This window comes from Corynebacterium gallinarum (assembly GCF_014837045.1).
Taxonomy (GTDB): domain Bacteria; phylum Actinomycetota; class Actinomycetes; order Mycobacteriales; family Mycobacteriaceae; genus Corynebacterium; species Corynebacterium gallinarum.
Genome location: NZ_JACSPR010000004.1, coordinates 115,344 through 172,682 on the forward strand (window position 1 = coordinate 115,344; position 57,339 = coordinate 172,682).

Here is a 57,339-nt window from a genome sequence, read left to right on the forward strand (position 1 = left end):
ACCAGGTGGTGCTCACAGGTGGAGTAGATGGGGATCTCGCGCACCAGCACCAGCTCCTGGTGATCCTCGGAGAAGGTCTTGTTCAACACCGCGGTCGGGTCCTCGTGCAGACCGGCGAAGATCTCCCGGTAGGCACGCGCCACGCGCGCCGGGGTGTCCAGCAGGCCCTCACGCTCCGGGTCCTCACCCACCGCGATGAGCAGTTCCCGCACCGCAGCCTCGGCACGTTCCTGGTCGAATTCACGCACTGCCGCAAGCTTGTCAGCCACGCTTGTCTCCTTCATTTTCGGTCCCCGGATCCACCTCGGTCGCCTCGTCCATCATGCCGGGACGTTCCTCAACCTTGTCCTCCGGACGGTCATGGTCGGGACGTTCGTGGTCGGGGAGGCGGAAACCGATGATCTGGGTGGGGGCATCCCCAGGGCCTGTGCCCTTTCGGGAAACATTACCGGGGGCGTGTTCCCCACCCGTCGACTGGTCCATGAGTTCTTTGTCACCGAAACCATAGGCCTTCATGCCGGGGTGTTCCGCCTTCTGGCTGGGAGCGCTGGTGCCCGCATACGGGTTGGGACGTTTCGCCCCTGATCCTGGGATGGTCCAGTCGGCGGGAGGCGGGGTGCCGTAATCCGGGGTGGGGGCCTTCCCAGTGGACAGCCCCACGGGCACGCTGACGCCCTGAGGGGCACCCTTCTGTTCCTCGAGCTCCTTGCGGCGCCGTTCACGCGCGGCCTTGGAGGCCTCCACGATGGAGAACCGCTTCGGCGGTTCCTCACCACGTTCGATGGCCACCTCCACCGGGGTCTTCACCGGCTCGCGGTCCTCCTGGCGGGGGAAGCGGGCGTTCTCGTCGGGGAACACCTCGTCGATGCTGCGTGGCTCGATGTCGCTGAACAGCACCTCCAGGTCGGGGCGGCGCAGGGTCTCCTTCTCCAGGAGTTTCTCCGCCAGTCGGTCCAGGTGATCGCGGTATTCGCGCAGGATCTGATAGGACGCCTCATGTGCCTTGTCCAGCAGGTAGGTGACCTCGGTGTCGATGAGTGCCGCGACCTCCTGGGAGTGGGTCAGCGTGCCACCGCCACCACGGCCGGAGAAGGGATCGCCCTGCTCCTCGCCGTATTTGACCATGCCCACGGCAGGGCTCATGCCGTATTCGGTGACCATCGCACGCGCGATCTTGGTGGCCTGCTCGATGTCGGCGGAGGCGCCGGTGGTGGGGGCACCGAAGACGAGTTCCTCGGCTGCGCGCCCACCCATGGCGAACACGAGTCGGGCGAAGAGTTCATTGCGGTTGTACATGCCCTTGTCGTCCTCCTGGACGGTCATGGCATGACCACCGGTGCGACCACGGGCCAGGATGGTCACCTTGTACACCCGCTCGATGTCGGACAGGGCCCACGCGGACAGGGTGTGCCCGCCCTCGTGGTAGGCGGTGACCTTCTTCTCCTGCTCGGAGATGATCTTGGAGGAACGTCGTGGTCCGCCGATCACGCGGTCGGTGGCCTCCTCCAGGGCGTCGGCGGTGATGGCGTTTCCGCCGATGCGGGCGGTGAGCAGCGCGGCCTCATTGAGCACGTTGCCCAGGTCGGCGCCGGACATGCCGGCGGTGCGCTTGGCCAGGGCCTTGAGGTTGGCGTCGGGGGCAAAGGGCTTGCCCTTGGCGTGGATCTCCAGGATCTGTTCGCGGCCCCGGAGGTCGGGGGCGGTCACGGGGATCTGGCGGTCGAAACGGCCCGGGCGCAGCAGGGCGGGATCCAGCACATCGGGGCGGTTGGTGGCGGCCATGAGGATGACGCTGCCGCGGTCACCGAAGCCGTCCATCTCCACCAGCAGCTGGTTCAGGGTCTGTTCACGCTCGTCGTGGCCACCGCCCATTCCGGAGCCACGGGCACGACCCACGGCGTCGATCTCATCGATGAAGATGATGCAGGGGCTGTTCTCCTTGGCCTGTTTGAACAGGTCACGCACACGGGAGGCACCGACACCGACGAACATCTCCACGAAGTCGGAACCCGAGATGGAGTAGAACGGCACCCCAGCCTCACCGGCGACGGCTCGGGCCAGCAGGGTCTTGCCGGTACCGGGAGGGCCATACAGCAGCACACCGCGGGGAATCTTGGCACCCAGGTCCTGGTAGCGGGTCGGGTCCTCCAGGAAGTCCTTGATCTCATGGAGTTCATCGACAGCCTCATCGGCGCCGGCCACATCGGCGAAGGTGTTGGTCGGGGTGTCCTTGGTCAGCTGCTTGGCCTTGGAGGAACCCATGCCGAACATGCCACCGCCCTGCGCACGGGACAGGAAGAACATGAGCAGACCGAACACGATCACCATCGGCAGGATGAAGCTCAACATGGAGACCAGGAAGTTATCCTGGGTCACGTTGGTGGTGTAGGACTCCGCGTCGGAGGCCTCCACCTTGTCGAAGATCAGCGGTGCGGTGCGCGCGGGGAACTGGGTGATGATCTCCTCAACGCCCTCGCGTTCCTCCACATCGATCGGTTCACGCAGGGTGAGGCGGAGGCGCTGCTCGCGGTCGTCGATCTGCGCCTCGGACACGTTGTTGGCATCCAGCTGCTCCATGGCCACGGAGGTGTCCACGTCCTGGAAGTTCCTGGTGTCGCTGGTGAACAACGAGAACAGGAACAGGGTGATGAGTACCACGGCCGCGATGCCGCCGTACTGGAGGAATTTCTTGTTCTTCATGCGCAATGGCCGGTCCGGCGGTGGCTGGAACGGGCCCGGGCCTTTCTCGGGTCTGTGGTTAAAACTCTCTGCAGCTCAATCAACGTTCAGCGGAGACGATTCGTTCCCACCTAGTCGGAGTAGACGCGTGGCTCGAGGGTGCCCACATAGGGCAGGTCGCGGTAACGCTCGGTGAAGTCGAGGCCATAACCCACGACGAATTCATTCGGGATGTCGAAACCGATGTCGTACATGTCGATGTTCGCGGTCAGGCGCTCCGGCTTGCGCAGCAGGGTGATCACGTTGAGGGACTTCGGGTTGCGGTTTTTCAGGTTGCGCATCAGCCAGGAGAGGGTGAGGCCGGAGTCGATGATGTCCTCGACGATGAGCACGTCCCGGCCCTCGATGTCCTTGTCCAGGTCCTTGAGGATGCGCACCACACCGGAGGATGAGGTGGAGTTGCCGTAGGAGGACACGGCCATGAACTCGGCTTGGGAGGGGATGGTCAGTTCGCGGGAGAAGTCCGACAGGAAGTAGAACGCGCCCTTGAGCACGCACACCAGGATCAGGTCCTCCTCGGAGTCGCGGTAGTCCTCGGACACCCGCGCGGCCATCTCCCGGATACGTTCCTTCAGCTTGTTCTCGCTGATCAGGACCGACTCGATGTCATCTCCGTAGGGGTTGGTGGGGACGTTGAAGTCCTTTTCGCCTGCCATCTCGACATTGTTGACCATATGTAGCGTGCACCTTCTTTGTTCGAGTGTTCTCAACCGGTGATCTCAAGCTTGCCACTTACACGCACCACTTCCAACCTCCCGTGCGCACCGCCGCCCACCGCCACGCCCCCCTGACCGTGCCAGTGGGTGAGCAGACGGTCGACCGCCGCGATCTTTTTCGAGGTGACCCGCACCCCATGTCCGCGGAGGAAATCGGCGAGCATGAGGCGTCGCAACGCATGCGGTTCGGCCGCGAGCCGCACCGGGAACCCGTCGGCCCACTCCCCCCGACGCTTGTCGACGAAAAACTCCAACGCCTCGCCCTCCATCGCCGCCCGAGTCGCCGCCAACGCCAGGCCCGGGACCGGATCCCCGGCGTGGACCTCCGCCAGCAGCGGCAGGACCTGCTCCCGGATGGCCACGCGCCGGAACGCATGATCGCGGTTCTGGGGGTCCTGCCACGGGGTCAGGCCCAGCTCGGCGCAGGCCCCGTGGGTGTCGGCTCGCCGGACGCCCAGGAGGGGGCGGATGATGGTGAGGTCGGGGCGTCGAGAAGCGGTTTTCATCCCGGCCGGGTTCCCCCGCAGGCCTGCCAGCAGGAAGGTCTCCGCCTGGTCATCCATGGTGTGACCGGTCCAGATCGTGTCGGTGAGCTGGGCGAACTCGGCGTAGCGGGCCTCGCGGGCCTGCGCCTCCATGCTGCCCGGCGGCACGGTGATGCTGCGGATGAGGGCCTTAGCACCCATGTGTTCGGCCTGGGCGGCGGCGCGTTCTGAGACCTCGGCCGAGCCCTCCTGGAGGTTGTGGTTGATGCAGATCGCGGTGACGTCTGCTCCCTCCGCGCGGGCCGCGGCGACCAGCGCCAGGGAATCCGCTCCGCCGGAGAGCCCGATGTGTATGTGGTCGGTGAGATGCGGGCGGACGGCCACGCGCAGGGTGAGGAAATGCGGGCAGACCCTGGGCAGGGGCAGCGTGCCGATGCTCGCCGGCACCTAGAACTCCCGCAGGACGGAGGCCATCTCATCCATCGCGGCGCGGGCCTGCAGAATATCGGAACCGTTGGACACAAACGCGAAGGTGTACACCCGGTCCGAGGTCACCGTGCCCGCCAGCGCGGAGGTCGCGGTGAGGGTGCCGGTCTTCGCGCGGACCCAACCAGCGCCGCTGAGATCGTCATAGCGGTCGACCAGGGTGCCGTTGCCCCCGGCGATTGGCAGGGTGTTCAGCAGCGGACGCAGGGTCTCATCCGTGGCGGCGGCATGGAGGATGTCATCGAGCAGACTCGGGGTGATGAGGTTGTCAAAGCTGAGGCCTGAATTGTCCACGATGCTCACACCTGTGAGGTCGAAATCGTGCTCCTTGAGGATGTCCATGGTCAGCTGTGCGGAGCTGCCGGTGTCGGTGGGTGCGCCACGGTGCTGGGCGGTTTCCCGGCCGATGGCCTCCGCCATAACATTGTCGGATTCCTCCATCATCCGGCGCAGGCGCTGCTCCAGATTCTCGGATTCGGTGGTGGCAAGCACCAGGGCGTCGGCGGGGGCTGTGCCCTTTCCGGTGTCGGTGGCCCCGATGCGCTCTGCCAGGGCCTTCGCCACATCCAGCGCCGGGGTGTGGGTGCGCGGCAGATCACCGTGGCTGCCGCCGATGCGCCCGCCCTCGATCATGACGGGTTCCAGCGGGGCGATATAGCCGGCGTCGATGTCAATGGGATCCCAGCCCGGCGCGAAGGTCTCCTCACTCCAGATGGAGGTGTCCACCAGAACCGTATCGATGTCCTGCCCGGTGAGCTGAGCAGCGAGGTCATCGAGCTGATCGGTGCTTAGGGTGACATCGCCTGCGGCCCTGATCACGGCTGTTCCGGGGGTTTGTCCAACCACGACATCAGTATGGATGGTGTCATCCCATCCCAGTTCATACAGCGCCGCCGCGGCAGTGAGGATCTTGGTTGCCGACGCCGGACGCACCGGGGTATCCGGATTCTGCGACCAGATGACCTCACCCGTGGCGGTATCCCGGACCTGGCCGACGAACCTGCCCAGGCGGGGATCCGCGGCGGCCTGCGTCAACTGCTGGTTCAGTGCCGTGAAATCCGCCTCCGCGGTCGCCACCACCGGCTGGAAGATCTCCTCCGGTGCCGCCACCTCAAAAGCCGGCGGGTGGTTCAGGCTGTTGAGCTGCGCATTGATCCCGACCCCCGCCACGCCCACGACCACGGCCAACGCACCGACAGCCGATGCGATCCACACGCCGTTTTTCACCCGTACTCCTCACCATGATTGTTTCCCCACACCTTATATCGCGTGCCAAGTCTGCCGGAATCCCCCGACACGCTAGAATCACCATCTGACTGGTATCAACGACCGAGAAGATTAAGGACATCCCATGAGCGTCGAAGTAACCGTTGAGATCCCCAAGGGTTCCCGCAACAAGTACGAAATCGATCACGAGACCGGCAAGGTCTACCTCGACCGCTACCTGTTCACCCCGATGGCCTACCCACTGGACTACGGTTTCATCGACCACACCCTGGGCGAGGACGGCGACCCCATGGACGCCCTGGTCATCCTGCCGGAATCCGTATTCCCGAACGTGATCGTGAAGTCCCGTGTCATCGGCGTGTTCAAGATGACCGACGAGGCCGGCGGCGATGACAAACTCCTCGCAGTCCTCGACGACGCACGCTACGACCACATCCAGGACATCTCCGATGTCTCCGACTTCCTCAAGGATGAGATCGAGCACTTCTTCGTCCACTACAAGGACCTGGAGAAGGGCAAGCACGTCGAGGCAGCAGGCTGGGGCGACAAGGCCGAGGCTGAGCAGATCCTCGCCGACTCCATCGAGCGCTTCAAGGCATAAAGGGTTCCTCCTTCCACCCGCGTTCCTTTCGGGGCGCGGGTGTTGTCATTCCCGGCCCCATGCTTAACCCCGAGATCCTGTCTCCAGAAAGCACCAGTGATCTCTGGGTTAACCATCGTGGTTTCTGGGGACAGGATCTCTGGGTTAAGTGGAGGAGAGCCTGGTTACTCCCCGGCCTGGCGGTAGCCGCGCCGCAGGTCCTCCACCACGCGGGGATGGTCCAGGGTGGAGGGCTCTAACTCCCGGGGTTGGTTGTCGGCACCGAACACGCCCGCCGCCGCCAGGACCTCCTCGGTGAGAAAGCGCAGCGGTGGTGCGTCGTCACGCAAGACCAGCTCCGTCCCCACCGGCCCGCACAGCTGGAACCCCCAGTCTCCGAAGGTGGGCACATGCACGTGGTACGGGATCACTGCCCCGCATCCGGCGGCGGACAGGGTGGAACCGATCCGCCAGAACACATCCGGGGTGGTGTACGCGCTGGAGGATTGCACCACCATGCGCCCGCCCTCGTTCAGTCGTGCCAGGGCGAGGGTGTAGAACTCCTGGGAGTACAGCCTGGCCATGGTGTCGTTGTTGGGGTCGGGGAGGTCCACGAAGATGGCGTCGTAACGCTGTCCCTCATCGCCGCCGGCGCGCAGCCAGGTGAAGGCATCGTCGGTGATGACCGTGACCCGTGGGTCCTGCATGGCGCCACCGTTATCGGACAGCAGGATGGTGTTGGCCACCTCGATCACCTCGGGGTCCAGTTCCACCTGGGTGATCCGCATGTCGGGGAAGCGCAGCAGTTCCCGGGCCGCCAGGCCGTCGCCACCACCGATGATCAGGGCTGAGCGCGCGGAATCCGACAGGCCGGGGTACACCAGGGATTCGGTGTAGCGGTGTTCATCGCGGGTGGAGTACTGCAGCCCGCCGTTGAGGTAGAGGCGTCGGTCGGCACCGCGCTGGGTGACCACGATGTCCTGGTAGTCGGACTGGTGGGCGTAGATCACCGGGTCCGTATAGAGCTGCTGGCGGGCGGTGGCGACGATGCCGTCGGAACGCACCAGCACCGTGCCCAGCACCGCGATGGCCACCAGCAGGGCCACCACCGCGCTGATGAACTGGGGGCGCGGCAGCAGGTGTCGCAGCAGCACACAGCCCACGAACAGGGCGGCCAGCAGGTTGATCATGCCGGCGGCCGCCGCGCCCCGCATCATGCCCAGCCACGGCAGGAGGATGAACGGCCAGGCCAGTCCGCCGAGCAGGGCACCGAGGTAGTCGGCGGCGTTGAGGGTGGCCACGAGTGAGCCGGTGGTGCGGGCGTCGGCAAGCCGGCCGCGCTGGATCATGGTCATCAGCAGCGGTAGTTCCGCACCGACCAGGATGCCGATCAGCGCCGTGGCCAGCACCAGCATCCACAGGTTCTGGCCGACCACCGCGAAGGTCATGTACAGCGCCAGCGCGGACAGGCCACCGATCAGTCCCAGCAGGGTCTCCACCGCCAGGAAGGTCTGCGCCGGCCACCGCAGGAACGGTTTGACCAGGATCGCGCCCACGCCGAGGGCAGCCACGTAACCTGCGACGATCAGGGAGGTTTCAACAATGCCGCCGCCGTTCAGGCTCGCGGACAGTGACACCAGCGCCAGCTCATACACCAGTCCCGAGGCCGCGCAGATCGCGACGGAAACCAGCAGCAGCCAGCGCCAGACCCGGGTTAATTCAACGGGTTGTTCTAGACCAGACATGCAGCGTTGACGGCTCCCACCACCACGAGAATCACGGCAGCCACCACTGCGCCGGAGCGCAGTTTCGGATCCTCCACCAGGTCACGGAACCTGCCCGGGATGAACACCTCCAACAGGGCCATGACGATCACCTGGATCACCAGGCCGAGGGCACCGAACACCGCGGTCTCGATCAGTCCCTGCGTCAGGTTGTCCGACGAGGTCAGCACCGCGGTGACCACAATGATGCCGATGGACACCTGCTGCGCCACGGTGATCACCGCGGCATTGGGCAGGTGGTGCACGAAGACGAGCTCATGCAGCTTGCCCGGGGTGATCAGGTCGAGGATGACGAACCCGACCACCAGGATCACGGCGGCGAGAACAAAGTAGGCGAGGGTGCCCGCGACACCGTTGATCAGGTACTCACTCATGGTTTCCACTCCTGTTGTTATTTCACGCCGCCGCCGGATCCGGATGATCCGCCGCTGGAATTACTGGGGGCTGAGGGGACGAATCCGGGGCCGAGCCAGATGAAGGCGCCACTGTTGACGCGGTCGAGTCCCTCCACGGTGATCCGGCAGTCGGGGGTGCCCTCGCCGGAGATGATCACCAGTTTCTTCGGGTACCGCAGGTAGGTGTCGCCGGTGGCCGGGTCGGTGGCGCGTTCGCTGGGGCGTTCCATCGCCACGATGCGGTCGGCCACACCGGTCTCGCCGGCACAGCTGCCGTTCGACCAGCTCTGCGCGATGCGGTTTTCCACCGGCGGTTTGCTCACCAGTGCCATGATCAGGCACAGCACCGCGAGGAACAGGAGGATGATGCCCAGTGTCCTGGCTGTTTTAGCGCTCATGGGTGGTACTGACTCCTTGTGCTGACAATGGTGTTCTCCCCCGGGTACAGGTGGTGTGTCCACCAGTGCCATACCCCGTCCACGCATGCTCCGCGCAGCGCGGTCAGATGATACTCGCCCTCCCCGGGGAAGCTGGCGATCAACCCGCCACCGTCCGCGATGTCGGCGGCTTCGGCAGCGAATTCGGCGGGGCTCAGAGTCCGGGTGCGGGTCTCCAGGCGGTACCCCTGCTTATCGACGGCCCCCGGCAGCGGCCACTCACCCCCCTCACGGGCGTTGCACGAGATCTCCTCCCGGAAGTGCCCGGAGGGCGCTTCCACGGTGACCACATGCGAACCCCCGATCACCACCAGGTGCAGTGAGGAGTGGGTGGCCGGGTCGTCGATAAGCATCTCGGCGAGGATCTCCGGCATGGGTGCGTTCCAGCGCACACCGAGGTCAGCGGCGCGGATATCTGCGGGGGCGCAGGCCAGGTGCAACATCAGTTTCGCGGCGCCGGGTAGACAGTCAGTTCACCGGGCAGCACTGTCCAGCCCAGGGAGGCCTCCAGGGAACCGTCCTCGCCGAAGCGCTCGAAGCCCAGCAGCCGCTTGCCGCCGGCCTCGGCCATGTCCCAGTATTCGAAGCGGCCACTCTCCGGCAGTCCGGTGGTGCCCTCGGAGTAGAACTGACCCACGCCACTTTCCACCTTGCGGTAGCGCACACCCTCGACGGTGACCTCATTCGCCGGCTGCGCATCCAGGTCCGGGCGCGAGATCCACCAGCTGAGGTTGAGCTGGCCCTCGTCATAGTCCACGCTCAGGTACTCGCCACCCTTGCCGCCTTCCAGCAGGTACTCATACCAGGTGTAGGCGCCCTGGCGCATGGTCACGCCACCGCGGCACACATAGTCCACGCCCCCGTAACCGACGATCGCGCCGGGTCCGAGGATGTCAGGGCCGAAATCAGCCGAACCGTCACTGAACTTGAGGGGATCCTCCCGCGGACGTGGTGGCTGCTCGGCGTTCTTCTTCTTGGCCGAGACAATAAAGAAGACAACAGCGATGACGGCGAGGATGATCGCCAGGACGAGCCAGGTGGTGTTCATGGACGGTCTGCTCCCGGGGGTTTGGAAGGGTTGATGAGCAAAGGTTACACGTTTCGTCCCCGAAATATCAGGGGGCTTCCACCCGGAAACAGCCCGCAGATCCTTAACCCCGAGATCCTGTCTCCAGAGAGCACCAGTGATCTCAGGGTTAAGCACAGCGGTTTCTGGCAACAGGATCTCGGGGTTAAGGCGTTGGGGAATGTGGCCACCGGCGCACCGCGGCAATTACTCTGGAACGCACCCCTGAAATCACCACACCAAGGAGCAACACCATGAAGGAAGTCAACGTCAACGAGGTTCCGGCGGATGCGCAGCTGATCGATGTCCGTGAGGCCGATGAATTCGCCGAGGTGCGCGCGGACAACGCCGTGAACATTCCGATGAGCGAGTTCACCTCCCGGGTGGGTGAGCTGGACCTGGATCGGGACATCTACCTGATCTGCAAGCTGGGTGGTCGTTCTGCTCAGGTCGGGGAATACCTCGAGCAGCGTGGCATCGAGACGATCAACGTCGCAGGTGGCACCGAGGGCTGGGTGGCTGCCGGCCTGCCACACAGCACCAACTAGCACCCACCGGCCTACACCGCAGTACACGCCACCGTGTGCTGCGGTTTGTCATGCCCGCACACCCCGGAAATGGTGGGTAGCACCCCATGATTAGACCGATCCATGGTTTCCCATTATCGTGGTGTCATGCCTTCCCACCCGGATATCCCCAGAGCGCTCCTCGAATCACCCAGCTATCAGCTGGAGAGGCTACGTCGTCGCACCCGCGATGAGGTGGAATCCCAGCTGGCACGCCATGACACCACCATGCGTGAGTACTGGACGCTGACCTGCCTGGTCAATGCCGATGCCGCGAGCCAGTCCGCCCTGTGCGACATGCTGGCCATCGATGCATCGGATATGGTCAGACTCGTCGATGCGCTGGAGAAACACGGGTGGGCGAAGCGCGAGCGGGACCCCCGGGATCGTCGTCGACAGATCGTCACGTCAACGAAGAAGGGGCGAGCCGCCCAGGCCGACCTGCACAAGGTCGTCAGTGAGGCGGAGGATGTCTCACTCGATGAATCCACCTCCAAACAGCTGAAACATCTGCGCAAACTGGCAGCCGCAATCATCTCCACCGAAGAGGACTAAATAGCAACGTGTCTCTAAGCAAGGTTCCGCCTCAGTATCTGAGAGCATCAGAAGCACCACCCAAGCGCACACTCTGGGACATCCTGGTGGATATCTCCTCCACCTACCCGGAGGCCGCCGCCATCGATGACGGCCAGGTCCTGACCTATGCGGAACTGATGCAGGAGGTCACCACGCTTGCCTCCGAGATGCACGCGCAGGGTGTCCGGCGCGGTGACCGCGTGGGCATCCGGATGCCGTCCGGCACCCGTGATCTCTACATCGCGATCCTCGCGACCCTGGCCGCCGGCGCCGCCTATGTGCCTGTGGATGCCGATGATCCCGAGGAACGCGCCGAGATGGTCTTCGGTGAGGCCCACATCAACGCACTGTTTGATGCGAGTGGTTTCCACATGATCAAGCCGACCCCGGGTGGCGATACCCGTCGCCCCCGCCTGGATGACACCGCCTGGATCATCTTCACCTCCGGGTCCACGGGCAAGCCGAAGGGTGTGGCTGTGTCCCACCGTTCGGCCGCCGCCTTCGTCGACGCCGAGGCCCAGATGTTCCTGGTCGATCACCCGCAGGGCCCACTCGGCCCGGAGGACCGCGTGCTCGCCGGTCTCTCGGTCGCCTTCGACGCCTCCTGTGAGGAGATGTGGCTGGCGTGGGGCCATGGCGCCTGCCTGGTGCCGGCGCCCCGTTCGCTGGTGCGTTCCGGCATGGACCTGGGCCCCTGGCTGATCCGCCGTGACATCACGGTGGTCTCCACAGTGCCGACGCTCGCCGGCCTGTGGCCCGCCGAGGCGCTGTCCCATGTGCGTCTGCTCATCGTGGGCGGCGAGGCCTGCTCCCAGGAGCTCGTCGAACGCTTATCGACGGAGGATCGCGAGGTCTGGAACACCTACGGCCCAACAGAAGCCACCGTGGTGGCCTGTGGCACCCAGCTCTATCCGGGCCAACCCGTGGGTATCGGCCTGCCGCTGGCCGGTTGGGATCTCGTGGTTGTTGACGCCGAGGGCCAGCCCGTCGGCATCGGTGAGGTCGGTGAACTGGTCATCGGCGGTGTGGGTCTTGCGCGTTACCTCGATCCGGAGAAGGACCGCGAGAAGTACGCCCCCCTGCCGAGTGTGGGCTGGAACCGCGCCTACCGTTCCGGTGACCACGTCCGTCTGGAGGAGGACGGTCTCTACTTCATCGGTCGTGTGGACGACCAGGTGAAGATCGGCGGCCGGCGCATCGAGCTCGGTGAGGTCGACGCGAATGTCGCGGCCCTGCCGAATGTGCGCTCCTCCGCGGTGGTGGTCCAGACCACCGGTGCCGATGAGAAGGTCCTGGTGGCCTATGTCTCCCTCGAGGATGAGGAGGCCGGCTTCAACCACAATGAGGCCAACAAACGCCTGGCCGAGACCATGCCCGCCGCACTTGTTCCCCGCATCCATGTCATGGAGGAACTGCCCGTCACCACCTCCGGCAAGGTGGACAAGAAATCCCTGCCGTGGCCCCTGCCCGGCACCGCGGTGGAGGCCGAGGGCCTCAATGAGACCGAGGCCTGGATCGCCCAGCTGTGGGTCGATGTCCTGGGCACCTCGGTGTCCGGCAATGACGCTGACTTCTTCTCCCTGGGTGGTACTTCACTCGCCGCCGCGACCCTCGTGGGCCGCCTGCGTGAGAAGGTCCCCACCGTGGCCGTGCGTGACCTCTACGACCACCCGCGTCTGGAGAAACTCGCCGAACGCGTGGAAACCGTCGCAGTCGATTCCGGTGTCTCCCTGCAGAGTTCCACACCTCCCCCACGGCGTGAGGTCAAGCCGGTGACAGCCGGTACCCGCGTCATCCAGTCGCTCATCCAGATCCCGATCATGACGCTGCAGGCCGTGCAGTGGATCGCCTGGCTGGCGCTGGGCAACAACATCATGGCCGGCCTGGGCGTCGAATGGGCCCGCCCGGTCCCCTGGTGGCTTGTGATCACCCTCATCGTCATCTTCGCCACCCCGATCGGTCGCCTGCCCATCGGCGCCTGGGGTGCCCGCCTGATAACCCGGGGCATTGAACCCGGTGACTACCCGCGTGGTGGTTCCGTGCACCTGCGCATCTGGGCGGCAGAACGGCTCGCGGATGCCTCCGGTTCCCGCAATATCTCCGGTGCGACCTGGGTGAACTACTTCGCCCGCTCCCTCGGTGTGAGCGTGGGCCGGGGTGTGGATCTGCATTCCCTGCCACCGGTAACCGGCATGCTCACCCTGGGTGACAATGTCTCCATCGAGCAGGAGGTGGACATGCGCGGTTACTGGATCGACGGTGACATCCTGCGCCTGGGCGCCATCGTCATCGAGAAGAACGCCCGCATCGGCGCGCGTTCCACCCTGCTGCCTGGCACCGTCGTCGGTGCCGGCGCGCACCTGCTGCCCGGTTCCACCGTCACCGGTGACAAACTCATCAAGCCCGGTTCGCGCTGGGCCGGCTCACCGGCGCAGAAGGTCGGTCGGGCCAAGCACCGCTTCCCTCAGGAACACCCACCGAGGCGTTCCCGCTGGGTGCCGGTCTTCGGACTCACCTCCATGGTGTTGTCCCTGCTGCCGCTGGCTGCGCTGGGCGTGGGTACCGCGGTGACATTGTGGTTTGCGTCGATAAGCACGCTGCCCATCGTGGCGGCCGTGCTGCTGTTCGCGGCCGTCGGCGCGCTGGCGGCATTCGCGACGTACACCGTATCCATCTGGGTGCTGGTGCTGCTGCTGAGCATCGGCGTGAAACCCGGTATCACCCCGGTGCGGTCCGCGCTGGGCTGGCGAGTGTGGGCCATTGAACGGCTCATGGATGATGCCCGCACCTACCTCTTCCCGCTCTACGCGGCGCAGCTGACCCCGGCGTGGTTCCGCAGTCTGGGTGCGAAGATCGGCAAGGACGTGGAGATTTCCACCGCCGTGATGGTGCCCAAACTCGCGGATATCCGCGAAGGTGCCTTCCTCGCCGACGACACCCTCATCGGTGGTTATGAGCTGGGCAACGGCTGGCTGCTGACGGGTGAGACCCGGATCGGCAAGCGGTCCTTCCTGGGCAACTCCGGTATCGCTGGCCCTGAGCGCAAACTGGGCAAGAACTCCCTGGTGGCGGTGCTGTCCTCCACCCCGAAGAAGGCCAAGGCCAGCTCCAACTGGTGGGGTTCCCCGCCGGAGCGCATGCGACGTGTCACCGTCGAGGTCGACGAGGGTGAGGCCAAAACCTACCATCCAGGCCTCGGTGTGAAATTCGCCCGTGGCCTCATCGAGACCGCCCGCCTGCTCGCACCGATGACCTCCGGTGTGCTGGCCGCGTTGACTCTTGTGATCCTGCAGTGGTTCAACCTCAACTACGGCCTCTGGGTCGCATGGCTTGTCGGCGGCCTGGTCCTCATGGCCGTGGGCGTGCTGGCCATGGCGATCACCGTGGTGGTCAAGTGGATCTGCGTGGGCAAACACAAGGCCGGCGACCACCCGCTGTTCAGCTGGTTCGTGTGGCTCAATGAGCTGCAGGATACCTTCGTGGAAACCGTCGCGGGCCCCTGGTTCCTCATCCCGAATCTGGGCACCGGCAGCCTCAACCTGGGTCTCAAGGCGCTCGGCGCGCACATCGGTAAGGGCGCATGGATCGAGAGCTACTGGTTCCCCGAATCCGACCTCTGTTATGTCGGCCGTGGTGCCACCGTGGGCCCCGGAACTGTGGTGCAGACGCACCTGTTCCAGGACCGCGTCATGAGCCTCGACACCGTCACCATCGCCGACGGTGCGACCCTGGGTGACCACTCGGTGGCGCTCCCCGCCTCGCTTGTCGACGCCTCCGCCACCATCGGTCCAGGCTCCCTGGTCATGCGCGGCGACCGCGTCCCCGCCCACACCAGATGGCAGGGCAACCCGATCGAACCGTGGATCTAGGGAACCTGCCCTAATCGCCGATCTGATCGCGACCGCGGAGAACGATCTTGGGGTCCGGCTCCCCCACCACGTCATAATCCTTGTCCGTGTAGTCGAACTTGGACAGGACATAGCGCATGGCGTTGATGCGGGCGCGTTTCTTGTCATTCGACTTGATGGTGATCCACGGGGACTCATCGGTGTCGGTGTACCGGAACTGCTCCTCCTTGGCGCGGGTGTAGTCATCCCACTTGTCCAGGGAGGCCAGGTCCATCGGGGAGAGCTTCCACTGGCGCACCGGGTCCACCTGGCGGATGGCGAAGCGGGTGCGCTGTTCCTTCCGGGTCACCGAGAACCAGAACTTAGTCAGAGAGATACCGGAACCGAGGAGCATGTTCTCCAGCATGGGTACCTCACGGAGGAATTCCGCGTGCTGGGATTCGGTGCAGAAACCCATGACGCGTTCCACACCGGACCGGTTGTACCAGGAGCGGTCGAAGAAGACGATCTCACCGGCAGCCGGGAAGTGCTGGATATACCGCTGGAAATACCAGGACGTGGACTCACGTGGGGATGGCTTCTCCAGCGCGACGGTGCGGGCACCACGGGGGTTGAGGTGCTCATTGAAGCGCTTGATGGTGCCACCCTTGCCGGCGGCGTCACGGCCCTCGAACAGGATGATGTGGCGCTGGCCGGTTTCCTTGGTCCAGTTCTGCCATTTCAGCAACTCGATCTGCAGGCCGCGTTTGATTTTCTCGTATTCCTCACGCGTCATGCGTTCGTCATACGGATAATTCTCACGCCAGGTTTCAATGGCGGTACCATCGGGCCGCAGGAGTACCGGATCATCCTCATCGGAGTCATCGACGATATACCCTTCGGTCTGGGCGAGATCGATGACGGGAAGATCATTCTCAGTGGTTTCAGCCATGAAAAGGATTCTACCTACACTTGAACTTTCGAGCGCGTTAACGTTCACCTAAGTGGGGAATGGCAGACATACAAAAAACTCCAGCCCTCGAAAGGGTCTGGAGCTTTTACCTACGCCGAAGCGTGAGGGGAATTAGCCCAGGAGGCCGATGAGATTAGCGACGTTGTCAGCCCAGTCGCCGCCAACCTTCAGCAGGCCGAAGATTGCACCGAACAGGCCGGTGGAGGAAAGGACGGAAACGTTGCCCAGGAAGTCAGTGATGCTTTCCATTATGTTCTCCTTCAGAGATTAAGAAAAATTGGGAATCTCAGCTTCTAGGTTTATCCCCTAGCAGCAAGAATGGGGATTAAGAGGACAGGTTGCCCGCGTTGTCGCCGGTGGTCTCTGCCAGGTCACCGAAGTTCTGGAAGAAGCTGATGATACCGGTCAGCAGGGTCGGGATGGTCTGCAGAGCAGGACCCAGGTTCTTGCCGAGGGTAGCGAAGTCGGACAGGGAGTCCTTGAGAAGGGAAAGATCCATGAGAAATCTCCTAGGAGAGGACCAGCAAAGAAGCTGGTGATGGTTGCCAGTTTGCTGACGCCCTCAGGACGTCACCCCACTATTGAATCACAGATTTCGCACGCGTCAAGAGGAAAACTCAAAATCCTCTCAGATAACCGTGACCTCTGAGACGAAGTTTCCCAGCTGTTCATCTTAAATTCAAATTATGGCCTGAGCTGGTAATTTTAGGCATTTGGCAAAAAACGACAGTTGCCATTGTCTCTAAATGGCGACGGTTATGTAACGGCCAGCTGGGAAGGGTCGATTAAAGCGATTCTGCTGAAGGGGCATCTGTCAACCCACCCGCAAGCGGGGGTGTTTTCAAGGGTTATCGAATAATTTCCGGGATGAGAATAGCCTGAGGGAGAATCGGGCGTCGACAAGCTCCCGGAGACGCGCAACGCCCCTCGCACGTTGCGGACAACGTACAAGGGGCGCGCGGAGCGGGTGGGGCTTAGAAACCGCCCATGCCACCCATCTCGTCAGCACCCGGCATGGCCTGACCTGCCGGCTGTGGCTTGTCAGCGACAACAGCCTCAGTGGTCAGGAACAGTGCAGCGATGGAGGCTGCGTTCTGCAGAGCGGAGCGGGTGACCTTGACCGGATCGTTGATGCCGGCGGCCATGAGGTCGACGTACTCACCGGTTGCAGCGTTCAGGCCCTCGCCCTCAGGGAGGCGAGAGACCTTGTCGACGACGACGCCCGGCTCGAGGCCAGCGTTGGCGGCGATCTGCTTCAGCGGAGCGTTCAGTGCGTCGCGGACGATGCGGACACCGGTGGCCTCATCGCCGGTCAGATCGAGATCGTTGTCCAGGACGTGGGCGGCCTGGATCAGGGCGACGCCACCGCCGGCGACGATGCCCTCCTCGACAGCTGCCTTCGCGTTACGGACGGCATCCTCGATGCGGTGCTTGCGCTCCTTGAGCTCGACCTCGGTGGCAGCACCAACCTTGAGCACTGCGACGCCGCCAGCCAGCTTGGCCAGACGCTCGTTGAGCTTCTCACGGTCGTAGTCGGAATCGGAGTTCTCAATCTCGGCGCGGATCTGGTTGACGCGACCCTCGATCTGATCCTCGGAACCTGCACCATCAACGATGGTGGTGTCATCCTTGGTGATGACAACCTTGCGTGCTTGGCCCAGCAGCGGCAGATCAGCGGTCTCCAGGGAGAGGCCGACCTCCTCGGAGATGACCTGGCCACCGGTGAGGATGGCGATGTCCTGCAGCTGTGCCTTGCGACGGTCACCGAAGCCCGGTGCCTTGACGGCAACAGACTTGAAGGTGCCGCGGATCTTGTTGACGACCAGGGTGGACAGAGCCTCGCCCTCGACGTCCTCGGCGATGATCAGCAGTGGCTTGCCGGACTGCATGACCTTCTCCAGCAGTGGGAGCAGATCCTTGATGTTGGAGATCTTGCCGGAGACCAGGAGGATGTACGGATCCTCCAGGACAGCCTCGAGGCGCTCCATGTCGGTGGCGAAGTAACCGGAGATGTAGCCCTTGTCGAAGCGCATACCCTCGGTGACCTCGAGCTCAACGCCGAAAGTGTTGGACTCCTCGACGGTGATGACGGAATCCTTGTTCAGCTTGCCGCCGCCGACGGCGTACATGGCCTTGGCGATCTGTGCACCGATGGCCGGGTCAGCTGCGGAGATACCTGCGGTGGCAGCGATCTGCTCCTCGGTCTCGACCTCCTTGGCGGACTCGAGAAGCTTCTCGGTGACGGTGGCAACAGCCTGCTCGATGCCACGCTTGATGCCCATCGGGTTGGAGCCGGCGGCTACGTTGCGCAGGCCCTCCTTCACCAGTGCCTGAGCCAGCACGGTGGCGGTGGTGGTGCCGTCGCCAGCGACATCATCGGTCTTCTTGGCGACTTCCTTGACCAGCTCTGCGCCGATCTTCTCGTACGGGTCCTCAAGCTCAATCTCGCGAGCGATGGTGACACCATCGTTGGTGATGGTGGGGGCGCCCCACGCCTTCTCCAGAACAACGTTGCGACCCTTCGGGCCGAGGGTGACCTTGACGGCATCTGCCAGGGTGTTCAGGCCCTTCTCAAGGCCACGGCGTGCTTCTTCATCAAAGGCGATGATCTTTGCCATGTGTTTGTGCTCCTCATTAGTGATAGGACGACACTCACGTCTACTACCCGGCAGGCGCCCGCGACGGCACGGTTAGTGAGTGTGGACCAACCTCACCTGTCAGGTAGTTCATGATCATTTTCTGGCACTCATACGAGGTAAGTGCTAACCCCTTTTCTAGCACTCGGCAGGGGCGAGTGCAAGCTTTGGGGAGTCCTTATTCATGGTGTTCGCCACAAGCGTGTGTAACTGTCGCTATCGGTCGCGGTTACAGCAACACGACAGCGAGTACCGCACCGGCCACCACCCAGGGGCCGAAGGGGATATCGGAGTCGCGCCCACCGCGTCGGCTCAGCAGAACCACGACGACGACCACCGCGTTGAGGACGAACGCCAGCAGGGCGCCAACCACCACATGCTGCCAACTGAACCACCCCAGGAACACCCCCACCACCGCCGCGAATTTCACATCCCAGGAAAGTAGCACCAGACCCGCCAGCACATACCCACCATCCCGCACACCAACCCCCTCCACCACCAAGGCAGCGGAATAGCCGTCCCATCTACACCCGGGCTCTGTATATAAGGTGGATGAACATGACACACTTCAGTGAAGTTCAGAAAATCAAGCAGAATATCGAGCAGCAGCGAGAGCAGATCTTTAAGGATCTGCAGGAAATCGTCTCCTTCAACTCGGTCCACAGTGAACCGGGATTGGTCGATGATTACGCCGCAGCAGCCAGCTGGACCCGCCAAGCCCTCACCGAAGCCGGCTTCAATGTCACCGAACACCCCGCAGACGATGGCACCACCAACTTCGTCGCTACCCGCAAGGGCGCAGAGAACGCTCCGACCGTCCTCCTATACAGCCACTTCGATGTGGTGCCGGCAGGCCCACTTGATCTGTGGACGACCGATCCCTTCACCCTCACCGAGCGCGAGACCGAGAACGGCGTGCGCTGGTATGGCCGTGGCGCCGCGGACTGCAAGGGCAATCTGGTCATGCACCTCGCCGCTCTCCGCGCGGTGGATGCCCTCAACGGAACAGACCTCAACCTCATCGCCGTGGTGGAGGGTTCGGAGGAGATGGGCGGCGGCGCCCTGTCCGCGCTCATCCACGAGAAGCGCGAACTGTTCAAGGCCGATGTCATCCTCATCGCGGACAGTGGCAATGCTGCGGTGGGCGTTCCCACGCTGACCACCTCCCTGCGTGGCGGTGGTCAGGTGACGGTGACCGTCGATACGCTCCGTCAGGCCGTCCATTCCGGCCAGTACGGCGGCGCCGCCCCGGACGCCGTCTCCGGACTGGTGCGCATCCTGGATACGCTTCGCGACGAGCACGGCCGCACCGTCATCGACGGCGTGGACACCACCACCCGCTGGGCGGGCCTCCCCTACGATCCGGAGGAGTTCCGCTCCGACGCCGGCATCCTCGACGGCGTGGACACCATGGGCGACGGCGACAACCCGGCAGACATGGTCTGGGCACGCCCGGCCATCACCATCACCGGCTTCACCTCCACCCCGGTCGCGGAGGCCGTTAATGCCGTTCCCGCCACCGCATCGGCCAAACTCAACCTGCGGGTGCCCGCGGGCCAGGACGCCATCGAGGTGGCAGAGAAGTTGAAGGCACACCTCATCAACTACGCCCCGTGGGGAGTGAAGGTGGAGGTGGCCATCGACGACATCAACCAGCCCTTTGCCACCGACATCAGCGGTCCCGCGATGTCCACGCTGGCGCAGTGCCTGTCCGCAGCCTATGAGAATAAGGAGACCGTCACCGTCGGCTCCGGCGGCTCCATTCCCCTGTGCACAGAGCTGATGGAGCTCAACCCGGACGCGGAACTCGCCCTCTATGGGGTGGAGGAACCGCTGTCGGTCATCCACTCTGCGGATGAATCGGTGGATCCTCGGGAAATCAGGGATATCGCCACCGCGGAGGCATTGTTCCTGCTCAACTACGGAAAATAGCCCCGGACAGGAATAAATACCACCCTTAAGAACCACCCCCTCGCGGGGGTGGCCTTTCCATATAGCGGAAAGCAGTTTTGCTCCCGATCTATGACGCTGGTTACTATGGCCCGCATGACAACAATCTTTGACCTTAAGCGAGTAGCCGAGGCTACGTACCCTGCTGCGGGATAAGGACTGACTCCCCGCACCAGGGAAGTAGTCGTTAAAACCCCCAGATCAAGCTTAAGAGTCGGTCCTCCACCTAACAGGATCTTTTTCTCCACATCTTTTTCATACACAAAAAGAGATCCGCACCTTTTTTCAAAAAGACGCAAAGGACCGTGTCATGTCTATCTCTACCTCCACCCGCAGCACCCGTCGCTCCACCATCATCGAATACCGTCGCGAGACCCCACGTCCCGCAGGCATCGAACCGATCCAGTCTGAGCCACGCATCTACGCTGAAGATCCCTTCCGGGCTCGTTTCGGCTTTAAACTCCCCCGCGGCCTGCGCGAAGAGGCCCGCGGCATGGAATGGCGCACCTTCGCCACCACCTACGCCCCCACCGGTAACCTGCGCATCAATAATCTCGAGGCCGATTCCCGTCGGGGCGGGATGTACCACTTCACCGCCACCATGATCGAGGGCACCGGCTGCGAGCGCATCTCCACCGAAACCGAGATCATGGCCACCGGCCCGGTCTCCGCCTGCACCAACCTGCTGGCCGATGCCGGCCGTCGCGTCGAGATCCTCGAATTCCACCAGTTCGATATCTTCGAGGCCACCGTCACTTTCATCTACGCCTGCAACAACAACCGCCGTACCTGGGCCATGGGCTTCGGCGGCACCGCAGACCAGTCGGCCGCTGCCGCCATGAGCTCCGCAGCCCACCTGATCTACGGATAACACCCCGCCAGAATCCGACCACACCCATCCCGGGCGTGCACACCGTGTACCCCCGGGATGGGTTTTTTGCAGAAGTTTCCTTCAATTCCTGCCATCGCCCTGTGAGCTGGTAGAACATCCACCAACAGCGTGCAATAGCCCCCTATATATACAGTCATTATTGAAATCCCGTTGGGAACAGCCTCGGCACGCAGGTAGACTGCACCTGTATTGCCACGCCCTTCGCGACGCCGCCTAGGGCTTGGGTGTTTCTCGGTTGATGGTCCCGCCTCATGGGCGGGTCGATTGCTGGCTGGGGGCAGCACGCATGTGGGCGTCGTGAACAGCGGGGGTGATTCCAGTCATGTCCACATGCGCGACCAAAGGGGAACTGAGATAGCGTGCTGATACTTTTTCTCGCACTCACTGCCGCCGCGGTGTTGGCCCCACTGCTGATCCGGGCCCTGGGAAGGTCCGCCTTCGGTGTGCTGGCGCTGGTACCCGCAGCCGGATTCTTCTGGGTGGCCTATGAGTTCGTCCAGGGAACGTTCCGCGGTGGGGGTGAGCTCCTCCTCCACTATGACTGGATGCCGTCCGTCCACCTGAACATCACCATGCGGCTTGATTCGCTGGCAGCCCTGTTCTCCCTGATCATCCTGGGTGTGGGCGCACTGGTTCTGCTCTACTGCTGGGGGTATTTCGACTCCAACCCGGGCCGCCTGAGCGCCTTCGGTGGTCAGCTCGTCGGTTTCGCCATGGCCATGTACGGCCTGGTCATCTCCGACAACATCCTCCTGATGTACGTGTTCTGGGAGATCACCTCGGTCCTGTCCTTCCTGCTGGTCGGCTACTACGGTGAGCGTGCCTCCTCCCGTCGCTCCGCCGGGCAGGCCCTCATGGTCACCACCCTGGGCGGTCTGGCCATGCTGGTGGGCATCATCCTCATCGGTGTCCAGACCGATGTCTGGTATTTCTCGGATGTCCCGGCCTTCGAGGGTAACTGGGCGGATGTCCCCTACATCTCCATCGGTGCGCTGCTGATCCTGGCCGGTGCGCTGTCCAAGTCCGCCATCGCCCCCACGCACTTCTGGCTCCCGGGTGCCATGGCGGCACCCACCCCCGTCTCCGCGTACCTGCACTCCGCGGCGATGGTGAAGGCGGGCATCTACCTGGTGGCCCGCCTGGCCCCTGATTTCAATGTGGTGTCCTCCTGGTATCTGGTCACCATCCCGCTGGGTATCTTCACCATGATCATGTCGGGCTGGATGGCGCTGCGGCAGAAGGACCTCAAGCTGATCCTCGCCTACGGCACCGTCTCCCAGCTGGGTTTCATCATCTCGGTGACCGGCATCGGCACCCGTGAGGCACTCCTGGCGGGCCTGGCCCTGACCTTCAGTCACTCTCTATTCAAGGCCACCCTGTTCATGGTGGTCGGTGCCATCGACCACACCACCGGCACCCGTGACATCAACCAGCTGTCCGGCCTGTGGCGCAGGCAGCCGCTCATGTTCGCACTGGCCGCCATCTCCGCGGCATCCATGGCGGGTATTCCGCCGCTGTTCGGGTTCATCGCCAAGGAGACCGCCATCGATTCGGTGCTCTATGAGGAGATGCTGCGCGGCATGCCGGGCAACCTCATGCTCGCCGGCATCATCCTGGGCTCCATCTTCACCATGGCGTACTCCCTGTACTTCCTCTACGGGGCTTTTGCCACCAAGCGCCACCTCTTCCCCGAGAACAACGGGGTGTCCACCGCAGTCGCGGAATCCCACCCGGTGGCCTTCAAGCTGTGGATCGCACCGTTCATCCTCACCTCGCTCACCGTCATCCTCGGTCTGTTCCCGGCACCGCTGTCCACCCCGATCGTCACCCACCTGGATAATGTCACGCCGGGCGAACCGACCTATCTGGCGCTGTGGCATGGGTTCAACCTGCCACTGGCACTGTCCGCGATCATCATCGCCGCCGGTATCGCCCTCTACTGGAAGCTCCCGGTGGTCCACCGTCTGCAGCCGAAGACAGCCGCATTCGGCAATGCCGACACCGCCTACGACGCGATCCTGGATTACCTGCGCGTGCTGTCGGTGCGTCTGACCGCCTCCACCCAGCGCGGTTCCCTGACACTGAACATCGCGGTGATCTTCTTCGTCCTCGCCCTGGTGCCCATGGTCGCCCTGATCATGGGCGAGCGCAGCGCCGTGCGCATGGAACTGTGGGACAACCCCTTCCAGGGTGTGGTCGCCTTCGTCATCGTCCTGGTCGCGATCGTGGCCACCCAGATGCAGAACCGTCTGTCCGCGCTCATCATGGTCGGCGTGACCGGTTATGGCCTGGCGGTCATCTTCGCCCTGCACGGCGCCCCCGACCTGGCGCTTACCCAGACTCTGGTGGAAACCGTCCTCATGGTCGTGTTCATGCTGGTGCTGCGCAAGATGCCCACCGAGGTCAGTTGGAAACCCGAGCCGAAGAACGCCCGGCGCCGCGCGTGGCTGGCCGCCGCGGTGGGCTTCTCCCTCGTGGTGATCGCCGTCTTCGCCATGAACGCCCGCACCGCGGACCCCATCTCCATCTACATGCAGGACCTGGCGTACGAGGTCGGTCACGGAGCCAACACCGTCAACGTCCTGCTGGTGGACCTGCGTGGTTTCGATACCTTCGGTGAGATCTCCGTGCTGGTCATCGCCGCCATCGGTATCGCCTCCCTGGTCTACCGCAACCGCAGTTTCCGCCGCGATTCCCGCCGCCCGACCCTGGCCACCACCGGTCGTCGCTGGTTGGCGGCACCGGTGGACACCGAGCGGGCCCAGAACCGGTCCCTCATGGTGGATGTGGCCACCCGCATCCTGTTCCCCTCCATGATCATGCTGTCGGTGTACTTCTTCTTCGTCGGCCACAACGCACCGGGCGGCGGTTTCGCCGGCGGCCTGGTCGCGGCCCTCGCCTTCGCGCTGCGTTATCTCGCGGGTGGGCGCGACGAGCTGGAGGAGGCACTGCCTGTCGACGCCAGCCGTATCCTCGGCGTCGGCCTGATCGCCTCCGCGACGGCCATCCTGTGGCCGATGCTGCTCGGTGAACCTCCGCTGACCTCCCATATCTGGGACATCAAGGTGCCACTCATCGGGGATATTCACATCGCCTCGGCCCTGCTGTTCGATCTCGGTGTCTACCTCATCGTCATCGGATTGATGATGCACATCCTGCAGAGCCTCGGCGGTCAGCTCGACCGCGATGAGGACATGCGTAAACAACGTGCCCGTGACCGTGCCCGCCGCCTGGCGCGCAGCGCACGGCGCGAGGCCGCCCTGGCCTCGACCACCTCCGCGGTACGGAGCGTGGCCAATGAGCCGCGTCCCCTGCCCACGGTTCGGCCGGTCGCCCTGGAAACCGAACCGGAGACTCGAAACATCAGTGATGGAACGTCGACAAGCACCACAGACACCACCGGAAGGGAGCAGTAGATGGTAGCCAATCTCTTCCTGCTCCTGGCAGCGGGAACCCTCATATCGGCGGGCGTGTACATGCTCATGGACCGCGCCATGACCAAGATGGTCATGGGGCTGATGCTCATCGGCAACGGAGCCAACCTGCTCCTGCTGATCTCCGGTGGCGGCGCCGGTGCCCCACCGGTGAAAGGCCGTGAGAATGAGGTCTACGGCGACACCGTCGCCGACCCCCTCGCACAGGCGATGATCCTCACCGCCATCGTGATCTCCATGGCGATCACCGCCTTCATGCTGTCCCTGGCCTACCGCCAGTACCGCTACCGCACCGAGGACTTCATCCAGGATGACGTGGAGGATGTGGCACTGTCGGTGCGTCGCAGCATCGCCTCGGCCGCACCCGACCACGATGCCTCCGATGATCCGGAGACCGGCCGCATGACCTCGGAGGGCGACGAGTTCGGCCCCGAGTCCTTTGAGCAGCCACTGAAGGGGGAGAAGGATGACTAGCGAGTTGTACGATTCCCTGCTGGTACTGCTGCCCTACATGGTGCCCATGCCGGTCATCCTGCCGGCAGTGGCCGCTGCGCTCACGCTGATCCTGTCCAAGTATGTCCAGGCCCAGCGTGCGGTCACCCTCACGGTGTTGACCTTCCTCATCGCCCTCAATGGCACCATGTTGTACCTGGTGGACAGCGAGGGCATCCAGACCCTCCAGATCGGTGGCTGGGATGCCCCGGTGGGCATCACCCTGGTCGCCGACCGCCTGTCGGTGTCCATGCTGACGGTGTCCTCCATCGTGCTGTTCGCGGTGATGGGTTATGCCATCAGTCAGGGTATCCGCGACGGTGGCAAGGATGAACCGGTCGCGGTGTTCATGCCCGCCTACCTGCTGCTGTCGATGGGTGTGAACCTGGCATTCCTGTCCGGTGACCTCTTCAACCTCTACGTCGGTTTCGAGGTCTTCCTGGTCGCCTCCTATGTTCTTCTGACATTGGGGGCCTCACCCGCCCGCGTCCGCGCCGGCGTGAGCTACGTGATGGTGTCCATGGCCTCCTCCATGGTCTTCCTGTTCGGCCTGGCCCTGGTGTACGCCTCGGTGGGCACCCTGAACATGGCGCACATCGGCCTGCGGATGGAGGAGGTGCCCTCCGGTACCCGTTCCGCAATCTTCGCGGTCCTGCTGGTGGCCTTCGGCATCAAGGCGGCCGTGTTCCCCCTGGATTCCTGGCTACCGGACTCCTACCCCACCGCCCCGTCGCTGGTCACGGCCGTGTTCGCGGGTCTGCTGACCAAGGTCGGTGTGTATGCGATCATCCGCGCCCGCTCCGTCATCTTCACCGACGGCTCCCTCGACGGGTTGTTGATGTGGGTGGCGCTGGCGACGATGCTCGTGGGTATCCTCGGCGCGATGGCGCAGAACGACGTCAAACGATTATTGTCCTTCACGCTGGTCAGCCACATCGGTTACATGATCTACGGTGTGGCGCTGGGTTCCGCGGCCGGTCTGTCCGGTGCCATCTTCTACGCCATCCACCACATCCTGGTGCAGACCACACTGTTCCTGGTGGTCGGTCTGGTGGAACGGCAGGCGGGTTCGTCGTCGCTACGCAGGTTGGGCTCCCTGGCCTACATCTCCCCGCTGCTGGCCATCCTGTACTTCATCCCGGCGATCAACCTGGGTGGCATCCCGCCATTCTCCGGGTTCCTGGGCAAGATCATCCTCCTGGAGGCCGGTGCGCAGGAGGGCAGCTGGCAGGCCTGGGTGCTCATCGCGGGCGCCATCATCACCTCTCTGCTCACCCTGTACACCATGGTGCTGGTGTGGTCGAAGGCCTTCTGGCGTGACCGCAAGGACGCCCCGGACGGGGCCACCGCCATCGCCCGCCCGGCACCACTCGTGGATGTCCAGGACGAGGTGTCGGTGACGGACCGTTCCGATGTGGGCCGCATGCCCGTCGGCATGGTCGCCTCCACCTCCATCCTGCTGGTCGCCTCCCTCATGGTCTCCGTGCTCGCCGGTCCCATCTCGGCGATCACCGGCCGCGCGGCGGAATCCGCCCAGGATGTCAACATCTACCGCACCGCGGTGCTGGGCCCGAACTACGAGAACCCGCACCGCACCCTGGAGATGGAACGCTACGACCAGAACCTCGACGACCTGGACACCCGGTCGGAATCGGAGCTGGGTGGCGGCAACCCCTCCCCCGACCGGGAGAACACCGGTGAAACGACCATCACCTCAACCCCGGAGGAGGCCACCTCATGATTGCCGGTTTCAAGCGTCGTTTCCGCCCCTTCTTCGTGGTGTGGCTGGTGGTCATGTGGATCATGCTCATGGGGGAGATCTCCTGGGCGAACTTCTTCGGTGGCCTGGCCGTGGCACTCGGCATCGTCCTGCTGCTGCCCCTGCCCGCCATGCCGATCAGTAACCTGAGCATCCACTGGGGTGCACTGGTGATGCTGATCCTCAAATGGTTCTGGGACCTGGCCAAGGCCTCCGTCAAGGTCGCCTGGCTGGCGCTGCGCCCGCAGGATCCCCCGAAGACAGCCATCCTCTCCGTGCCGATGCGTGTGCAGAATGATCTGGTGCTGTCCTTTGCCACCGTGTTGTACAACCTGCAGCCGGGTGGTTCGGTGACGGATATCGACATCGCCAACCGCATGTGGACCGTCCACATTCTGGATGCGCACTCGCCTGAGGCCATCGAGAATGAAATTGAGAATGTTGCCGAACTCGAGCGCAACCTGATCCGCGTCTTTGAAAGGGGCTGAATCGATGAGTCCGGAAATCTACACCTCGATCCTCACCATCGCGGCCATCTTGTTCAGTGCGTCCTTCATTTTGACGTCGTACCAGATCATGAGTGGCCCCAACTCCATCGACCGCCTCCTCGGCCTCGACGGCATGGTGTCCATGATCCAGTGTTCACTGGCCACCTACATCTGTTGGACCCTGGACACCACCGTCAGCAACGCCATGATGGTGGTGGCGATGATGGGCTTCATGGGCTCCGTCGCGGTCGCCCGATTCAGAAAGAGGGATGGTGCCTGATATGAACATCCAACTGTTCACCGATATCATCTCGCTGATCTTCATCCTCACCGGTGCCGTGCTGTCCTTCTCCGCGGCGGTCGGTCTGGTGCGCTTCCGGGATTCCATGTCCAGGGTGCACGCGATCACCAAACCACAGACCACCGGTCTGATCCTCACGGTGGTGGGTGCGCTGATCCGCATGCTGGGTCACGAGGATTTCGATGTCTCCATGCGCGGCGACATGGGCATCCTCTTCCTGCTCATCCTCTTCGCCATGCTCACCAGCCCCGTCACCGCGCAGCGCGTGGGCCGTGTCTCGCGTCGTGAGGGCCTCTACGGGGAGAAGGACACCCTGTCCCGCAATGACGCACCTGCCGACCGCGGGGTGAAGAAGAGCGGTTAGCGGGTCAGGAATCCGCCAGAAACCGCCCCAGGTGGGCACCGAACTCGCCGGGGTGGGTGCGGTAGGTGCGCGGACCCGCACCGTCGACGCTCACGGTGACCACCCGGGGCAGGGCGTCGACAAGCTCGGGGTGGGTGGTGCCGCTGATGATCAGCGTCGGCGTGGCCACATCCGCGAAATCACCCGCGGAGGTGCCGTCCAACTCATCAACCTGGTTGAGCAGCTCCTCCTTGTTACGCCCCCGGAACAGGAAACCGGGCACGCGCTTCAGGGCGCGACCCACCTTCCTGGTCTGCTCATCCAGGGAGATCACCGGCGTATCCAGCACCAGGTGGGTGATCCGGCCCGGCTGTGCCTGTGCGACGCGCAGCGCCACGGCCGCCCCGCGTCCCCCACCCACCAGGATGATGCGACGTAGTTCGTGCTTGTCCAGGAGCTTTTCGACGTCCTCCTGCCCCCGCCCCACCGTCCCCGACCAGGGGGCGATGCGTGGTTTCAGGTCTGCGGGCAGTGCGTTGACCACCTCGGTGAACACATCCGGCAGCTCCCCGGCATCGGGGATGAAGACAATCGGCTGGGTCATTCTGTCGTTCATCATTCAGCCTCCAGGGGCCGGAGCTCATTGAGCTCATCGCAGGCCAGATCCACCGCCGCGATCCAGGTCCCGGTGCGCTGGTAGGCGCGGCGCTGGCGTTCATAACCACCACCGCGTTCGATGATCTCCAGGACCAGATCCAACTCGCGCAGACAGCCCAGTTCAGCGGCCAGCGGGGTGAGGCGGTCCACCAGGCGGCGCAGTTCATCCTGCACCATGGCCTCGTCGGTGTCGCGGGAGATGATGATCTCCGCATCCAGGCCGTAGCGCGCGGCGCGCCACTTGTTCTCGGCGACATGCCACGGCTGCAGGGTGGGCAGCTGCTCCCCGCGGTCGATCATGCGGTCATAGTGCACCACCAGGCAGTGCGTGAGCGCCGCGATGGCGGAGAGTTCTCGCAGGTTGGAGGTGGAATCGGCGATGCGGACCTCGATGGTTCCCCATTTGGAGGCCGGCCGGATGTCAAAGTGCATGGACCCGGTGTGGTTGATCACCCCGGATTTATCCTGATCGGCCATATAGGACACCCACTCATCCCAGCTCTGGAACTGGTATGGCAGGCCCGCGGTGGGCAGCTGCTGGTAGAGCATGGTGCGGTTGGAGGCATACCCGGTGTCCAGGCCATCCCACGCCGGGGAACTAGCGGACAGTGCCAGCAGGTGCGGGTAGTTGGTCACCAGGGCATTGATGATGGGCCACACGCGGTCCTCGTGGCTGATGCCCACATGGACGTGGATGCCCCAGATGAGCATCTGGTTACCCCAGTACTGGGTGCGCGCGATGATCTCATCGTAGGAACCCTTCTTGGACACCGGGTTCTCCCGGAAATCCGAGAACGGGTGCGAACCGGAAGTCCAGGGACGCAGACCCAGTTCGGTGGCGGCCTCCTGCACCGCGGCCAGGGCACGGTCCAGTTCGGCGACGGCCTCCGGCACGGTGTCGCAGATACCGGTGACCAGCTCCACCGTGTTCTGGAGGAACTCCCCCTCCAGGTGGACCTCGGGGTGGCGCTCGGCGACGATCTCCAACACCTCCGCGGCACGGGGTGCCAGGTCACGGGATTCCGGATCGACGAGCGCGATCTCCCACTCCACGCCGATGGTGGGTTTTGGTGAACGCTTGAACTCGATGGCCATGGCGTGGTTCTCCTTGAGAGGGTGTCGACCGGTGCAGGACGAACTGCGTGACGGGTGTTAGAGGTTGACGTCCTCGACGAGGACCAGGACGAGGGCGTCCTTGCCCCCGGTCTCCTCCGGCAGCACCGGGGTGCGCTCCATGGCCACACCGTTGACACGGTCAGCCAGTTCACGGGCGGCCTGCTCCGCACCGGGGTTGCCCTCGGTGAAGTAGACGGTGTTGCGCGGGATCACCACGTCAGGCAGGTTGCCTGATTCCACCTTCTCAAAATCCGGTTCCAGGGATTCCGCGACACGTGCCGCCAGCTGGGGGACCGTGGAGTTGTTGAGCACATGCAGGGTGGTCACCGGGGCACCGGCAGGACGCGTGCCGACGGCGGCCGCACGGTCACCCTCCCGGGCCGGCTCGCCCGCAGCTGGTGCAGGCTGGTCGGCGCGCTCACCGTCGCGGGGTTCCTCCGGTGCGGTGGACTCCTGGGGGTCCTCTGCTTCCCGGGCGGCATCACGGGACTCGCTGGCGACGGTGGCATCAGTGCTGCCTGCCGCATCCGCGGTACCGGTGGCGTCGGTGCTGCCGGTGTTCTCAGTGGTCTCCGCAGCGGTGGTCGCCGTCTCCGCGGTGACGGACTCATCGCTGTCACCCAGCATCGACCACAGTGCCCACGCGGCCAGCAGCACGGCCACGGCGATGAGGATCATCGCCAGGCCACGCATGGGCAGGCCGGAGTTCCGGGTGGCGGCACCGGTGGATCCACCAGCGGATTCACCGTTGTCGGAGGAGGAGGGGTTCTGCATGTCCGAAGTCATGGCGCTTAGTCTATCTTTCCGGCGCGACGCCGTAACCTGTAGACCAGGGTTGGGTTGATTTTCATCGCTTCGGGGGTATCGATGATGAGGTTGAGGCGCTGGTAGTAGCGCACCGGGGAGATGCCGAAGGTGGCACGGATGGCCTCCTCCTTCGCCCCCGGTGCCCGGGGTGCGGACGCCTCAAACTGAAGGAGCGTTAAATCATCAGCGCTGAGCATGCCTAAACTGTAGAACATGACTGTCCGTCCAATTGTTATCCACGGTGATCCCGTCCTCCACAACCCCACCCAGGAGGTGACCGAACCCGTCTCCGAGCTGCAGGAACTGATTGCAGACATGTACGAGACGATGGAGGTCGCCAACGGTGTCGGCCTGGCCGCCAACCAGATCGGGGTGTCCAAACGCATCTTCGTGTTCAACTGCCCCGATGATGAGGGCACCATGCACCGTGGCTGCTTCATCAACCCGGTCCTGGAGACCTCCGAGATCCCCGAGACCATGCCCGCCGATGACGGCTCCGAGGAGGAGGGCTGCCTCTCGGTCCCCGGTGAGGGTTTCCCCACCGGCCGTGCGGACTGGGCGAAGGTCACCGGCCTCAATGAGGACGGTGAGGAGTGGTCCATGGAGGGCACCGGTTTCCTCGCCCGCTGTTTCCAGCACGAGGTGGGTCACCTGGACGGCCTGGTCTACACCGACACGCTCATCGGGCGCTGGAAGCGCATGGCCAAGAAGACCATCAAGGCCAACGGGTGGACCGAGCCTGGTCTGACCTGGACCCCGGGCGTGGATGAGGATCCCTTCGGACATGACGTCTAGGCTGCCGAGGTTCCGCAGCCACACCCCCGCGATCGGCGACCGCGTGGTGGTGCGACGCCGCATCGAGGGCGCCGATGTGCACTGGACCGATGTCATCGGCCATGTCACCGCGCTTGATCCCCTGGTGGTGCGCCCCCAGTCCGTCGGGGGCATGCCGTCGACCGCCGAGGAGATCGTCATCCCCGATCACCAGCTCGAGGTGGTGCGGATCCTCTCCCCGCGCACCATCCGCAACTCCGATATCCGCGCCGTCGAGGTCGCCACGGCCAAGGCCTTCCCGGGCCTGAGCAATGAGTGGGTGGACGGGTGGCTCCTGCGCGCCGGTGACGGAATCACGGAGCGCTCCAACTCCGCCTCCCCGCTGGGGCCCACCACCGGGTTCGATCCCGTCCCCCTCGATGCGATCGAGGAGTTCTACGCAGCCCACCAGCTTCCGGTGCGTCTGCACATCCCGGAGCGGATCGGCAAACCGGCCCACAAGGTGATCTCCGCGGAACCAGAGGCCTGGCACCTCGGCCCGGAGATCCTCGTGATGACCCGCGAGCTGTCCACCCTCGACCCGTTCACCCTGCCCGAGGGCCTGGACTTCCGGGTGGATGACCAGCCCGATGACGACTGGCTGAACATGTACCACTTCCGTGGTCACGCGCTCCCGCCGCACGCCCTGGAGCTGCTGCGCACCCGCATCGACGGCCAGATGGGTTTCGGCCGCCTGGTCACCTCCCTCGGCCAGACCGTCGCCATCACCCGCGCGACCATCACCGCCGCGGAGTCGCGCACCTTCCTCGGGTACTCGGCCGTGGAGGTCGCGCCTGCTTATCGACGCCGCGGGCTGGGCACCTCGCTCGGCGCCCGCATCCAGCACTGGGGCGCCGAAATGGGCGCCGCGGAGGCATACCTGCAGGTCATCTCCCGGAACGAGGCGGGCATCGGGCTGTACACCAAGCTCGGTTTCACCGAGCATCACCGGCATCGCTACGCCGAACGCACCCGCTAGGGGTGCGGGAGGGCAGGCGGACGGGGGCGTCGATAAGCAAAACGCTAGGGTATAAGGCATGCGCATCGTGAACTGGAACGTCAACTCCGCACGCACACGCGTGGACCGGATGGTGGATTTTCTCATCCGGCACGACGTGGATGTGCTGGCCGTGCAGGAAACCAAATGCAAGGACGACCAGTTCCCCTATGAACGTTTCCGCGAGATCGGTTATGAGGTCGCGCATTTCGGCCTGAGCCAGTGGAACGGCGTGGCCATCATCTCCCGCGTGGGCATCGAGGATGTGCAGACGAGTTTCCCCGGGCAACCCGGTTTTGACAAGGACCCCGAGAAGGAGCAGGCCATCGAGGCCCGTGCCATCGGCGCGGTGTGTGGGGGCGTGCGGGTGTGGAGCCTGTACGTGCCCAACGGCCGCGAGATCGCCGACCCGCACTATGACTACAAGCTGCGCTGGCTGTTCGCCCTGCGCAACCACGTGGCGGATGTGCTGCGGGACAACCCGGAGGAGAAGATGATCCTGCTGGGTGATTTCAACATCGCACCCACCGACCAGGATGTCTGGGACGTCTCCGCCTTCGAGGGCCACACGCATATCACCGAACCGGAGCGCGCCGCCTTCCAGCAGCTGATCGAGGTGGGCCTGACCGAAACCAGCCCCGGCCCCGGCACCTTCACCTACTGGGATTACAAGGGTGCGCGTTTCCTCAAGGGCGAGGGCATGCGCATCGACTTCCAGCTGGCCACCCCAGTACTCACCGCCGACCACACCTTCGTCGATGTGGAGGAACGCGGCGGTAAAGGTGCCTCGGACCACGCACCGGTGATCGTCGATTACTCGGTATAACCGGGGCGGGATGGCACGCGTATGAACATCTCCATCAACCTGGAAACCTGGCAGACCATCGGTCTGATCGTGGACTACACGATCAAGATCATCGCCATCGGTTATGTCCCCGAGGGTCGCCGCCCCAGCACCTCCACCGCCTGGCTGCTGGCCATTCTCCTCATCCCCTTCGTGGGTCTGCCGCTGTTCCTGCTCATGGGGTCGCCCTACATCAACAAGCGACGACACCGCATCCAGCAGGAGATCAATGACCTCATCGAGGACGTCCACGACGATGTCCCCGACTACCCCGACGGTGTCAGCGTGCACCCGGAGCTCGAATCCGTCATCCGCCTGAACCGGCGTCTGACCAACATGCCCGCCGTGATCGGCGTCAACCACGGGGTGCACTCCGACTACAACGCCACCATCAAACGCATGACGGAGGCCGTGGATGAGGCCCGCGACTACATCTACGTGGAGATCTACATCATGGCCTGGGACAGCACGACCCAGCCCTTCTTCGAGGCCCTGGAGCGCGCCGAGAAACGCGGGGTGAAGGTGCGCCTGCTCTTCGACCATGTGGGCAGTTGGAAATACCCCGGTTACCGCAAACTGAAGAAGAACCTCACCGCCATGGGCATCGAATGGTACCTCATGCTGCCCCTGCAGCCATGGCGTCGACGCTTCCGCCGGCCCGACCTGCGCAACCACCGCAAGATGCTCATCATCGACGGCCACCTCGGTTTCATGGGGTCCCTCAACATGATCGATGCCAGTTACCTGCAGCGCAAGAACATCAAGATCGGCCGCAAGTGGGTGGACCTCATGGTGGAGATGTCCGGCCCGATCGTCTCCTCCATGGAGATGGTCTTCGCCGGCGACTGGTATGTGGAATCCAACGAAACCTTGGAGATCCGCGACCACGAGGAGGCCCACACCACCATCCCCGACACCACACAGAACTCCCGGAAGAACCTGGTGCAGCTGGTGCCCTCCGGGCCCGGGTACAACACGGAACCCAACCTGCGGATGTTCAACTCCATCGTGCACCACGCCAAATCACGGGTGGTGCTGTGCAGCCCCTATTTCATCCCCGATGAATCCCTCCTGGAGGCCGTCACCTCCGCCTGCTACCGGGGCGTGCGGGTGGAGCTGTTCGTCTCCGAGGAGGCCGACCAGTTCATGGTCAACCACGCCCAGTCCTCCTACTACCAGGCACTGCTGGAGGCCGGGGTGAAGATCTACATGTACCCTAAACCCTTCGTCCTGCACACCAAGTATGTGCTCGCGGATCCCGACGGCAAGGACACTGATGTGCCGGTGGGTGTGGTGGGTTCCTCCAACCTGGACATGCGCAGCTTCGGCCTGAACTACGAGATCTCCATGATGGTGGCCAAGGGGGATCTGATCAGCGATCTCAACGACCTGACCTCCCACTACCAGGACGTCTGCCTCAGGCTCACCCTGGACCAGTGGAACCAGCGCAGCTGGGGCAGGCGTTACCTGGACAATGTCATGCGGCTGACCTCGGCGCTGCAGTAGGGATTCGTCAGTTCATCTCCGGCAGGGGGTGGCGTCCGGCGACCCACACCGCCACCCCGGCGCACACAGAGCAGACCACCATGGCCACCGCCATCGACAGCGCACGGTCGGACCCCAGCCCCACCACCGGGCTGATGAGACCGCCCATGGAGAACTGCAGGAAACCCATCACCGCGGAACCGGACCCGGCGCGTTCCCGCACCACCGCGGTGCCCAGTGCCGTGGCATTGGCCATGATCAACGGCACATGCGCGATGATGAGAAACAGCAGCACCAGGAACAGTGGGGTGGAGCGGATCAGCACCACCTGCACCAGGAGAACCACATTCAGGCTGATGAACCCCACCATCGCCCATGCCATGATGCGGTGCGGGTGCACCGAGTTGAGCAGTCGACGGTTGAGGAACCCGGACAGCATGAGGGCGAGCGAATTGACGGCGAAGACGACGGAGAACATCACCGGGGTCATCCCCAATTGATTCTGCAGCACAAACGGGGAGGCGGAGATGTAGGAGAACATCGCGCCGAAGCTCACAGCCAGCACCACCGCATAGGCCAGGAACCGGGGGTTGCGCAGCACATGGAGATAGTTCGACAGCATGCCCGCGAGCCCCACCCCGGTGCGTTCCGCCACCGGGCGTGATTCCCGGATCCCGAACACCACCACCAGCACCTGGGCCACGTTGATCACCGCCAGGGCCCAGAACACCGCCCGCCAACCGAACGGCGCGGAGATGACACCACCGACCACCGGGGCCAGCACCGGGGCGATGGCCTGGATGATCATCAGCAGCGAGAACGCCTGGGCGGCCTCCCTACCCCGGGCCAGATCGGGGACAATCGCCCGGGCAATGACCACGCAGGCTCCCCCGCCCAACCCCTGGAGCAGACGCATCCCGATGAGCACCCCGATCGAGGGCGCCAGCGCACAACCGATGCTGGCTATCAGGGACACCACCGCGCCCGCCAGCAGGAGTCTGCGCCGGCCCAGGGAATCGGAGATCGGCCCGATGATGAGCTGGCCCACCGCCATGCCCGCCATGAATGCCGAGAGGGTCAACTGCACCAGGGGTGTGGTGGTGTCCAGATCTGTGGCGATCATGGGCAGGGCGGGAAGATACATGTCCGTCGACAGTGCCGGGGTGGCCGTGAGCAGAGCGAGGCCGAGCAGGAGCGGGGTGCTGAGGCGCTGTTTGTCCTGTGACTTATTCTGCGACATGAAAGTATCCCAACCCTGGTGTGACGCCGACTGAGCAGACCACGCGGTATCCTGTGGTCTGGATTACAAAATAGCAAAAGTCCAAAGCTTAGCATCCTGGGAGGGATTTGGAATGCGTTTCACCCCCTCCTTTATTGGATTGTTAACCTTCCATCCATGTAGGATTCAAGTTAGATACAGAAGAGCAGGGTTGGTCTCTTCACCGACAGACATTCACCTAATTCAATGAGGGGGAGGGAACCCGCGTGGCCGGCAACTTCGAATACGTTCAACATCCGCGACGCACGCTCCCCCCTCCCATACCGGCGGGACGCGGGCCAGCCGCAGCGTTCCTCCCCGGCACCTTCCACCCGATCAACCCCCGTAAGATAACCCCCGGCGACGACCAGGTTCTCCTGTCCGGCTGGGGGAAACTCGTGCGCTGGCTCATCGTGCTGGTGTCCATCTTCGCCATCATCGTAGGCATCAACCTCATCCTCGACGGTGTGTACAACGTCGGCTCCGCTAGCACCGCCCGCATGTACGACCTAGCCCGCGATCCCCTGATCGGACTGCTGATCGGCATCCTGGCGACAGCCCTGGTCCAGTCCTCAACCACCACCACCACGCTGACCGTTGCCGCGGTGGGCGCCGGTATCGTCTCCGTGCCCGTCGCCATCCCCATCATTATGGGCGCGAATGTGGGCACCACCATGACCGCCCTGCTCGTCGCCTTCTCCTATATGGGTGAACGGCGGGAATTCAAGAAGGCCTTCACCACCGCGGCGATGCACCTGTGGTTCAACATGCTGGTCATGATGGTCCTGCTCACCGTCGAGATGCTCTTCCACCCGCTGCAGAACATCTCCGGTGAACTCGCCGAAGCCTTCCTCGGGGCGGGTGACACCTCCGCACCCACCACCCATGTGGTTCAGGCGGTGGTGGAGCCATTCATCGCCCTCATCGGTACCAACGGTCTGTTCGGCATGGCAGGTAGCGCCGGCATGGCCACCCTCCTGACGTTGGGAACCGGCACCCTCCTGATCCTGGTGGCCATCCGGGTGATGAGCTACCAGCTGCGGATGATCACCGCGGCCACCGCCCATTCCCTGCTGGACAAGTTCTCCCTCTCCGGACCGGAGGACACCCCGCATATCGGGGTGCGGTCCAATCTCATCGGTTTCGGCATCGGACTGCTGTTCACGGTGCTGGTCACCGCATCCTCGGTCACGGTGTCCTCCATGCAGCCCTTCGCGGTCACCCAGTCCCTGAAACGACGGGTCATCCTCGCGGTCATCCTGGGTGCCAATGTGGGCACCACCCTCACCGCCACGGTGGCCACCCTCGCGGTCGTGGGTGTCTACGGTGCCTTCGCCCTGCAGGCCGCCCTGGTGCATGTGCTGTTCAACGTCATCGGTTCCACCCTGGTACTGTCCATCCCCCGGTTGTCCCAGATGATCATCAGCCTGGCTGAGACCAGTGCGGGCATCGCCGCCCGCAGTTACACCAACGCGCTCATCTTCATCCTCGGTTTCTACATCGCCATCCCCGCGGCGGTTCTGCTGCTGTACACCATGATGAACTAGAAGCCTGGGCCAGGCTGGGTGTCAGGCATCCCGCTTCTCCAGCGCGACGATGCCAGCGACAAGCAACACCACCGCCCAGATACCGAAGTAGACCGCGCCGAACTCCGGCCCCCACCCGGGATCCGCGGTCTGGTACCCGGTGATGAAGGACCGCAGGTTGGTGAAGGGTCCGTATTTACCCACGAACTCCCCGACCCGGGGCAGGATACCCGCCAGATCCTCCAGGGCGAGATGCCACATGAGGATCAGCGCGATGGCACCGGCGGACTGCCGCAGCAACAGGGCGATACCGGAGGAGAACGTCACCAGCAGGGCCGCACCCACCGGGTACTGCCACATGATGCGACGTGCCTCGTCGTCATTCCAGACATCCAGCGTGCTGCTGGCCAGATCAGAGGCCAGGGTCTTCGCCACATAGAAGCACAACAACACCGTGATGAAGATGATCACCATCGACAACACCGTGTAGAGCAGCCATTTCGCCACCGCCACCACCCAGCGCTTCGGGGTAGCCAGGAAGGACTGCTGCTGATAGCCGTACCGGAACTCGGTGGTGAACATCATGACCGCCTGGACAATCACCACGATGAAACTGGCGATGTAGACACCCGCGACGGTGCTGCCCGCCAACAGCAGGGTGGTGGCCAGATCCTCCCCGGTGGCGAACGTACCCGTGATGGCGGCAAAACCCACACTGAGCAGGATGATGAGCGCCGTGGTCCACCAGAAAGACCTGGTGGTGCGCAGTTTGGTCCATTCGGACTTCAGAACATTGACGAACATGGGTCTACCTCTCCTCCTGCGGGGTGGGTGGTGTTTCTGCCTGGTACTCCACGGATTCACCCGTGGTCTGGAGGAAGGCCTGTTCCAGGGAGGCACGGTGCTCGGAAAGCTCCAGCAGCGCGATGCCCTGGGCGAAGGCGAGCTCACCGATCTCATCGGTGGTGCGGTCCATGATGGTGAAGGTGGGGCGGGCGTCGACAAGCGTCGTCTCGAAGCGGATCCCGCGCGCCTGCAGCGCTGCCTGCAACGCGTCCGGCTGCGGGGTGCGCACCGTGACAGTGGTGGCGGAATGCTCGCGGATGAAGTCCTGGATGGGGGTGTCAGCCACCAACCGGCCACGGCCGATGACCACCAGGTGATCCGCCGTCAGCGCCATCTCCGACAGCAGATGGGAACTGACCAGGACGGTGCGCCCCTCCGCTGCGAGGCTCTTGAGCAGCATGCGCACCCAGTGGATACCCTCCGGATCAAGCCCGTTGACCGGCTCATCCAGGATGAGATACTCCGGATCACCCAACAGCGCAGCCGCCAACCCCAGCCGCTGCCCCATGCCGAGCGAGAACCCACCGGTTTTCTTACCCGCCACATCGCTCAGACCAACCAGTCCGAGCACCTCATCCACCCGGGAGGTGGGCAATCCGTTGGCCTGCGCAATCCACTTCAGGTGATTGGCCGCCGCACGGTTCGGGTGGGTTGCCTTGGCATCCAGGAGCGCACCCACCCGCGTCAGGGGATTCTTCAACGCCCGGTAGGGCTGCCCATCAATGGTGGCATGCCCGGAGGTGGGGTTATCCAACCCGACGATGCACCGCATGGTGGTGGATTTGCCGGCGCCGTTCGGCCCGAGGAAACCCGTCACCATGCCTGGTTTGACAGTGAATGTCAGGTCCTCGACCGCCCGGACCTGCCCATACTGTTTGGTGAGGCCTGCGACTTCGATCATGCAGACCAGTGTGTCATTAGTTGCCTAATTCAACACAGCGAGGTCCCCCGCCAGACCCCGCAACCGTGGCCACGACGCCTTGAACGCCGGCATCAACGGCAGGTCCTCCACCTCCTCGACAGACACCCAGCGCAACTCCAGGGACTCCTCATTGGCGGTGGTCTCCAGCACATCACCGCTGGTGGTACGCGCAATCACGGTGGTGTACGTCCACCCCCCGGCGAGCTCAGGACGCTCCGGATCAGCCGGGAACGGCCCCGCGGTGACCAGGGTATCCAGGATCTCCACCTGCCCTGCATCTATTCCCGTCTCCTCCGCAGCCTCACGCAACGCGGCCTGCGCCTCGGACTCATGCGAATCCCGCGCCCCACCCGGAAGCGCCCACGTGCCACCGTTATTGGTCCAGTGCGCACGGTGCTGCATGAGTATCCGCCAGCCGGAGATCTCCTCCCCCGCATAACCTGCGATCAGCAGCAGACCAGCCGCCCCGTTGCGTCCCCACATGGCAGCACCCTCAGGTCCCGCTGCCCAACCATCACCATCGCCTCTCATGTACTACACATTAGGGGAACAACGGGGTTCCGTGGAACATGACGGGGCGGGGAGCTGGGTTCGGGGGCGGGGCGTTGGGCACCTGCCCACCCCGCCGCATCACAGCCATATCAGGGCCATATCAGAGCCACAGCAGAGCCACAGCAGAGCCACAGCAGAGCTTCCGCTACCCAGATCACAATATGATTGCGCCGTCTACTTTCTCACAGACATCAACCGCGCTATCCTGAAACAATGACGCGGGATGGAATTGGGGAGCAATCCACAGTTGCAGGTGGGTCGGGTGCGCCCGGCGGAGCGTCCGGCATGCAAGGATCACCGGCAAAGGGTGACCGACAGGGTGAGGAGGACCTCCCCGATCCCGTCCATACGGACACCCCACGTCGTGTCCTCACCGGTGGGAGTAGGCGGGCCCGCGCCGGGGTGCGGAGTTTCCGCAGCACGGCCCAGCCGGTCCGGAACACCGCCCTTATCGATGACGAGGATGATGAGGACTCCCCGGATCACTGGCTTGATCCGATCACGATGGAGAACCGGTCCAAGCGCAGTGTCCTCAATGCCATCATCCAGGAGACCTTCGGTCAGCCACTGTTTGTGCTGCGTCGCCTGTGGGGTTTCATCAACACCTCCCCGGGCAAGATCACGGCACTGACGGTAATTATCTCGGTGGCGATCTTCGCCGCCGGTTATGCCATGTCGATCTCCTCCGACCAGCGCCAGTCCCAGTTGGACAACCTGATCACCAACACGGAACCGGTCTCCTACAACGCCCATGTGCTCTACACATCCCTGTCGGTGGCGGACACCATCGCCACCACGGGGTTTGTGCAGGCCGGCATCGAGGGGCCGATGAACAGGGTGCGGTACAACTCGGCGATCGACCGTGCGTCGGTGGCCGCCACCGAGACCGCATCCTCCGCCGACAGCGCAGATGAACGGCTGATGGAGCTGGTGACAGAGATCCAGCGTCAATTGCCCATCTACACGGGTCTGGTGGAGACGGCACGCAGCAACAACCGGGCGGGTAACCCGGTGAGCGTGGCCTATATGGCCGAGGCGAGTGCGATGATGCGCAATGAGATCCTGCCCAAGGCCTCCGAGCTGTACAACATGACCAGCCGTGCGGTGACGGATCAGCAGCGGACGATGATGCGCCCGCAGTGGGTGCCGTTGTCGGGTCTGGTGGCGGCGCTGGCCATGCTGACCTTGGCGCAGTGGTGGCTCATGCGTGTCACCCGCCGTCGGATCAACAAGGGATTCGCCCTGGCCACCGCCATGATGCTGATCGCCACTTTCTGGGTCGCGGCCGCGGACTGGACCACCTGGCAGGCGGGCACCCGGGGTTTCGAGGAGGCATCCGGACCACTGAAATCCATGACCACGGCACGCATCTACGCCCAGCATGCCCGCACCACGGAGACACTCGCCCTGGTGCGTCGGCAGTCGATCCAGGGCAGCACCACCGGGTTCAACGCCACCATCAGCCAGATCCAGCGGGCGCTGGACGAATATGAGCAGACCGCCCAGTCCCAGACACCGGAACACCAGGTGCTCATAGGCCAGGTGCGCAAAGCCATGACCGACTGGTCGCGGGAGCATGACCAGTTCATGATGTTCCTCCAGAACGGCGATTACAACGCGGCCGTGACCACCGTCCTGTCCACGAATGCGACGGGCCGGACCAGCTTCGATGAACTGGACGCGGCCATGGCTGAACTCATCGCGGATTCCCGCGTCGCCATGCGCTCCTACATCGAAAGCGGCCTGGCCGCGACCTCGCTGGTGGCCATCTCCGTGCTGATCCTGTCGATCGCCTCGGTGATGGCGCTGTGGATCGGTATCCGGCCCCGTCTGCAGGAGTACCTGTGATGACGGGAGCTTATCGACGACCCGGCCGCCTCCCCACCACCCTGGTGGGGGCGTTGCTGTCCGCGACCCTGCTGGCGTCCTGCGTGAACCCGGAGATAGACACCTCCGCGACCCTCGATGATATGTACCCACGCATCAACCCCGAGGCGGGCCCTCCCCTGCCCCCGGGCTCCAAGGTGGAGGCCCCCGGCACCGTCCCGGCGCGCCCGGTCATCACCGACACCTGGGAGGGTTCCCTGCGCCCGGATGACCGGGAACCGAAGGAACGGGTCCCGGAGATCTTCCAGCGCGGCCGTCTCATCGTGGGAGTGGACCAGTCCAAGAACCTGCTCAGCTTCCGCGACCCCGTCAGTGGACAACTACGTGGTTTCGAGGTGCAGCTGGCCAAGGAGATCGCCCGGGACATCTTCGGTAACCCCGAGGCGGTGGATTTCCGGTTCATCGAGGCCGGTGACAGCCTGCGCGGTTTATCCCGCGGTGATGTGGACATGGTCATCCGCTCGGTGTCCGTCACCGAGGACCGCCTGCGGCGCATGGAGTTCTCCACCCCCTATATGCGCACCCAGACCCGCCTGCTGGTCATGGACAACTCCGGCATCCAGGGCATTGATGATCTCGCGGGCCACACCGTCTGCGTGGCCGACGGGTCCACCGCCCTGCAGAAGACCCGCGCCATGGCACCGGAATCCAGCATCCTGCGCACCCGCAACTGGTCGGACTGCCTCATGTCACTCCAGCAGCAGCAGGCCCAGGCGATCCTGGGTGATGATGTGGTCCTCGCTGGCATCGCCGCACAGGATCCCTACACCCGGATCCTGCCGTCCATCCTGGCCTGGGAGTCCTACGCCGTGGCCATCGCCCCCTCCCGGGCGAGCAAGGACACCACCGGCCTGGTGAGGCAGGTCAATGCCACGATGGAACGCATCCAGGAGGACACCACCTGGTGGTCGATGTTCAATGACTGGTTCGGCGAGTACCTGTACACCTATGGTCCGCCACCGTTGCAGTACAGGGACGAACCGCAGGCAGAGGACGGAGATGACGGAGACACCGATGACGAACAGTGACGGCAACAATGTGGAGGACCCGGGGACCTCACCTCCCACCGAGGCGGTGAAGTTCGACCCCTTCGCCGACGACGATGACGATCTCGATGAGGTCGAGCTGGCCCTGGCCCCACCCACGGAGGGCGTGGCCTACGACCCTGATGCTGTCTCCCCCGGCACGGAGGCGGTGAAGTTCGATCCCTTCGCCGATGACGATGATGACGACGACCTCCCGGCTGAGGAACTCGATCACCTGTTGAAGGATCTGGATCAGCTCCGCGCCACCCAGGGGCAGTTCGTCGCGGAGGAGGTGGAGGAACCCACCGACATCACGATCAGCGATCCGGAGATCCCGACCGCCGCGACCTTCGCCAGCGCCGACCCGAGTGCCCGCAGCCGCAGGGAGGCGATCTCCACCTTCCGTGAGCGTCGCGGTATCACCCGTCAGTCCCGCATGGTGGCCGACGGCATGGTGGAGCTGCCGTTCATCACACCCAAGCCGGAGAGCGAACTGCTCATCGATCCGGAGGCGAAACTCAAACCCGGGATCAAACCACCCCAGCTGCAGGCCGGTGACATCGTCGCCGAGCAGTATGAGGTCCTGGGGGTGATCGCCCACGGTGGCATGGGGTGGATCTACCTGGCCAATGACCTCAATGTGGCCAACCGTGTCGTGGTGCTCAAGGGCATGATGGCGCAGACCAGTGCCCAGGACCAGGGCACGGCCGAGGCGGAGCGCGCCTTCCTGGCCGATATCACCCACCCGGGCATCGTGAAGGCCTACAACTTCATCGATGATCCCCGGGTGCCCGGTGGTTTCATCGTCATGGAATACGTCAACGGCCCCTCCCTCAATGACCGGCGGAAGCAGCAGAAGGACGGGGTGCTCAGCTTCGACCTGGCCATCGGGTACATCCTCGAGGTGCTGCCCGCCATGGACTATCTCCATTCCCGCGGCGTGGTCTACAACGATCTCAAACCAGAGAACATCATCGCCACCGAGGATCAGATCAAGCTGATCGACCTGGGTGCGGTCTCCGGCATCGGGGCCTATGGCTATATCTACGGCACCAAGGGGTACCAGGCACCCGAGGTGGCCACGCAGGGTCCGTCGGTGGCCTCGGATATCTACACCATCGGGCGCACCCTGGCGGCCCTGACCCTGAAACTGCCCGTCGAGGACGGTGTGCTGGCCCCCGGGATCCCCTCGCCCAACGATCAGCCGCAGCTGCGCCGCCACCTCTCCTTTTACCGCCTGCTGCTGCGCGCCACCGCCGTGACACCGGAGGACCGGTTCACCTCGGTCGCGGAGCTGCGCACCCAGTTGTTCGGTGTGCTCCGGGAGATCCTGGCCATCCGCGACGGGAAACAATTCCCCGCCCAGCACTCCCTGTTCTCCCCCCAGCGAAGCACCTTCGGCACCAAGCACATGGTCTTCCGCACGGACAAGCTTATCGACGGGATCGACAGGCAGGTCCGCATCACCGCCCCCGAGATCGTCTCCGCACTGCCGGTTCCCCTGATCGACCGCACCGACCCCGGTGCCCGCATGCTGTCGGGTTCCTCCTATGCGGAGGCCTCCGAAACCCTGGAGAACCTGCGCACCTCCATGGAGGACGAGCAGTACCGCGACTCGATCGAGATCCCCCTCGGTGTGGTGCGTGCCCTGCTCGACCTGGGTTTCACCGCCGAGGCACGCGCCTGGCTGGGCACCCTCAAGGAGCGGATGGGCCGGGACTGGCGGCATCAGTGGTTCTCCGGGATCACCCACCTCCTGCTCGATGATTACGCCGCCGCCCAGGAATACTTCTACACCGTGCTCACCATTCTGCCCGGTGAGGCTGCCCCGAAGCTGGCGCTGGCGGCGGTGGATGAACTACTCCTCCAGCAGATGGGGCATGAGAACACCCCCCTGCTCACCCCGGCCCTGGTCAACGCCACCGCGACCCTGGGTGATGACTTCGAGCAGCTGGATGTCTCCGAGTTCACCGGCTTGGGCAAGACCTGGTCGCATATCACCTCGGAACCGTCGATCCTCCGGTTCCACTCACTGCGTGTCTATGCCCTGGTGTGGTTGACCAACCCCACCACGGTGTCCTCGGCCTTCGGTCTGGCCCGGCAGCTGATGGCGGAGGGCCAGATCGAGCTGGCGGTGCAGGCCCTGGACAAACTGTCACCGGCCTCCCGTCACCACCGCATGGCCAAACTCACCACGATCCTGCTGCTGCTCAGCTCCAACCTGAGCGAATCACGCATCCGGCGTTCAGCCCGGCGTCTCTCCGAGATCCCCACCAACGAACCCCGCTTCAACCAGATCAAGATCGCCATCATGTCCGCCGGCCTGTCCTGGCTGCGGGACAGGGACCTGCAGTCCGCCGCCTCCCCCAACCCCCTGTTCGAGTACCCGTTCACGCAGCGCGGCCTCCGGGAGGGTATCTCCGAGGCCCTGCGGGTGCAGGCCCGGTCCGCCCCGTTCGCCCGACACCGCTACACCCTGGTGGACATGGCCAACGCGGTCCGGCCCTTCACGTGGTTCTGATCCCCGGCACACCAAAACGCCACCCCGATCCCGGGGCGGCGTTTCACTGTCTGCAGAAGACGGGTGTTACTCGGCGAACTTGGCGGCGTACCGGGCGATCGCCAGCTCCTCATTGGTGGGGATGACAAAGACCTTCACCGCGGAGTCGTCGGTGGAGATCAGACGCGGGCCGTCGTTGGGCAGCTTGTTGCGCTCGGGATCGACCTTGATGCCGTACATCTCCAGACCGGCGAGGGCATCCTCGCGGACGAAGTGGGCGTTCTCGCCGACGCCGGCGGTGAACACGAGGCAGTCCACGCGACCCAGGGCAACCATGTAGGAACCGAGGTAGCGGCGCAGCTGGTGGATGTAGATGTTGTAGGCGGACCAGGCATCCTGGTCGCCGTCCTCGATCATCTGGTGCAGCTCGCGGAAGTCGTTGACCCCGGACAGTCCCTTGACGCCCGACTTCTTGTTCATGAGGTTGTCGATCTCATCGATGCTCATGTTGGCGTTGCGTGCCAGGTGGAAGACCACACCCGGGTCGATGTCACCGGTGCGGGTGCCCATGACCAGGCCCGCCAGCGGGGTCATACCCATGGAGGTGTCCACCGCCACCCCACCCTGCACCGCGGCCATGGAGGCGCCGTTGCCCAGGTGGAAGGTGATGATGTTGATCTCCTCGATGGGCTTGTCCATCAGGTCCACCACGCGTGAGGACACATACTCGTGGGAGGTGCCATGGAAACCGTAACGACGCACACCGTATTCCGCCGCGACATCCTTGTTGATGGCGTACAGGGCGGCCGCTGGCGGCAGGGAGTGGAAGAAACCGGTGTCGAAGACCGCCACGTGGGGGACATCCGGCAGGATCCGGCGGGCAACCTCGATGCCGTCGATGTTGGCGGGGTTGTGCAGGGGTGCCAGCGGGATGAGGTCACGGATCATCTCGACGATCTCATCGGTGATCAGCTCCGGTGCGGAGAAGAGGATGCCGCCGTGCACCACGCGGTGCCCCACTGCGATGATGTCCACCTGGGAGGGGCCGCAACCATGCTCGGTCATGAGGTCGAAGGACATGGACAGTCCCTCGGAGTGATCGGCAATGGGGGCTTCCTTGACCACCTTCTCACCCTCGATCTTCAGGATGATCCGGCCCATTTTCTCACCGATCTGCTCCACCAGTCCGGAGACGAAGGGATCGTCGGTGGCATGGTTCGCCGGGTCGACGAGCTGGAACTTGATCGAGGAGGAACCTGAGTTCAAAACGAGTGCTAGGGCCATGGTTTACTTGCCTCCGGCTTGAATGGCGGTGATGGCGACGGTGTTCACGATGTCGGGGACGGTGGCGCCGCGGGACAGGTCATTGACGGGCTTGTTCAGACCCTGGAGGATCGGCCCAACCGCGAGGGCATGCCCGGTGCGCTGGGCGGTCTTGTAACCGATGTTCCCGGCCTCCAGGTCCGGGAAGATGAACACGTTGGCGTGTCCGGCGACATCGGAATCGGGCATCTTCTTCTTAGCCACGCCGGGATCGACGGCGGCATCGAACTGGAGTGGTCCGTCGATCTTGAGGTCCGGGTTGATGCGGCGGGCCTCCGCCAGCGCATCGATCGCACGGTCCACATCGGGGCCGGTACCGGAGTTGCCGGTGGAGTAGGACAGGATGGCCACGCGGGGGTCGATGCCGAACTGCGCGGCGGTCTTCGCGGACACCACGGCGATCTCACCGAGCTGCGCGGCGGTGGGGTTGGGGTTGACGGCGCAGTCGCCGAAGGCCCACAGGCGTCCACGCAGCACCATGAGGAAGATGGAGGACACCACGGAGGCCTCGGGAACGGTCTTGATGATCTGGAAGCTCGGCTTGATGGTGTGCGCGGTGGTGTTCGCGGCGCCGGAAACCATGCCGTCGGCGTCGCCGTTATGCACCATCATGGTGCCGAAATAGGAGATGTCCTTCATGGTCTCCCGGGCCTGTTCGAGTGTGATGCCCTTGCTCTTGCGCAGTTCCGCGAACTGCTCGGCGAACTCATCCAGCTTGGGGTCGGTGAGCGGGTTGATCACATCGGCCTTCTCCAGGTGCAGGCCGAGTTCGGTGGCACGCGACTGGATCTGCTCCGGGTCACCGAGGATGGTGAGCTCGCAGATGTCCTTCTCCAGGAGCTGGTGGGCGGCCATGAGGATGCGGTCATCCTCGCCCTCCGGGAGCACAATGTGGGACTGCTCCGTGCGGGCACGCTTGAGCAGCCAGTTCTCGAAGAGGGCGGCGCTCATGACCGGCTCGAGGTTGCCGTGGTTGCGGACGGCCTTCTTCAGCTTGTCCGGCTTGGCCTCCTCCTCAGCGGTGAAGGCCGCGACGACCACGGCGCCGACGTTCTTGGCCTGGGTGCGCGCCAGGGTGACGTGGGAGCCACGCTTGTCGACGAGCATCAGCATCGGCACACCGAGCGCGGCGGCCACCTGGGCATCGAAGTGCGCATTACCTGCGCCGACAATGAGAGCGGGCCCATCTGCGAGGAGATCCGCGGCGAGGACTTTGGACATGTCGAAATCATCACTGCGTATGGGTACCAGTGTGACTTGCAGGTCCCGTGCGAGCGCTTCAAGGTCAAAACCATCGAAGCTGCGGTTGACGGTGGTGATCAGAGCCGACGTGGGGGTGTCAGACATGCATCGCCTTTCTTCTCTCAACCCGGAAGAGATGGGGGTGATCCCCTCTACCAGATGTGTGCCGCTCGGCACTCGTGGCAAGTGTTGTGATTCTTCGCATAGCTTAGCGTCGTTTGAAGCCCGATACCTCACGGATGGAATTTTTTTCTTTCATAACACCTACCTGCGGGTATGGGGCGACCGCGTGAGCTGCACAAACCGCGGATCTTCACAAAAACAAAATTTCCGTGTTACAGGTTGCGAAGAACGTTTTGCGAAGTTTCTGGACATCCTCACGGCCATTTTGCCCTGCATAGGCCACCCCCTCAGTGTACGGCAGGTGAACATCCCGCCGGGCGGAAAACCCCCTCATCCGGAGTGTAGGTAGGGTTACCTACCTCCCTGTAGATAAACCACGTATCATGAAGGGTTATTAGGAACCCGGAGTACCCGGTCGCCTCAGATTCGGGTGCCCACCCCTGCCCAGCGGCCGGGATCGTCGACCACTGTTTAAGGAACGAAAACTGTCTATGTCTCGCCCTCTGCGCGTCGCTGTTGTTGGCGCTGGCCCAGCCGGAATCTACGCATCCGATCTGTTGATGAAGTCCGACCAGGATGTCCAGATCGACCTGTTTGAGCGCATGCCCGCTCCGTTCGGCCTGATCCGATACGGTGTGGCCCCGGACCACCCACGCATCAAAGGCATCGTGAAGTCCCTGCACAATGTGCTGGATAAGGAGCAGCTGCGCCTGCTCGGCAACATCGAGATCGGCCGCGATATCACCGTCGATGAGCTCCGTGAGTTCTACGACGCCATCATCTTCTCCACCGGCGCCACCGGCGATCAGGATCTGCGCGTCAAGGGTGCGGATCTGGAGGGCTCCTGGGGCGCTGGCGAGTTCGTGGGTTTCTACGATGGCAACCCGGATTTCGCCCGCTCCTGGGATCTGTCCGCCGAGAAGGTCGCCGTCATCGGTGTGGGCAACGTGGCACTCGACGTCGCCCGCATCCTGGCCAAGACCGGTGATGAGCTCAAGGTCACCGAGATCCCGGACAATGTCTACGAATCCCTGTCGCAGAACAAGGCGAAGGAGGTCCACGTCTTCGGGCGTCGTGGGCCAGCCCAGGCCAAGTTCACCCCGCTTGAACTGAAGGAACTGGACCACTCCCCCAACATCGAGGTGGTGGTCAACCCGGAGGACATCGATTACGATGCCGCCTCCGAGCAGGCACGCCGTGACTCCAAGTCGCAGGACCTGGTCTGCCAGACCCTCGAGCAGTACGCGATCCGCGACCCCAAGGGCGCCCCGCACAAGCTGTTCATCCACTTCTTCGAATCCCCCGTGGAGATCCTCGGTGAGGACGGCCGCGTTGCCGGCCTCAAGACCGAGCGCACCAGGCTGGACGGCAACGGCGGCGTGGTGGGCACCGGCGAGTTCACCACCTGGGATGTCCAGGCCGTGTACCGCGCGGTCGGTTACCGCTCCGACGCGGTCAAGGATGTCCCCTTCGACGCTGAGCGTGCAGTCATCCCCAACGACGGTGGCCACGTCATCGACCCGTCGACAGGCGCCCCGGTCACCGGCCTGTACGCCACCGGCTGGATCAAGCGCGGACCGATCGGGCTGATCGGCAACACCAAGTCCGACGCCAAGGAAACCACGGAGATGCTCCTGGCCGATTACGCCGCCGGTTCCCTGCCCGCCCCGGCGAACCCGGACACCGACGCGATCATCGAGCTTCTCGACGACCGGAAGATCCCCTACACCACCTGGTCCGGTTGGCATCTGCTGGATGCCGCCGAGCGCGAGGCCGGTGAGCAGGAGGGTCGCGAGCGTAAGAAGATCGTCGAGTGGAATGACATGGTCCGCTTCGCCCGCCCGGAGTACGAGATCTAAATTTCCGCTGAATAACTTCTAAGGCACCACAAACGCCGGGAAAGAGACAAATCTCTCTGACCCGGCGTTTTGTATTTTAATTCATGTTTTGTTCATCTTTTGTACATGTTGGCGTTGGGAAATGGACGTGTGGTGGTCAACCAGGCCCCATTTCCGCAGGGGCGGGATACTTGAACTTGGAACTTTCTGTCCGAGACGCGTTAGTATTTGGCCATGACCCGATACTTTTCTGTTTCCAACCTTGCTGAGCTGAGCCCCCTCGAGGTGCACAAGCTGTACAAGCTTCGCGTGGACATCTTCGTCCATGAGCAGAAGACCCCCTACGCCGAAATCGACGACACCGACGCACTCCCGACCACCCGCCACATCCTCGCCTGGCAGCGCCAGGAAAACAGCCCGTCGGCACTCAAGGGCTGCGCCCGCCTGGCCCCCACCACCGTCTCCGAGGTTGCCGCCACCACCGGCACCACCCTCGAGCTTGACGACGCCGAGGTCTCCCAGCTCGGTCGCGTCGCCGTCTCCGAGGACTCCCGCGGCACCGGCCTGTCCGCAGAGATCATGGAAAATGCCCTGCGCCTGGCCTACGAGCAGTTTAACGGCAAGGATGTCGTCCTCACCGCTCAGCTGCCCCTGAAGGAGTTCTACGAGGGCTTCGGCTTCACCGCCTGCGGCGCCCAGTACGACGATTCCGGTGTTGCCCACCTCCCCATGGTGCTCAAGGCATCAGAGCTGGAGCGTTTCGCAGCCTAGGACGGGAGCGTCGACAAGCATCTCACCCGTGGACGGTGACCGCGGCTGCCGCGAGGGTGGCCCGGTCACGTGCGCTGGCGGTGTCCTCAGCGGTGGACACGGCGACACCCATGCGACGCTTGGTGAAGGCCTCCGGCTTGCCGAAGAGGCGGACATCGGTCTCCGCGACGGCGAGCGCCTCCGCGAGACCGGCGTAGGACACCCCGGTTGACTCCACGCCCCCGTAGATGACGGCAGATGCGCCCGGGGAGGTCAGAGTGACATCAACGGGCAGCCCCAGAACAGCCTTGGCGTGCAGCTCGAACTCGGAGAAGCGCTGGGTGGCCAGGGTGACCAGACCGGTGTCATGCGGACGCGGGGACACCTCCGAGAAATACACGTCATCCCCGGAGACAAACAGTTCCACGCCGAACACCCCACGCCCGCCCAGGGCGTTGGTGATGCGGGCGGCCACCGAGCGGGCATTCTCCAGTGCGGGTGCGGTCATCTCCATCGGCTGCCAGGACTCCACATAGTCACCATCCTGCTGGCGGTGCCCGATCGGCTCGCAGAACCAGGTGGCGGGCTTGCCGGTGGCCGGGTCGATACCGCGGACGGTGAGCAGGGTGATCTCGTAGTCGAACTCGACGAACTGCTCCACGATGACCCGCTGGTTGGCCACACGGGCACCGCTCATCGCGTACTCCCACGCCGATTCCAGATCCTCCGCCGACCTCACGACCGACTGCCCCTTGCCGGAGGAACTCATCACCGGCTTGACCACATTCGGGTACCCCAGGCGCTCGGCGGCGGCGGTGAACTCCTCGAAGGTGGAACAGAACTCATAACCGGAGGTGGGCAGGCCGAGCTCCTCCGATGCCAGACGACGGATGCCCTCCCGGTTCATGGTCAGCTGGGTGGCCCGCGCGGTGGGCACCACGGTGGCCAGGCCCTCCTGCTCGATCCGGACCAGCTCATCGGTGGCGAGGGCCTCGATCTCCGGGATGATGAAATCCGGTTTGACGGTGGTGACCAGCTCACGCACGGCCGCAGCATCCGTCATGTCGATGACATAGGAGAAATGCGCCACCTGATGCGCGGGGGCGTTGTCATAGCGATCCACGGCATGGACCTCCACACCGAGGCGCTGGAACGCGATGGTGACCTCCTTGCCCAGTTCACCTGAGCCCAGGATCATCACCTTCGTGGCATTGGGTGCAAGGGGCGTGCCGATCTTCTCTGGGATAAACAATTGGGATTCCTCCGTCTGAGCGCCTGGTTCCATATAGCTACCGCTAACTGTATCGAACACCCCGGACACGGGGCACGAGTACGGTTGTACGTATGAATGCACTCCTTCACAATCTTGATGAAACCCGCGCTGACCGCGAGGAACTGTACAAGTGGTTCCACCGCAACCCGGAATTGTCCAGCGCGGAATTCAACACCATTGAACGGATCCGCACCGAGCTGAAGAACATGGACATCGACAAGCTCATCGATGTCACCACCACCGGTGCCGTGGCCATCATTGAAAACGGGGAGGGCCCCGTGGTCGCCCTGCGCGGTGACATCGATGCCCTGCCCGTCACCGAACAGACCGGCCTGGATTACGCCTCCGAGGTCCACGGTGTCATGCACGCCTGTGGCCACGACTTCCACATCACCACCCTGCTCAGCGCCGTCGATACCTTCGCCTCCAACCGGGATAAATGGTCCGGCACCCTGGTCGCGGTCTTCCAGCCTGCGGAGGAAACCGCATCCGGAGCACGCGCGATGGTGGAGGCCGATATCGCCAGCGTAATCCCCAAACCAGACGTCTACCTGGGCCAGCACGTCATGGCATCCCAGGCCGGGGTGATCTCCATGCCGGAAACCGCCGTCATGTCCACCATGGAATCCATCCGGGTCCGCGTCTTCGGCGCCGGCACCCACGGATCCATGCCACACCTAGGGGTCGATCCGATCGTGCTGGCCGCCCACATCATCACCCGCCTGCAGACCGTGGTCGCCCGCGAGATCTCACCCTTTGACTTCGGTGTGGTCACCGTCGGCGCGATCAACTCCGGCACCAAGGCCAACATCATCCCGGAATCCGCGGAGATCCTCATCAACACCCGCGCCATGTCCGTGGAGATCCAGGAGAAGATCCGCACCGCCATCGAACGCATTGTGCGCAGCGAATGCGAAACCGCCGGTTCGCCCAAGGAACCCACCTTCGAGTACTACGACCGCGCTCCCCTCACCTTCAACGATGCCGACGCCCGCAGCGTGGTGGCCGACGCCTTCGACCAGGCCTTCGGGGAGGACTACCAGGTCACCCCACCCTCCACCGCCTCCGAGGACTTCTCCGTCATCCCCGACGCCCTCGGTGTGCCCTACGTGTTCTGGTTCGTCGGCGGTTACGAAGACCCGGAGAACGCCCCCGGCAACCACTCCCCCTTCTTCGCGCCCGTCATCCAACCCACCCTGGACCGCAGCCTCGAGGCCTTCATCACCGCCGCTTCCGCGTGGTTGGTGCGCGGGTAGTTTGGTCTATCAGGAGGACCCCAGATGAAAACCCCCCGGCCACGTCTCCCCATGCCGAAAGTGCCGGTGAAGGTACCCGGTATGCGGGCCGTCACCGGGGTTTTTGCCGGGACCTTCGCTGGGACCTTTGCCGAACCGCGATGGGACAAGGCCCGGGACACCCTCCACACCCAGATCCAGGCGGCGATGAAATCCGGGCGCAGCTACGGCAAGACCATCACCCCCACGCTGCGGGAGATGGAGAAACTCCTGCCGCGGGTATCTCACGTGGCAGATGAGGATGCCGTGGCCAGCGAACTGTGTTCCATGGTCATCGCAGAAGACCTGCAGTGCGGCATCCAGGAATTCTGCATCGCTGCCCCGGAGCTGGACTGCATGAAGGACGCCCGGATTCTGGAGTACCACTCCGCGACCTCGCATCTCATCTCCTCAGCCGCGGCCACCATCGGGATGCGTTTCGACGACAATTCGCCCCCGCCCGCCATCGACACCGCCATGGCTTTCGACGCCGTCTTCATCAAACTCGGCACCGCTCCCCACGAGGACACCCGCTCCCGCTTCTACACCCGCATGTCTCCCCGTGACATCATGGACGCACTCAGCCACTTCGAGTACCGGCCGTACTGATCTGGTGGCTCGGCTGGTGCGGGCTGGGCTGGGGCTAGATGTTGGCTTGTGAGCACGAACTTGCTCACAGCCCAACAGATAAGACTGATGTCGTGGTTAGCAGGGCCTGACACCCTACACCTGTTGGCCTCAGCGCACCCACTTGCTCGCAGCCCAACAGATGAGACTGATGTCGTGGTTAGCAGGGCCTGACACCCCACAGCTGTTGGCCTCAGCGCACCCACCCGCTCACAGCCCAACAAACCCGCCCAGGCCCAGAACCCCCAGCCCCAGCACACACAGAAAAGCACCGGCTCCCCATCCAAGGGGCACCGGTGTTCATCAGTCAAGGCAGAAACCTACGGGCTTAGGACTCCATGACGTCGTGAAGCACGATGGTCTGGTCGCGCCCCGGCCCGACACCGATGTAGGAGAAGCGTGCACCGGAGAGCTCCTCGAGGCGGCGGACGTAGTCCCGTGCCTTCTGGGGGAGTTCCTCGAAGGTGCGGCAACCGGTGATGTCCTCGTCCCATGCGGGCATGGTTTCGAAGATGGGTGTGGCGTGGTGGAAGTCGGACTGGGTCATGGGCATTTCGTCGTGACGCACACCGTCGACATCGTAGGCCACGCAGATCGGGATCTCACCGATGCCGGTGAGCACGTCGAGCTTGGTCAGGAAGTAGTCGGTGAAGCCGTTGACGCGGGAGGCGTAGCGGGCGATCACGGAGTCGTACCAGCCGCAGCGGCGCTTGCGGCCGGTGTTCACGCCGACCTCACCGCCGACGGTCTGGAGGTACTCGCCCCACTTGTCGAAAAGCTCGGTCGGGAATGGGCCGGCACCCACGCGGGTGGTGTACGCCTTGATGATGCCCAGGGTGGAGGTGATGCGGGTGGGGCCCACACCGGAACCAACGCAGGCTCCGCCGGCGGTCGGGTTGGAGGAGGTGACGAACGGGTAGGTGCCGTGGTCCACGTCGAGCATGGTGGCCTGGCCGCCCTCCATGAGCACGTGCTTGCCCTCGTCGAGAGCCTTGTTGAGCTCGAGGGTGGCGTCGATGACCATCGGGCGCAGGCGGTCGGCGTAGCTGAGGAAGTACTGGACGGTCTCCTCGGCGACGATGGCCTTGCGGTTGTACATCTTAACCAGGACCTGGTTCTTCACATCGAGGGCGGACTCGATCTTCTGGCGCAGGATGGACTCGTCGAAGATGTCCTGGACGCGGATGCCGACACGGCCCACCTTGTCCTGGTAGGTCGGGCCGATGCCTCGACCGGTGGTGCCGATGGCGCGCTTGCCCAGGAAGCGTTCCTGAACCCGGTCCATGACCTGGTGGTACGGGGCGACCAGGTGCGCATTGGCGGAGATACGCAGGCGGGAGGCGTCCGCACCGCGGGCCTCGAGGCCGTCGATCTCCTCGAAGAGTGCCTCGAGGTTGATCACCACACCGTTACCGAGGATGGGGATCGCCGTTTCGGAGAGCACACCGGCGGGAAGGAGCTTGAGCTCATACTTCTCGCCACCGACAACAACCGTGTGTCCGGCGTTGTTGCCCCCGTTGGGCTTGACCACGTAGTCGACGAGTCCGCCGAGGATATCCGTGGCCTTACCTTTGCCTTCGTCGCCCCACTGGGCGCCGACAATCACGATTGCAGCCATTGGTTTACGTCACTTCCGATCAGTGAAATTGGAGCATGCGCATAGTTGTGCGCTGAGACGTTATTTCATACTACTAGGCCATGGACCGAATTCCGGCATTGGAATACTAAGGTGGTACATATGCGTCTTGTTGTCCTGCGTTGTGCAGCCCCGTCGTTCACCGATTTCCCCGGCGCTCCCGTGGCACCGGAGGTGCATGATCTCCCGGAGGTGCCCACGCGACGTGACCTGCGCATGCTCGACGATGCGGCCTTTGATGTCCTCCCCCACGACCCCACGCCCTCGCTGGATGAGATCGCCCGGCAGCCAGATGTGGCGCACCTCGGCACCCCGCAGCCTGCCCCCCAGCAACCGGAGCAGCCCCTGCGCATCGTGGTGATCGGCAGTGATGCTGCCCTGTCCGCGGTGATCACCCGCCTCATGCGCGCCGACAACCTGTGGGCCGAGGTCGCCTATGTTCCCACCGGTGATTCGGTTGCCGCGCAGAACTGGGGTCTGCCCGCAGAGCCCGCCGCCGCCCTGCATCTGGCGCTGACCGGGCCGGTGAAACCGGTGCCCACCATTCGTGACGATGCCGCCGTGGCGGTCGCCGGTTCCGCCACCATCACCGACTGGGAACCGGGTGAGATCACCGGCGAGATCATCGTGGATGATCACGTGCTCGTGCGCCATGAGGCCTCCGAGAAGACCCCACGCCGGGGCATCTTCGGGGCACGCCTGGTGCCCATGATGGATGCCCCCGGTATCGCTGCGGCGGTCATGGACACCCCCGCCCCCGGCACTGAGATCAAGAAGGGCCTGTTCAAGCGCCCCACGGGCACGCTGATCCCAGAGAGCTTGTCGACGGGCCGCGCCACCCAGGCCGGCGGCCCCTCCCTGCGGGTCACCGTGGACGGGGTGTCACGTAAACGCCCCGTCGACCGGGTGACCTTCTACCGCCATCTGAGAGACTTGCAGGTGGTCCGTCCCTAGTGGCTTGCCTCGTCCTCGTCCAGCCACACCTCCGGTGGGTAGGCGGGACTGTCGGAGGTGGGAACCAGGACCGCCACCGCTGATTCGCGGGACATGCCACAGATCTGCAGCAGATCCACGATGATGGACCGTGACTGCGCGAGGATCACCTGCGCGGACAGCACCCGACCCTCCGCGACCTCAATGCCCACCCGCGCGCCGAGGAGACGCAGCCTGCGGACCAGTTCGGGGATCTCGAGGGCCTCGCTGATCTCCTTGTGTCGTTCGTAGAGATCGGACAGGCTCAGCGCGATTGCGGCGATCTCCTCGATGATCTCGATCTGTTCCTCGCTGACCTCATCGCCGTCCTGGGTGAGCACCAGGGCGCGACGGGCGAGCACCCGGCTGTTGCGGATGGCGTTGTCCACCGGGGAGAGGATCCTCATGAGGGATCTGATGCGTCCCCGGTTGTTCCACAACAGTGGTGAGATGTTGGTCTGTTCCTGACCCGATGAGGCGGCTGTTTTCAGTTTGTCCACATCGGTCTGGGACGCCCGGATGGCCCCCAGGGCTGCGTCGAGGGCGCGGGAGTCTTTTCGTCGTAAAGCATCGGCGACGTCGTCGAGCACGCTGGAGACGATGCCCAGCACATTGGACACCTGCTGCCGGCCGGCGCGCAGCGGCGAGGAGGGCAGCAGGGCGATAACGAGGATGCCCGCCACACCACCGACCAGGGCATCGATGACACGGTCCAGGCCACCACCGTCGCCGGGGGGCAGGATCGTGGCGATGAGGATGCCACCGATCGCCATCTGGTTACTCACCAACCCCGATTTGGACACGAACGAGGCCAGGGTCAGCGCACCGAGCACCACCACGAACATCTGCCAGTAGCCCGACCCGATCTGGACGATCACTAGATCACCCAGACCC

The 57,339-nt window shown here is 63.9% G+C and carries 53 protein-coding genes (2 of these 53 running past the window's edge); 25 read left to right on the forward strand and 28 right to left on the reverse strand.

What is annotated here, in order from left to right:
- The 5 genes from folE to dacB form a co-directional block, all read right to left on the reverse strand.
- Positions 1-284, reverse strand: the start of a protein-coding gene (folE, locus tag H9627_RS07085; protein ID WP_225213583.1) for a GTP cyclohydrolase I FolE. Its footprint begins 325 nt before the window's first position; the window shows 284 of its 609 coding nt (coding positions 1-284); its start codon is at positions 282-284; the stop codon falls past the left edge of the window.
- On the reverse strand, positions 262-2,700 hold the full coding sequence (ftsH, locus tag H9627_RS07090; RefSeq protein WP_191733312.1) for an ATP-dependent zinc metalloprotease FtsH: 2,439 nt from the start codon (positions 2,698-2,700) through the stop codon (positions 262-264). Before ftsH ends, folE begins: the two co-directional genes overlap by 23 nt.
- 110 nt (positions 2,701-2,810) lie before the next feature.
- A complete protein-coding gene (gene hpt, locus H9627_RS07095) occupies positions 2,811-3,395 on the reverse strand; it encodes a hypoxanthine phosphoribosyltransferase (RefSeq protein ID WP_191733462.1) in 585 nt (194 codons plus the stop codon).
- 50 nt (positions 3,396-3,445) lie between these two features.
- The gene (gene tilS, locus H9627_RS07100) at positions 3,446-4,387 is read right to left on the reverse strand and encodes a tRNA lysidine(34) synthetase TilS (protein WP_191733313.1); all 942 of its coding nucleotides are present in this window, start codon (positions 4,385-4,387) and stop codon (positions 3,446-3,448) included.
- Positions 4,388-5,653: a D-alanyl-D-alanine carboxypeptidase/D-alanyl-D-alanine endopeptidase gene (dacB, locus tag H9627_RS07105; RefSeq protein ID WP_191733314.1), complete on the reverse strand. Its 1,266-nt coding sequence runs from the start codon at positions 5,651-5,653 to the stop codon at positions 4,388-4,390. It lies immediately after the preceding gene.
- A 124-nt stretch (positions 5,654-5,777) separates the two neighbouring features.
- Here dacB and H9627_RS07110 point away from each other — a divergent pair, with 124 nt between their 5' ends.
- A complete protein-coding gene (locus H9627_RS07110; RefSeq protein ID WP_191733315.1) occupies positions 5,778-6,254 on the forward strand; it encodes an inorganic diphosphatase in 477 nt (158 codons plus the stop codon).
- A 164-nt stretch (positions 6,255-6,418) separates the two neighbouring features.
- Here H9627_RS07110 and H9627_RS07115 read toward each other — a convergent pair whose 3' ends face one another.
- The 5 genes from H9627_RS07115 to H9627_RS07135 are packed head-to-tail and all read right to left on the reverse strand — an operon-like array spanning position 6,419 to position 9,897.
- Positions 6,419-7,978 carry a polyamine aminopropyltransferase gene (locus H9627_RS07115; RefSeq protein WP_191733316.1) on the reverse strand — a complete coding sequence of 520 codons (1,560 nt, stop codon included), beginning with the start codon at positions 7,976-7,978 and terminating at the stop codon, positions 6,419-6,421.
- Positions 7,966-8,391 carry a DUF350 domain-containing protein gene (locus H9627_RS07120; protein ID WP_191733317.1) on the reverse strand — a complete coding sequence of 142 codons (426 nt, stop codon included), beginning with the start codon at positions 8,389-8,391 and terminating at the stop codon, positions 7,966-7,968. Before H9627_RS07120 ends, H9627_RS07115 begins: the two co-directional genes overlap by 13 nt.
- A 17-nt stretch (positions 8,392-8,408) precedes the next feature.
- Entirely contained in the window at positions 8,409-8,810 is a 402-nt protein-coding gene (locus tag H9627_RS07125) for a DUF4247 domain-containing protein (RefSeq protein WP_191733318.1), read from the reverse strand.
- Positions 8,807-9,292, reverse strand: coding sequence for a DUF2617 family protein (locus H9627_RS07130; RefSeq protein WP_191733319.1), 486 nt, complete (start codon positions 9,290-9,292; stop codon positions 8,807-8,809). The genes H9627_RS07125 and H9627_RS07130 overlap by 4 nt, the downstream gene beginning before the upstream one ends.
- Entirely contained in the window at positions 9,292-9,897 is a 606-nt protein-coding gene (locus tag H9627_RS07135) for a DUF4178 domain-containing protein (RefSeq protein WP_191733320.1), read from the reverse strand. Before H9627_RS07135 ends, H9627_RS07130 begins: the two co-directional genes overlap by 1 nt.
- A 272-nt stretch (positions 9,898-10,169) precedes the next feature.
- Between H9627_RS07135 and H9627_RS07140 the strand changes: the two genes are divergently transcribed.
- The 3 genes from H9627_RS07140 (at position 10,170) to H9627_RS07150 (ending at position 14,926) form a co-directional block, all read left to right on the forward strand.
- The gene (locus H9627_RS07140; protein WP_191733321.1) at positions 10,170-10,463 is read left to right on the forward strand and encodes a rhodanese-like domain-containing protein; all 294 of its coding nucleotides are present in this window, start codon (positions 10,170-10,172) and stop codon (positions 10,461-10,463) included.
- A gap of 126 nt (positions 10,464-10,589) precedes the next feature.
- A complete protein-coding gene (locus H9627_RS07145) occupies positions 10,590-11,036 on the forward strand; it encodes a MarR family winged helix-turn-helix transcriptional regulator (RefSeq protein WP_191733322.1) in 447 nt (148 codons plus the stop codon).
- An 8-nt stretch (positions 11,037-11,044) separates the two neighbouring features.
- Positions 11,045-14,926, forward strand: a complete 3,882-nt coding sequence (locus tag H9627_RS07150; protein WP_191733323.1) for a Pls/PosA family non-ribosomal peptide synthetase — start codon at positions 11,045-11,047, stop codon at positions 14,924-14,926.
- A gap of 10 nt (positions 14,927-14,936) precedes the next feature.
- On the opposite strand, the gene ppk2 is transcribed toward H9627_RS07150, so the two are convergent.
- From ppk2 to H9627_RS07175, 5 genes are all read right to left on the reverse strand, one after another.
- Positions 14,937-15,836, reverse strand: a complete 900-nt coding sequence (gene ppk2, locus H9627_RS07155) for a polyphosphate kinase 2 (protein WP_191733324.1) — start codon at positions 15,834-15,836, stop codon at positions 14,937-14,939.
- Positions 15,837-15,968: 132 nt separating this feature from the next.
- Positions 15,969-16,106, reverse strand: a complete 138-nt coding sequence (locus tag H9627_RS07160; protein WP_191733325.1) for a PorA family porin — start codon at positions 16,104-16,106, stop codon at positions 15,969-15,971.
- Positions 16,107-16,182: 76 nt separating this feature from the next.
- A complete protein-coding gene (locus H9627_RS07165) occupies positions 16,183-16,356 on the reverse strand; it encodes a hypothetical protein (protein WP_191733326.1) in 174 nt (57 codons plus the stop codon).
- A 475-nt stretch (positions 16,357-16,831) separates the two neighbouring features.
- The gene (gene groL, locus H9627_RS07170; protein WP_191733327.1) at positions 16,832-18,475 is read right to left on the reverse strand and encodes a chaperonin GroEL; all 1,644 of its coding nucleotides are present in this window, start codon (positions 18,473-18,475) and stop codon (positions 16,832-16,834) included.
- A 247-nt stretch (positions 18,476-18,722) separates the two neighbouring features.
- Complete coding sequence (locus tag H9627_RS07175) at positions 18,723-18,974, reverse strand: A24 family peptidase (RefSeq protein ID WP_225213584.1); 252 nt, start codon at positions 18,972-18,974, stop codon at positions 18,723-18,725.
- 77 nt (positions 18,975-19,051) lie between these two features.
- Between H9627_RS07175 and H9627_RS07180 the strand changes: the two genes are divergently transcribed.
- The 8 genes from H9627_RS07180 (at position 19,052) to H9627_RS07215 (ending at position 28,173) form a co-directional block, all read left to right on the forward strand.
- On the forward strand, positions 19,052-20,425 hold the full coding sequence (locus tag H9627_RS07180; protein WP_191733329.1) for a dipeptidase: 1,374 nt from the start codon (positions 19,052-19,054) through the stop codon (positions 20,423-20,425).
- 328 nt (positions 20,426-20,753) lie between these two features.
- Positions 20,754-21,314: an acetyl-CoA acetyltransferase gene (locus H9627_RS07185; RefSeq protein WP_191733330.1), complete on the forward strand. Its 561-nt coding sequence runs from the start codon at positions 20,754-20,756 to the stop codon at positions 21,312-21,314.
- A 380-nt stretch (positions 21,315-21,694) separates the two neighbouring features.
- Positions 21,695-24,751: a Na+/H+ antiporter subunit A gene (locus tag H9627_RS07190; protein WP_191733331.1), complete on the forward strand. Its 3,057-nt coding sequence runs from the start codon at positions 21,695-21,697 to the stop codon at positions 24,749-24,751.
- Positions 24,752-25,243, forward strand: coding sequence for a Na(+)/H(+) antiporter subunit C (locus H9627_RS07195; RefSeq protein WP_191733332.1), 492 nt, complete (start codon positions 24,752-24,754; stop codon positions 25,241-25,243). It abuts the gene before it with no gap.
- A complete protein-coding gene (locus tag H9627_RS07200; RefSeq protein WP_191733333.1) occupies positions 25,236-27,002 on the forward strand; it encodes a Na+/H+ antiporter subunit D in 1,767 nt (588 codons plus the stop codon). Before H9627_RS07195 ends, H9627_RS07200 begins: the two co-directional genes overlap by 8 nt.
- Positions 26,999-27,508, forward strand: a complete 510-nt coding sequence (locus H9627_RS07205) for a Na+/H+ antiporter subunit E (RefSeq protein ID WP_191733334.1) — start codon at positions 26,999-27,001, stop codon at positions 27,506-27,508. The genes H9627_RS07200 and H9627_RS07205 overlap by 4 nt, the downstream gene beginning before the upstream one ends.
- Before the next feature lie 4 nt (positions 27,509-27,512).
- Positions 27,513-27,788 carry a monovalent cation/H+ antiporter complex subunit F gene (locus tag H9627_RS07210; protein WP_191733335.1) on the forward strand — a complete coding sequence of 92 codons (276 nt, stop codon included), beginning with the start codon at positions 27,513-27,515 and terminating at the stop codon, positions 27,786-27,788.
- A gap of 1 nt (position 27,789) precedes the next feature.
- Positions 27,790-28,173 (forward strand): monovalent cation/H(+) antiporter subunit G, encoded by a 384-nt coding sequence (locus H9627_RS07215; RefSeq protein WP_191733336.1) that lies wholly within the window; start codon positions 27,790-27,792, stop codon positions 28,171-28,173.
- A 4-nt stretch (positions 28,174-28,177) separates the two neighbouring features.
- Here H9627_RS07215 and H9627_RS07220 read toward each other — a convergent pair whose 3' ends face one another.
- From H9627_RS07220 to H9627_RS07235, 4 genes are read right to left on the reverse strand one after another with little or no spacing between them, the layout of a single operon-like run.
- Positions 28,178-28,756, reverse strand: a complete 579-nt coding sequence (locus tag H9627_RS07220; protein WP_225213585.1) for an alpha/beta fold hydrolase — start codon at positions 28,754-28,756, stop codon at positions 28,178-28,180.
- An 11-nt stretch (positions 28,757-28,767) separates the two neighbouring features.
- On the reverse strand, positions 28,768-29,904 hold the full coding sequence (locus H9627_RS07225) for a glutamate--cysteine ligase (protein WP_006769064.1): 1,137 nt from the start codon (positions 29,902-29,904) through the stop codon (positions 28,768-28,770).
- Between the two features lie 57 nt (positions 29,905-29,961).
- On the reverse strand, positions 29,962-30,711 hold the full coding sequence (locus tag H9627_RS07230; RefSeq protein ID WP_191733338.1) for a LytR C-terminal domain-containing protein: 750 nt from the start codon (positions 30,709-30,711) through the stop codon (positions 29,962-29,964).
- A 5-nt stretch (positions 30,712-30,716) separates the two neighbouring features.
- Positions 30,717-30,929, reverse strand: a complete 213-nt coding sequence (locus tag H9627_RS07235; protein WP_191733339.1) for a DUF3263 domain-containing protein — start codon at positions 30,927-30,929, stop codon at positions 30,717-30,719.
- A 16-nt stretch (positions 30,930-30,945) separates the two neighbouring features.
- Between H9627_RS07235 and H9627_RS07240 the strand changes: the two genes are divergently transcribed.
- The 4 genes from H9627_RS07240 to cls are packed head-to-tail and all read left to right on the forward strand — an operon-like array spanning position 30,946 to position 34,892.
- A complete protein-coding gene (locus H9627_RS07240; protein WP_191733340.1) occupies positions 30,946-31,527 on the forward strand; it encodes a peptide deformylase in 582 nt (193 codons plus the stop codon).
- Positions 31,517-32,524, forward strand: a complete 1,008-nt coding sequence (locus H9627_RS07245) for an N-acetylglutamate synthase, CG3035 family (protein ID WP_191733341.1) — start codon at positions 31,517-31,519, stop codon at positions 32,522-32,524. Before H9627_RS07240 ends, H9627_RS07245 begins: the two co-directional genes overlap by 11 nt.
- Before the next feature lie 58 nt (positions 32,525-32,582).
- Positions 32,583-33,368 carry an exodeoxyribonuclease III gene (locus H9627_RS07250; RefSeq protein ID WP_191733342.1) on the forward strand — a complete coding sequence of 262 codons (786 nt, stop codon included), beginning with the start codon at positions 32,583-32,585 and terminating at the stop codon, positions 33,366-33,368.
- Between the two features lie 21 nt (positions 33,369-33,389).
- A complete protein-coding gene (gene cls, locus H9627_RS07255; RefSeq protein ID WP_191733343.1) occupies positions 33,390-34,892 on the forward strand; it encodes a cardiolipin synthase in 1,503 nt (500 codons plus the stop codon).
- A 7-nt stretch (positions 34,893-34,899) separates the two neighbouring features.
- Here the strand turns inward: cls and H9627_RS07260 are convergent, their stop codons facing one another.
- Entirely contained in the window at positions 34,900-36,111 is a 1,212-nt protein-coding gene (locus tag H9627_RS07260; protein WP_191733344.1) for a multidrug effflux MFS transporter, read from the reverse strand.
- A 245-nt stretch (positions 36,112-36,356) separates the two neighbouring features.
- On the opposite strand from H9627_RS07260, the gene H9627_RS07270 reads away from it, so the two are divergent.
- The gene (locus tag H9627_RS07270; protein WP_318247767.1) at positions 36,357-37,676 is read left to right on the forward strand and encodes a Na/Pi symporter; all 1,320 of its coding nucleotides are present in this window, start codon (positions 36,357-36,359) and stop codon (positions 37,674-37,676) included.
- 21 nt (positions 37,677-37,697) lie between these two features.
- Here H9627_RS07270 and H9627_RS07275 read toward each other — a convergent pair whose 3' ends face one another.
- The 3 genes from H9627_RS07275 to H9627_RS07285 are packed head-to-tail and all read right to left on the reverse strand — an operon-like array spanning position 37,698 to position 39,954.
- Positions 37,698-38,459: a multidrug ABC transporter permease gene (locus tag H9627_RS07275; protein ID WP_191733345.1), complete on the reverse strand. Its 762-nt coding sequence runs from the start codon at positions 38,457-38,459 to the stop codon at positions 37,698-37,700.
- 4 nt (positions 38,460-38,463) lie between these two features.
- Positions 38,464-39,402 (reverse strand): ABC transporter ATP-binding protein, encoded by a 939-nt coding sequence (locus tag H9627_RS07280; RefSeq protein ID WP_191733346.1) that lies wholly within the window; start codon positions 39,400-39,402, stop codon positions 38,464-38,466.
- A gap of 24 nt (positions 39,403-39,426) precedes the next feature.
- Positions 39,427-39,954, reverse strand: coding sequence for an NUDIX domain-containing protein (locus tag H9627_RS07285; RefSeq protein WP_191733347.1), 528 nt, complete (start codon positions 39,952-39,954; stop codon positions 39,427-39,429).
- A gap of 525 nt (positions 39,955-40,479) precedes the next feature.
- Here H9627_RS07285 and H9627_RS07290 point away from each other — a divergent pair.
- Genes H9627_RS07290 through H9627_RS07300 form a run of 3 tightly spaced genes read left to right on the forward strand, consistent with a single transcriptional unit; the run spans position 40,480 to position 45,408 of the window.
- A complete protein-coding gene (locus H9627_RS07290) occupies positions 40,480-41,823 on the forward strand; it encodes an MCP four helix bundle domain-containing protein (protein ID WP_225213621.1) in 1,344 nt (447 codons plus the stop codon).
- A complete protein-coding gene (locus tag H9627_RS07295) occupies positions 41,823-42,890 on the forward strand; it encodes a transporter substrate-binding domain-containing protein (protein ID WP_191733348.1) in 1,068 nt (355 codons plus the stop codon). The genes H9627_RS07290 and H9627_RS07295 overlap by 1 nt, the downstream gene beginning before the upstream one ends.
- Positions 42,877-45,408: a serine/threonine protein kinase gene (locus tag H9627_RS07300; protein ID WP_191733349.1), complete on the forward strand. Its 2,532-nt coding sequence runs from the start codon at positions 42,877-42,879 to the stop codon at positions 45,406-45,408. Before H9627_RS07295 ends, H9627_RS07300 begins: the two co-directional genes overlap by 14 nt.
- Before the next feature lie 66 nt (positions 45,409-45,474).
- On the opposite strand, the gene H9627_RS07305 is transcribed toward H9627_RS07300, so the two are convergent.
- Both H9627_RS07305 and pta read right to left on the reverse strand, forming a co-directional pair.
- Positions 45,475-46,671, reverse strand: a complete 1,197-nt coding sequence (locus H9627_RS07305; protein ID WP_191733350.1) for an acetate kinase — start codon at positions 46,669-46,671, stop codon at positions 45,475-45,477.
- 3 nt (positions 46,672-46,674) lie between these two features.
- Positions 46,675-48,057, reverse strand: coding sequence for a phosphate acetyltransferase (gene pta, locus H9627_RS07310; RefSeq protein ID WP_191733351.1), 1,383 nt, complete (start codon positions 48,055-48,057; stop codon positions 46,675-46,677).
- 509 nt (positions 48,058-48,566) lie between these two features.
- On the opposite strand from pta, the gene H9627_RS07315 reads away from it, so the two are divergent.
- Together H9627_RS07315 and H9627_RS07320 are read left to right on the forward strand one after the other, a co-directional pair.
- On the forward strand, positions 48,567-49,934 hold the full coding sequence (locus H9627_RS07315) for an FAD-dependent oxidoreductase (RefSeq protein WP_191733352.1): 1,368 nt from the start codon (positions 48,567-48,569) through the stop codon (positions 49,932-49,934).
- A gap of 213 nt (positions 49,935-50,147) precedes the next feature.
- On the forward strand, positions 50,148-50,684 hold the full coding sequence (locus H9627_RS07320; RefSeq protein ID WP_191733353.1) for a GNAT family N-acetyltransferase: 537 nt from the start codon (positions 50,148-50,150) through the stop codon (positions 50,682-50,684).
- A gap of 22 nt (positions 50,685-50,706) precedes the next feature.
- Here the strand turns inward: H9627_RS07320 and purT are convergent, their stop codons facing one another.
- Positions 50,707-51,915, reverse strand: coding sequence for a formate-dependent phosphoribosylglycinamide formyltransferase (gene purT / locus H9627_RS07325; RefSeq protein WP_191733354.1), 1,209 nt, complete (start codon positions 51,913-51,915; stop codon positions 50,707-50,709).
- A gap of 92 nt (positions 51,916-52,007) precedes the next feature.
- On the opposite strand from purT, the gene H9627_RS07330 reads away from it, so the two are divergent.
- Both H9627_RS07330 and H9627_RS07335 read left to right on the forward strand, forming a co-directional pair.
- On the forward strand, positions 52,008-53,192 hold the full coding sequence (locus tag H9627_RS07330) for an amidohydrolase (RefSeq protein WP_191733355.1): 1,185 nt from the start codon (positions 52,008-52,010) through the stop codon (positions 53,190-53,192).
- A gap of 24 nt (positions 53,193-53,216) precedes the next feature.
- Complete coding sequence (locus H9627_RS07335; protein WP_191733356.1) at positions 53,217-53,819, forward strand: hypothetical protein; 603 nt, start codon at positions 53,217-53,219, stop codon at positions 53,817-53,819.
- Between the two features lie 346 nt (positions 53,820-54,165).
- Here the strand turns inward: H9627_RS07335 and H9627_RS07340 are convergent, their stop codons facing one another.
- Complete coding sequence (locus H9627_RS07340; RefSeq protein ID WP_191733357.1) at positions 54,166-55,455, reverse strand: adenylosuccinate synthase; 1,290 nt, start codon at positions 55,453-55,455, stop codon at positions 54,166-54,168.
- Positions 55,456-55,575: 120 nt separating this feature from the next.
- On the opposite strand from H9627_RS07340, the gene H9627_RS07345 reads away from it, so the two are divergent.
- A complete protein-coding gene (locus H9627_RS07345; RefSeq protein ID WP_191733358.1) occupies positions 55,576-56,427 on the forward strand; it encodes a hypothetical protein in 852 nt (283 codons plus the stop codon).
- On the opposite strand, the gene H9627_RS07350 is transcribed toward H9627_RS07345, so the two are convergent.
- Positions 56,424-57,339, reverse strand: the 3' portion of a protein-coding gene (locus H9627_RS07350; protein ID WP_191733359.1) for an FUSC family protein. The gene runs 266 nt beyond the window's last position; 916 of the gene's 1,182 nt are visible here — the last part of the coding sequence; its start codon lies off the right edge, out of view — the gene reads right to left on this strand; the stop codon is at positions 56,424-56,426. The two genes, H9627_RS07345 and H9627_RS07350, sit on opposite strands and share 4 nt — an antisense overlap.

What these genes read in the sequence shown, in the direction of transcription:
- ftsH (WP_191733312.1), bottom strand. Translation starts at nt 2,700, where the DNA reads ATGAAGAACAAGAAATTCCTCCAGTACGGCGGCATCGCGGCCGTGGTA.
- hpt (WP_191733462.1), bottom strand. Translation starts at nt 3,395, where the DNA reads ATGGCAGGCGAAAAGGACTTCAACGTCCCCACCAACCCCTACGGAGAT.
- H9627_RS07110 (WP_191733315.1), top strand. Translation starts at nt 5,778, where the DNA reads ATGAGCGTCGAAGTAACCGTTGAGATCCCCAAGGGTTCCCGCAACAAG.
- H9627_RS07115 (WP_191733316.1), bottom strand. Translation starts at nt 7,978, where the DNA reads ATGTCTGGTCTAGAACAACCCGTTGAATTAACCCGGGTCTGGCGCTGG.
- H9627_RS07120 (WP_191733317.1), bottom strand. Translation starts at nt 8,391, where the DNA reads ATGAGTGAGTACCTGATCAACGGTGTCGCGGGCACCCTCGCCTACTTT.
- H9627_RS07125 (WP_191733318.1), bottom strand. Translation starts at nt 8,810, where the DNA reads ATGAGCGCTAAAACAGCCAGGACACTGGGCATCATCCTCCTGTTCCTC.
- H9627_RS07130 (WP_191733319.1), bottom strand. Translation starts at nt 9,292, where the DNA reads ATGTTGCACCTGGCCTGCGCCCCCGCAGATATCCGCGCCGCTGACCTC.
- H9627_RS07135 (WP_191733320.1), bottom strand. Translation starts at nt 9,897, where the DNA reads ATGAACACCACCTGGCTCGTCCTGGCGATCATCCTCGCCGTCATCGCT.
- H9627_RS07140 (WP_191733321.1), top strand. Translation starts at nt 10,170, where the DNA reads ATGAAGGAAGTCAACGTCAACGAGGTTCCGGCGGATGCGCAGCTGATC.
- H9627_RS07145 (WP_191733322.1), top strand. Translation starts at nt 10,590, where the DNA reads ATGCCTTCCCACCCGGATATCCCCAGAGCGCTCCTCGAATCACCCAGC.
- ppk2 (WP_191733324.1), bottom strand. Translation starts at nt 15,836, where the DNA reads ATGGCTGAAACCACTGAGAATGATCTTCCCGTCATCGATCTCGCCCAG.
- H9627_RS07160 (WP_191733325.1), bottom strand. Translation starts at nt 16,106, where the DNA reads ATGGAAAGCATCACTGACTTCCTGGGCAACGTTTCCGTCCTTTCCTCC.
- H9627_RS07165 (WP_191733326.1), bottom strand. Translation starts at nt 16,356, where the DNA reads ATGGATCTTTCCCTTCTCAAGGACTCCCTGTCCGACTTCGCTACCCTC.
- groL (WP_191733327.1), bottom strand. Translation starts at nt 18,475, where the DNA reads ATGGCAAAGATCATCGCCTTTGATGAAGAAGCACGCCGTGGCCTTGAG.
- H9627_RS07180 (WP_191733329.1), top strand. Translation starts at nt 19,052, where the DNA reads ATGACACACTTCAGTGAAGTTCAGAAAATCAAGCAGAATATCGAGCAG.
- H9627_RS07185 (WP_191733330.1), top strand. Translation starts at nt 20,754, where the DNA reads ATGTCTATCTCTACCTCCACCCGCAGCACCCGTCGCTCCACCATCATC.
- H9627_RS07195 (WP_191733332.1), top strand. Translation starts at nt 24,752, where the DNA reads ATGGTAGCCAATCTCTTCCTGCTCCTGGCAGCGGGAACCCTCATATCG.
- H9627_RS07200 (WP_191733333.1), top strand. Translation starts at nt 25,236, where the DNA reads ATGACTAGCGAGTTGTACGATTCCCTGCTGGTACTGCTGCCCTACATG.
- H9627_RS07205 (WP_191733334.1), top strand. Translation starts at nt 26,999, where the DNA reads ATGATTGCCGGTTTCAAGCGTCGTTTCCGCCCCTTCTTCGTGGTGTGG.
- H9627_RS07210 (WP_191733335.1), top strand. Translation starts at nt 27,513, where the DNA reads ATGAGTCCGGAAATCTACACCTCGATCCTCACCATCGCGGCCATCTTG.
- H9627_RS07215 (WP_191733336.1), top strand. Translation starts at nt 27,790, where the DNA reads ATGAACATCCAACTGTTCACCGATATCATCTCGCTGATCTTCATCCTC.
- H9627_RS07220 (WP_225213585.1), bottom strand. Translation starts at nt 28,756, where the DNA reads ATGACCCAGCCGATTGTCTTCATCCCCGATGCCGGGGAGCTGCCGGAT.
- H9627_RS07225 (WP_006769064.1), bottom strand. Translation starts at nt 29,904, where the DNA reads ATGGCCATCGAGTTCAAGCGTTCACCAAAACCCACCATCGGCGTGGAG.
- H9627_RS07230 (WP_191733338.1), bottom strand. Translation starts at nt 30,711, where the DNA reads ATGACTTCGGACATGCAGAACCCCTCCTCCTCCGACAACGGTGAATCC.
- H9627_RS07235 (WP_191733339.1), bottom strand. Translation starts at nt 30,929, where the DNA reads ATGCTCAGCGCTGATGATTTAACGCTCCTTCAGTTTGAGGCGTCCGCA.
- H9627_RS07240 (WP_191733340.1), top strand. Translation starts at nt 30,946, where the DNA reads ATGACTGTCCGTCCAATTGTTATCCACGGTGATCCCGTCCTCCACAAC.
- H9627_RS07245 (WP_191733341.1), top strand. Translation starts at nt 31,517, where the DNA reads ATGACGTCTAGGCTGCCGAGGTTCCGCAGCCACACCCCCGCGATCGGC.
- H9627_RS07250 (WP_191733342.1), top strand. Translation starts at nt 32,583, where the DNA reads ATGCGCATCGTGAACTGGAACGTCAACTCCGCACGCACACGCGTGGAC.
- cls (WP_191733343.1), top strand. Translation starts at nt 33,390, where the DNA reads ATGAACATCTCCATCAACCTGGAAACCTGGCAGACCATCGGTCTGATC.
- H9627_RS07260 (WP_191733344.1), bottom strand. Translation starts at nt 36,111, where the DNA reads ATGTCGCAGAATAAGTCACAGGACAAACAGCGCCTCAGCACCCCGCTC.
- H9627_RS07275 (WP_191733345.1), bottom strand. Translation starts at nt 38,459, where the DNA reads ATGTTCGTCAATGTTCTGAAGTCCGAATGGACCAAACTGCGCACCACC.
- H9627_RS07280 (WP_191733346.1), bottom strand. Translation starts at nt 39,402, where the DNA reads ATGATCGAAGTCGCAGGCCTCACCAAACAGTATGGGCAGGTCCGGGCG.
- H9627_RS07285 (WP_191733347.1), bottom strand. Translation starts at nt 39,954, where the DNA reads ATGAGAGGCGATGGTGATGGTTGGGCAGCGGGACCTGAGGGTGCTGCC.
- H9627_RS07290 (WP_225213621.1), top strand. Translation starts at nt 40,480, where the DNA reads ATGGAGAACCGGTCCAAGCGCAGTGTCCTCAATGCCATCATCCAGGAG.
- H9627_RS07295 (WP_191733348.1), top strand. Translation starts at nt 41,823, where the DNA reads ATGACGGGAGCTTATCGACGACCCGGCCGCCTCCCCACCACCCTGGTG.
- H9627_RS07300 (WP_191733349.1), top strand. Translation starts at nt 42,877, where the DNA reads ATGACGAACAGTGACGGCAACAATGTGGAGGACCCGGGGACCTCACCT.
- H9627_RS07305 (WP_191733350.1), bottom strand. Translation starts at nt 46,671, where the DNA reads ATGGCCCTAGCACTCGTTTTGAACTCAGGTTCCTCCTCGATCAAGTTC.
- pta (WP_191733351.1), bottom strand. Translation starts at nt 48,057, where the DNA reads ATGTCTGACACCCCCACGTCGGCTCTGATCACCACCGTCAACCGCAGC.
- H9627_RS07315 (WP_191733352.1), top strand. Translation starts at nt 48,567, where the DNA reads ATGTCTCGCCCTCTGCGCGTCGCTGTTGTTGGCGCTGGCCCAGCCGGA.
- H9627_RS07320 (WP_191733353.1), top strand. Translation starts at nt 50,148, where the DNA reads ATGACCCGATACTTTTCTGTTTCCAACCTTGCTGAGCTGAGCCCCCTC.
- H9627_RS07330 (WP_191733355.1), top strand. Translation starts at nt 52,008, where the DNA reads ATGAATGCACTCCTTCACAATCTTGATGAAACCCGCGCTGACCGCGAG.
- H9627_RS07335 (WP_191733356.1), top strand. Translation starts at nt 53,217, where the DNA reads ATGAAAACCCCCCGGCCACGTCTCCCCATGCCGAAAGTGCCGGTGAAG.
- H9627_RS07340 (WP_191733357.1), bottom strand. Translation starts at nt 55,455, where the DNA reads ATGGCTGCAATCGTGATTGTCGGCGCCCAGTGGGGCGACGAAGGCAAA.
- H9627_RS07345 (WP_191733358.1), top strand. Translation starts at nt 55,576, where the DNA reads ATGCGTCTTGTTGTCCTGCGTTGTGCAGCCCCGTCGTTCACCGATTTC.